General features: G+C 48.0%; 54 protein-coding genes (1 of these 54 running past the window's edge). 41 read left to right on the forward strand and 13 right to left on the reverse strand.

The features are described from left to right. The 20 genes from NP596_RS01790 to NP596_RS01880 form a co-directional block, all read left to right on the forward strand. Nucleotides 1–1,797: tetratricopeptide repeat protein (locus NP596_RS01790; protein ID WP_256613491.1), on the forward strand; the 1,797-nt coding region annotated here is incomplete at its 5' end. Between the two features lie 49 nt (nucleotides 1,798–1,846). After that, nucleotides 1,847–2,560 carry a polysaccharide biosynthesis/export family protein gene (locus tag NP596_RS01795; RefSeq protein WP_256613492.1) on the forward strand — a complete coding sequence of 238 codons (714 nt, stop codon included), beginning with the start codon at nucleotides 1,847–1,849 and terminating at the stop codon, nucleotides 2,558–2,560. A gap of 40 nt (nucleotides 2,561–2,600) precedes the next feature. Continuing rightward, the gene (locus NP596_RS01800; RefSeq protein ID WP_256613493.1) at nucleotides 2,601–4,130 is read left to right on the forward strand and encodes an XrtA system polysaccharide chain length determinant; all 1,530 of its coding nucleotides are present in this window, start codon (nucleotides 2,601–2,603) and stop codon (nucleotides 4,128–4,130) included. Nucleotides 4,131–4,145: 15 nt separating this feature from the next. Continuing rightward, the gene (locus tag NP596_RS01805; RefSeq protein WP_256613494.1) at nucleotides 4,146–5,042 is read left to right on the forward strand and encodes an XrtA-associated tyrosine autokinase; all 897 of its coding nucleotides are present in this window, start codon (nucleotides 4,146–4,148) and stop codon (nucleotides 5,040–5,042) included. Further along, nucleotides 5,029–6,624: a TIGR03016 family PEP-CTERM system-associated outer membrane protein gene (locus NP596_RS01810; RefSeq protein ID WP_256613558.1), complete on the forward strand. Its 1,596-nt coding sequence runs from the start codon at nucleotides 5,029–5,031 to the stop codon at nucleotides 6,622–6,624. The genes NP596_RS01805 and NP596_RS01810 overlap by 14 nt, the downstream gene beginning before the upstream one ends. Before the next feature lie 18 nt (nucleotides 6,625–6,642). After that, nucleotides 6,643–7,668: an XrtA/PEP-CTERM system-associated ATPase gene (locus NP596_RS01815; RefSeq protein WP_256613495.1), complete on the forward strand. Its 1,026-nt coding sequence runs from the start codon at nucleotides 6,643–6,645 to the stop codon at nucleotides 7,666–7,668. Continuing rightward, complete coding sequence (gene wecB / locus NP596_RS01820; protein ID WP_256613496.1) at nucleotides 7,649–8,800, forward strand: non-hydrolyzing UDP-N-acetylglucosamine 2-epimerase; 1,152 nt, start codon at nucleotides 7,649–7,651, stop codon at nucleotides 8,798–8,800. Before NP596_RS01815 ends, wecB begins: the two co-directional genes overlap by 20 nt. Nucleotides 8,801–8,806: 6 nt before the next feature. Continuing rightward, complete coding sequence (locus NP596_RS01825; RefSeq protein WP_256613497.1) at nucleotides 8,807–9,673, forward strand: XrtA system polysaccharide deacetylase; 867 nt, start codon at nucleotides 8,807–8,809, stop codon at nucleotides 9,671–9,673. Continuing rightward, a complete protein-coding gene (locus tag NP596_RS01830; RefSeq protein ID WP_256613498.1) occupies nucleotides 9,670–10,689 on the forward strand; it encodes a FemAB family XrtA/PEP-CTERM system-associated protein in 1,020 nt (339 codons plus the stop codon). The genes NP596_RS01825 and NP596_RS01830 overlap by 4 nt, the downstream gene beginning before the upstream one ends. A 7-nt stretch (nucleotides 10,690–10,696) precedes the next feature. After that, nucleotides 10,697–11,908 (forward strand): TIGR03087 family PEP-CTERM/XrtA system glycosyltransferase, encoded by a 1,212-nt coding sequence (locus NP596_RS01835; RefSeq protein WP_256613499.1) that lies wholly within the window; start codon nucleotides 10,697–10,699, stop codon nucleotides 11,906–11,908. Further along, nucleotides 11,901–13,034 carry a TIGR03088 family PEP-CTERM/XrtA system glycosyltransferase gene (locus tag NP596_RS01840; RefSeq protein ID WP_256613500.1) on the forward strand — a complete coding sequence of 378 codons (1,134 nt, stop codon included), beginning with the start codon at nucleotides 11,901–11,903 and terminating at the stop codon, nucleotides 13,032–13,034. Before NP596_RS01835 ends, NP596_RS01840 begins: the two co-directional genes overlap by 8 nt. 20 nt (nucleotides 13,035–13,054) lie before the next feature. Continuing rightward, a complete protein-coding gene (locus NP596_RS01845; RefSeq protein WP_256613501.1) occupies nucleotides 13,055–14,941 on the forward strand; it encodes an XrtA/PEP-CTERM system amidotransferase in 1,887 nt (628 codons plus the stop codon). 91 nt (nucleotides 14,942–15,032) lie between these two features. After that, nucleotides 15,033–15,641, forward strand: a complete 609-nt coding sequence (locus NP596_RS01850; protein WP_256613502.1) for a hypothetical protein — start codon at nucleotides 15,033–15,035, stop codon at nucleotides 15,639–15,641. A gap of 11 nt (nucleotides 15,642–15,652) precedes the next feature. Next, nucleotides 15,653–15,928 (forward strand): HPr-rel-A system PqqD family peptide chaperone, encoded by a 276-nt coding sequence (locus tag NP596_RS21965; RefSeq protein WP_371927881.1) that lies wholly within the window; start codon nucleotides 15,653–15,655, stop codon nucleotides 15,926–15,928. A 6-nt stretch (nucleotides 15,929–15,934) separates the two neighbouring features. Further along, the gene (locus tag NP596_RS01855; protein WP_256613503.1) at nucleotides 15,935–16,882 is read left to right on the forward strand and encodes an HprK-related kinase A; all 948 of its coding nucleotides are present in this window, start codon (nucleotides 15,935–15,937) and stop codon (nucleotides 16,880–16,882) included. Then, nucleotides 16,883–17,986: a nucleotidyltransferase domain-containing protein gene (locus tag NP596_RS01860; protein WP_256613504.1), complete on the forward strand. Its 1,104-nt coding sequence runs from the start codon at nucleotides 16,883–16,885 to the stop codon at nucleotides 17,984–17,986. Nucleotides 17,987–18,155: 169 nt separating this feature from the next. After that, nucleotides 18,156–19,361 carry a TIGR04063 family PEP-CTERM/XrtA system glycosyltransferase gene (locus tag NP596_RS01865; protein ID WP_256613505.1) on the forward strand — a complete coding sequence of 402 codons (1,206 nt, stop codon included), beginning with the start codon at nucleotides 18,156–18,158 and terminating at the stop codon, nucleotides 19,359–19,361. A 176-nt stretch (nucleotides 19,362–19,537) separates the two neighbouring features. After that, nucleotides 19,538–20,692, forward strand: a complete 1,155-nt coding sequence (locus NP596_RS01870; protein ID WP_256613506.1) for a glycosyltransferase family 4 protein — start codon at nucleotides 19,538–19,540, stop codon at nucleotides 20,690–20,692. 80 nt (nucleotides 20,693–20,772) lie between these two features. Further along, on the forward strand, nucleotides 20,773–21,882 hold the full coding sequence (locus NP596_RS01875; protein WP_256613507.1) for a glycosyltransferase family 4 protein: 1,110 nt from the start codon (nucleotides 20,773–20,775) through the stop codon (nucleotides 21,880–21,882). 65 nt (nucleotides 21,883–21,947) lie between these two features. Further along, nucleotides 21,948–23,663: an asparagine synthetase B family protein gene (locus NP596_RS01880; protein ID WP_256613508.1), complete on the forward strand. Its 1,716-nt coding sequence runs from the start codon at nucleotides 21,948–21,950 to the stop codon at nucleotides 23,661–23,663. Between the two features lie 21 nt (nucleotides 23,664–23,684). Here the strand turns inward: NP596_RS01880 and hemJ are convergent, their stop codons facing one another. Further along, nucleotides 23,685–24,110, reverse strand: coding sequence for a protoporphyrinogen oxidase HemJ (gene hemJ / locus NP596_RS01885; protein WP_256613509.1), 426 nt, complete (start codon nucleotides 24,108–24,110; stop codon nucleotides 23,685–23,687). A gap of 273 nt (nucleotides 24,111–24,383) precedes the next feature. On the opposite strand from hemJ, the gene NP596_RS01890 reads away from it, so the two are divergent. The 4 genes from NP596_RS01890 (at nucleotide 24,384) to NP596_RS01905 (ending at nucleotide 28,516) form a co-directional block, all read left to right on the forward strand. After that, on the forward strand, nucleotides 24,384–24,995 hold the full coding sequence (locus NP596_RS01890; protein ID WP_256613510.1) for a histidine phosphatase family protein: 612 nt from the start codon (nucleotides 24,384–24,386) through the stop codon (nucleotides 24,993–24,995). A 41-nt stretch (nucleotides 24,996–25,036) separates the two neighbouring features. Beyond that, nucleotides 25,037–27,835, forward strand: a complete 2,799-nt coding sequence (locus NP596_RS01895; protein WP_256613511.1) for a class I adenylate cyclase domain-containing protein — start codon at nucleotides 25,037–25,039, stop codon at nucleotides 27,833–27,835. 128 nt (nucleotides 27,836–27,963) lie between these two features. Then, nucleotides 27,964–28,320 carry a PilZ domain-containing protein gene (locus tag NP596_RS01900; protein WP_256613512.1) on the forward strand — a complete coding sequence of 119 codons (357 nt, stop codon included), beginning with the start codon at nucleotides 27,964–27,966 and terminating at the stop codon, nucleotides 28,318–28,320. Continuing rightward, nucleotides 28,301–28,516 (forward strand): CstA-like transporter-associated (seleno)protein, encoded by a 216-nt coding sequence (locus tag NP596_RS01905; RefSeq protein ID WP_256613513.1) that lies wholly within the window; start codon nucleotides 28,301–28,303, stop codon nucleotides 28,514–28,516. Before NP596_RS01900 ends, NP596_RS01905 begins: the two co-directional genes overlap by 20 nt. A 239-nt stretch (nucleotides 28,517–28,755) precedes the next feature. Here NP596_RS01905 and NP596_RS01910 read toward each other — a convergent pair whose 3' ends face one another. Further along, entirely contained in the window at nucleotides 28,756–29,229 is a 474-nt protein-coding gene (locus NP596_RS01910) for a lysozyme inhibitor LprI family protein (protein ID WP_256613514.1), read from the reverse strand. A gap of 111 nt (nucleotides 29,230–29,340) precedes the next feature. Further along, nucleotides 29,341–30,855: a cyclic-di-GMP receptor FimW-related protein gene (locus NP596_RS01915; protein ID WP_256613515.1), complete on the reverse strand. Its 1,515-nt coding sequence runs from the start codon at nucleotides 30,853–30,855 to the stop codon at nucleotides 29,341–29,343. A gap of 133 nt (nucleotides 30,856–30,988) precedes the next feature. On the opposite strand from NP596_RS01915, the gene lnt reads away from it, so the two are divergent. Beyond that, complete coding sequence (lnt, locus tag NP596_RS01920) at nucleotides 30,989–32,482, forward strand: apolipoprotein N-acyltransferase (protein ID WP_256613516.1); 1,494 nt, start codon at nucleotides 30,989–30,991, stop codon at nucleotides 32,480–32,482. A gap of 331 nt (nucleotides 32,483–32,813) precedes the next feature. Here the strand turns inward: lnt and pgaD are convergent, their stop codons facing one another. From pgaD to NP596_RS01945, 5 genes are all read right to left on the reverse strand, one after another. Further along, nucleotides 32,814–33,260, reverse strand: coding sequence for a poly-beta-1,6-N-acetyl-D-glucosamine biosynthesis protein PgaD (pgaD, locus tag NP596_RS01925; RefSeq protein WP_256613517.1), 447 nt, complete (start codon nucleotides 33,258–33,260; stop codon nucleotides 32,814–32,816). Beyond that, complete coding sequence (gene pgaC, locus NP596_RS01930; protein ID WP_256613518.1) at nucleotides 33,257–34,606, reverse strand: poly-beta-1,6-N-acetyl-D-glucosamine synthase; 1,350 nt, start codon at nucleotides 34,604–34,606, stop codon at nucleotides 33,257–33,259. Before pgaC ends, pgaD begins: the two co-directional genes overlap by 4 nt. Before the next feature lie 5 nt (nucleotides 34,607–34,611). Then, entirely contained in the window at nucleotides 34,612–36,525 is a 1,914-nt protein-coding gene (pgaB, locus tag NP596_RS01935) for a poly-beta-1,6-N-acetyl-D-glucosamine N-deacetylase PgaB (protein WP_256613519.1), read from the reverse strand. Nucleotides 36,526–36,619: 94 nt separating this feature from the next. Further along, on the reverse strand, nucleotides 36,620–37,315 hold the full coding sequence (locus tag NP596_RS01940; RefSeq protein ID WP_256613520.1) for a response regulator: 696 nt from the start codon (nucleotides 37,313–37,315) through the stop codon (nucleotides 36,620–36,622). Nucleotides 37,316–37,323: 8 nt separating this feature from the next. Further along, nucleotides 37,324–38,844 carry an ATP-binding protein gene (locus tag NP596_RS01945; RefSeq protein ID WP_256613521.1) on the reverse strand — a complete coding sequence of 507 codons (1,521 nt, stop codon included), beginning with the start codon at nucleotides 38,842–38,844 and terminating at the stop codon, nucleotides 37,324–37,326. Nucleotides 38,845–39,212: 368 nt separating this feature from the next. Here NP596_RS01945 and nhaD point away from each other — a divergent pair, with 368 nt between their 5' ends. From nhaD to NP596_RS22150, 10 genes are all read left to right on the forward strand, one after another. After that, complete coding sequence (gene nhaD, locus NP596_RS01950) at nucleotides 39,213–40,658, forward strand: sodium:proton antiporter NhaD (RefSeq protein ID WP_256613522.1); 1,446 nt, start codon at nucleotides 39,213–39,215, stop codon at nucleotides 40,656–40,658. Nucleotides 40,659–40,675: 17 nt separating this feature from the next. Continuing rightward, on the forward strand, nucleotides 40,676–40,864 hold the full coding sequence (tatA, locus tag NP596_RS01955) for a twin-arginine translocase TatA/TatE family subunit (RefSeq protein WP_256613523.1): 189 nt from the start codon (nucleotides 40,676–40,678) through the stop codon (nucleotides 40,862–40,864). 118 nt (nucleotides 40,865–40,982) lie between these two features. Beyond that, nucleotides 40,983–41,519: a DedA family protein gene (locus NP596_RS01960; protein WP_256613524.1), complete on the forward strand. Its 537-nt coding sequence runs from the start codon at nucleotides 40,983–40,985 to the stop codon at nucleotides 41,517–41,519. A 276-nt stretch (nucleotides 41,520–41,795) separates the two neighbouring features. Continuing rightward, nucleotides 41,796–42,500 (forward strand): PilZ domain-containing protein, encoded by a 705-nt coding sequence (locus NP596_RS01965; RefSeq protein ID WP_371927882.1) that lies wholly within the window; start codon nucleotides 41,796–41,798, stop codon nucleotides 42,498–42,500. Nucleotides 42,501–42,588: 88 nt separating this feature from the next. Next, the gene (locus NP596_RS01970) at nucleotides 42,589–44,046 is read left to right on the forward strand and encodes a TrkH family potassium uptake protein (RefSeq protein WP_256613525.1); all 1,458 of its coding nucleotides are present in this window, start codon (nucleotides 42,589–42,591) and stop codon (nucleotides 44,044–44,046) included. A 56-nt stretch (nucleotides 44,047–44,102) separates the two neighbouring features. Continuing rightward, on the forward strand, nucleotides 44,103–44,279 hold the full coding sequence (locus NP596_RS01975) for a hypothetical protein (protein ID WP_256613526.1): 177 nt from the start codon (nucleotides 44,103–44,105) through the stop codon (nucleotides 44,277–44,279). A gap of 33 nt (nucleotides 44,280–44,312) precedes the next feature. Continuing rightward, the gene (gene motA, locus NP596_RS01980; protein WP_256613527.1) at nucleotides 44,313–45,161 is read left to right on the forward strand and encodes a flagellar motor stator protein MotA; all 849 of its coding nucleotides are present in this window, start codon (nucleotides 44,313–44,315) and stop codon (nucleotides 45,159–45,161) included. 5 nt (nucleotides 45,162–45,166) lie between these two features. Next, nucleotides 45,167–46,099, forward strand: coding sequence for a flagellar motor protein MotB (motB, locus tag NP596_RS01985; protein WP_256613528.1), 933 nt, complete (start codon nucleotides 45,167–45,169; stop codon nucleotides 46,097–46,099). 43 nt (nucleotides 46,100–46,142) lie between these two features. Further along, a complete protein-coding gene (locus NP596_RS01990; RefSeq protein WP_256613529.1) occupies nucleotides 46,143–46,394 on the forward strand; it encodes a hypothetical protein in 252 nt (83 codons plus the stop codon). A 40-nt stretch (nucleotides 46,395–46,434) separates the two neighbouring features. Next, complete coding sequence (locus NP596_RS22150) at nucleotides 46,435–46,878, forward strand: class I SAM-dependent methyltransferase (RefSeq protein WP_504129526.1); 444 nt, start codon at nucleotides 46,435–46,437, stop codon at nucleotides 46,876–46,878. 167 nt (nucleotides 46,879–47,045) lie between these two features. Here the strand turns inward: NP596_RS22150 and NP596_RS01995 are convergent, their stop codons facing one another. Next, nucleotides 47,046–47,819, reverse strand: coding sequence for a ParA family protein (locus tag NP596_RS01995; RefSeq protein WP_256613530.1), 774 nt, complete (start codon nucleotides 47,817–47,819; stop codon nucleotides 47,046–47,048). Between the two features lie 58 nt (nucleotides 47,820–47,877). Continuing rightward, on the reverse strand, nucleotides 47,878–48,366 hold the full coding sequence (locus tag NP596_RS02000; protein ID WP_256613531.1) for a zinc ribbon-containing protein: 489 nt from the start codon (nucleotides 48,364–48,366) through the stop codon (nucleotides 47,878–47,880). 91 nt (nucleotides 48,367–48,457) lie between these two features. On the opposite strand from NP596_RS02000, the gene leuS reads away from it, so the two are divergent. Genes leuS through grxD form a run of 4 tightly spaced genes read left to right on the forward strand, consistent with a single transcriptional unit; the run spans nucleotide 48,458 to nucleotide 52,969 of the window. Next, a complete protein-coding gene (leuS, locus tag NP596_RS02005) occupies nucleotides 48,458–51,046 on the forward strand; it encodes a leucine--tRNA ligase (protein WP_256613532.1) in 2,589 nt (862 codons plus the stop codon). A gap of 25 nt (nucleotides 51,047–51,071) precedes the next feature. Then, nucleotides 51,072–51,572: an LPS-assembly lipoprotein LptE gene (locus NP596_RS02010; protein ID WP_256613533.1), complete on the forward strand. Its 501-nt coding sequence runs from the start codon at nucleotides 51,072–51,074 to the stop codon at nucleotides 51,570–51,572. A 2-nt stretch (nucleotides 51,573–51,574) separates the two neighbouring features. After that, nucleotides 51,575–52,603 carry a DNA polymerase III subunit delta gene (gene holA / locus NP596_RS02015; RefSeq protein WP_256613534.1) on the forward strand — a complete coding sequence of 343 codons (1,029 nt, stop codon included), beginning with the start codon at nucleotides 51,575–51,577 and terminating at the stop codon, nucleotides 52,601–52,603. Nucleotides 52,604–52,657: 54 nt separating this feature from the next. Beyond that, nucleotides 52,658–52,969: a Grx4 family monothiol glutaredoxin gene (gene grxD, locus NP596_RS02020; protein ID WP_256613535.1), complete on the forward strand. Its 312-nt coding sequence runs from the start codon at nucleotides 52,658–52,660 to the stop codon at nucleotides 52,967–52,969. Nucleotides 52,970–53,012: 43 nt separating this feature from the next. Here grxD and rnt read toward each other — a convergent pair whose 3' ends face one another. Next, nucleotides 53,013–53,639 carry a ribonuclease T gene (gene rnt / locus NP596_RS02025; protein WP_256613536.1) on the reverse strand — a complete coding sequence of 209 codons (627 nt, stop codon included), beginning with the start codon at nucleotides 53,637–53,639 and terminating at the stop codon, nucleotides 53,013–53,015. A 134-nt stretch (nucleotides 53,640–53,773) separates the two neighbouring features. Here rnt and NP596_RS02030 point away from each other — a divergent pair, with 134 nt between their 5' ends. Then, complete coding sequence (locus NP596_RS02030; RefSeq protein ID WP_371927883.1) at nucleotides 53,774–54,517, forward strand: MlaA family lipoprotein; 744 nt, start codon at nucleotides 53,774–53,776, stop codon at nucleotides 54,515–54,517. Nucleotides 54,518–54,684: 167 nt separating this feature from the next. After that, nucleotides 54,685–55,461 (forward strand): MlaA family lipoprotein, encoded by a 777-nt coding sequence (locus NP596_RS02035; protein WP_256613538.1) that lies wholly within the window; start codon nucleotides 54,685–54,687, stop codon nucleotides 55,459–55,461. A 24-nt stretch (nucleotides 55,462–55,485) separates the two neighbouring features. On the opposite strand, the gene mtaB is transcribed toward NP596_RS02035, so the two are convergent. Both mtaB and NP596_RS02045 read right to left on the reverse strand, forming a co-directional pair. Continuing rightward, nucleotides 55,486–56,772, reverse strand: coding sequence for a tRNA (N(6)-L-threonylcarbamoyladenosine(37)-C(2))-methylthiotransferase MtaB (mtaB, locus tag NP596_RS02040; RefSeq protein ID WP_256613539.1), 1,287 nt, complete (start codon nucleotides 56,770–56,772; stop codon nucleotides 55,486–55,488). A gap of 92 nt (nucleotides 56,773–56,864) precedes the next feature. Beyond that, nucleotides 56,865–57,671 carry the 3' portion of a spore maturation protein gene (locus tag NP596_RS02045; protein WP_256613540.1) on the reverse strand. The gene runs 423 nt beyond the window's last position, so the window shows 807 of its 1,230 coding nt (coding positions 424–1,230); the start codon falls outside the window, past its right edge; it ends in the stop codon at nucleotides 56,865–56,867.

The raw sequence follows: 57,671 nt of genomic DNA on the forward strand, positions 1-57,671 counted from the left end.
TTTAAAATAAAAATACATGCAAAACAAAATAAATCAGACTCGGTTATTGAAGATTATAAGGCTTTAATTGAGCTATATCCGGATACGGAAAATTTTAAATTGAGTTTGGCGTCATTGTATTCAATGACAGACCGATTGCAGGCGGCAGAAACGTTGCTGCGAGAAATGATTGAGAAAAACAAGGAAAGGACTGAGTCAAAAATTATTTTATTGGAGTTTTTAAATGCAAAAGCCAAGGATAGAGTCGCAAGCGAGCTTAAAGCTATGCTGGCGGGGTGGACAGACAATCCAGCAGGTATGTTAGAGCTATCAAAATGGATGTTAGTATCGGGTTATTTAAACGAGGCGGAAAATGGCCTGGAAAAGATAGTGGCAATTGAAAAAAATAGCTCGCTAGGTTTAACCGCGAAAACGATACTTGCAGAAGTTTATATAAATAAAAAACAATATGATCAGGCTGATGCGGCGATTTCTGCTGTTTTGAATGAAAATTCTGAATTTGTTGAGGCTAATCTACTTAAAGCCCGGTTGTTTTTGATCAACAATAAAGTTGACGATGCCATCGATTTGTTGAATAAAGTCGTTTGGGCAAAGAACGATTCCGATAACGCGTTTATGCTTTTGGGTCAAGCTTATACAATTAAGAAAGACTGGAAGCAGGCTGATAAAAATTATAAACAAGCCTTGGAACTGAACCCGGCTAATTTACAGGCATTTGTGCCGATATATGGTGGATATTTACAGGCAAACCAAAAAGAAACGGCGCGTCAGCTTTTAGGAAAAGCCTTGAAAGCCAAACCTAATCAAGTGATGCTATTAACATATAAAGCAGAACTGGATGTTTCTGAATTGCGTTGGGACGAAGCCCAGGAATCGGTTCAACGTATTGCGTTATTTTCGAAAAATAAAGCGATTCCTTTATATTTACAAGCAAATATACTTCAAGGTAAGGGGCAATATGCCGAGGCAGTAAAACTATATAAAAGATTGTTAGATGAATTTCCCGGTCATCTCAACTCTTTGGTAAATTTGGTAAGAGCTTATGATGGACTTAAACAGCGGGAAAAGTCAGTGTCATTTCTTGAGGAAATGCATGATAAGCATAAACAAGATTTAACGGTGGTTGGAGTGCTGAGCGATTTGTATATAGCCGATAAAAAATACGATAAAGCTAAACAACTCATTACCAATCAAATCAAATTGCTACCCGATAATTCCGTTTCGCTTTACTTGGCGTTGGCAAAAATAGAGGCGTCATCGCAAAAGTCCATAGATGGTGCCAAACAAGTGTATTTGCAAGGGTTGCAGGCTAACCCCGATGATCCTCAGCTATTATTTGCGTTAGGTGGGTTGTATGAACAATTGAACGACAAAAAAGCTGCGCGCAGCGTGTATGAGCAGATAATCGCAAAAAATCCGGATAACGTAACAGCCACTAATAATCTTGCTTCATTATTGATTGAGTCTGATCAAAAGGAAGATTTGGAAAAGGGGGTGAATATGGCTATGCGTTTTAAGGATGCTGAAAATGTATACCTTCAAGATACTTATGCATGGGCTTTGGTTAAAAATGGAAAAGTTAAAGAGGGGCTGGCAATTTTAGAGTCGCTAATTGTAAAAGAGCCGAAGATGGCAGAGCTTCGATATCATTTAGGCCATGCTCATTTTATTAATGGTAACAAGGCGACAGCGCTTGTTGAATTGAAGCAAGCTATCGCTTTAGCAGAAAGCCAGCAACGGAATTTCTCCGGTAAAGATGATGCCAAAAGGCTTGTAAAAGAACTTAGTACTCGTTAATTGAATAACAGATATCATCATAGTGTTTTCGTGGCAGGATTTTTTAAAAATGATAAAAACTAAACCTTACGCTGCATGGCTTAAAATTTATTTATGTGTGACTTTAATAACCGCAGGTGGCTGCGCCCAGCCGTTGTTGGAAGATGTTAAGCAATCCGCCGATTACACATATCAAATTGGGCCTGGAGATAGTGTCAATATTTTTGTGTGGGGTAATCCTGAGTTGTCCACTTCTGCAGCCGTTCGCCCGGATGGTAAAATTACGGTACCGTTAGTGGAGGAATTATTGGCTAGTGGAAAAACTCCCTATCAATTGGCAAGAGATATAGAAAATATATTAAAGGTTTATGTGAAAAGCCCTCAGGTAGTAGTCATGGTGTCGGGCTTTAAAGGGGTAAGCGATCAACAAATCCGCATCATAGGCCGTATTGGCGGTGGTAGTTCGGGTTCATCTTCGCTCGGTGGTGGTGGCGGTGGAGGTATGGGAGGCTTATCCGGCGGAGGAAGAGCGGGGGGGGGTATTGGGCGCTACCAAGGTAAAACAATTCCCTACGAAAGAGGAATGACTTTGCTTGATGTCATCATTCAGATTGGCTTAAATCAATATGCCGATGGCAATAGGGCTAGTGTAATCCGCGCGATAGACGGGGAGCTAAAATCCTATCGTGTACGAATTGATGATTTAATAGATGATGCGGATTTGTCTGCAAATGTATTAATGATGCCTGGCGATATTTTGATTATTCCAGACGCATATTTTTAATGTTGATTTTTGACTCTTTCATATAAAGTATCCTAATAAAATGCAACAAGAGTTATCCGAAGTCTATTTCTATTTAAAAGGTACCCTTAAATACAAGCGATTAGCTATTTTGTTTGCCTTATTGGTGTGCATATGTGGCTGGTCATTTGTTTTTTCGATGCCGGATAAGTTCGAGTCGAAAGCTAAGGTACATATCGATTCCTCCACTGTCATCAGGCCTCTGATGCGCGGAATGGTCATTGAGCCCGACGTTTCGGCATTAATTAGAATTATTCAACAATTAATGTTTACCAGACCTAATTTAGAGAAGATTATCGAGCTCTCTCATTTAAAAGCGGAAAAAACAGGTGAGGTTATTAGCAGCGATTTTATTGAAGAATTGAAAAAAGATATTACTATCTCTGGCGCCAGGGATAGAGATATTTTTGATATCGGTTATTCGTCAACCGATCCCGAAACGGCCAAAAGTGTCGTGCAGGCAGTGCTTACAGTGTTTTCCGAGCAAGCTCAAGGCAAAGCCATGGCTGATGCTAGCGATGCTCAACATTTTATAGAACAACAGATTAGGGATTATGAGATCAGATTGCAGGAGGCTGAAAAGGCAAAAGAGGACTTTAAAAGAGCTAATTTGGAATATCTAACAAGCGATTCCGATCAATTCCAATTATTAAACCAATTAAAAGAGCAGCTTATTTCAGCGACTGCAAATCAAGAGCAAGCGGTAGCAAAAAAGAATGTTTTGGCTGAACAAGTGAAAAATATTCAAGAGTCCGATGAAGACTGGGGTGTTACAAATATCTCCGAAGAAGTTTCCCATGAGGATTCAAGGATATCTGCGCTAAAGGATAAAAAAACGGAAATGCTAATTAAGTATACGGAAAATCATCCGGAAGTTCATGCAATTGATAGGTTAATCGAGTCCTTAAAAGAGCAAAAAGAACAAAATAAAAAGGGTGTTGCCTTGGAAACTGACTGGATTGGGCCTCAGAAAATGTCCAACCCTTATGTGCAAAGCTTGAAAATCGCATACGATAATTCCGAAGCGGAGGTGGCTTCAATTCAGGCTTTAATAGATTCAATAAAAACGAGGATCAATCAAATTGAGCACGGGTTGAATGAGAGGCTTGCTATTGAAACCGAGATGAAAAATCTTAACAGGGATTATCAAACAATAAACGGTAAATATTCGGAATTGTTAGAGAGGCGGGAGCAGGCCCATATAACAGAGCGAGTGGACGACCAAACTTCGCGTTTAAAGTTTAAAATAGCGGATCCGCCAACTAGGCCAAGCAAGCCCTCCTCCCCAAATAGAATACTGTTCTATTCTATAATTTTAGTGGGTGGAGTCGTTAGTGGGTTCGGTGTCGCTTTCTTGATCTACTTTATTCGTCCTGTTTATATGTCTAGCCGGCAAGTTAGGGTTGTTACAGGACTGCCTTCTTTAGGTAGTGTGTCATTAACGACTATTGGAATTAATAGAGAGAAAAGTATAGATTGGGTGCTATTAATTACAATTTCGTTAATAATAGTGGGCTATATTGGTGTTATGTTATTTGATTTTCTCAAATAATTATAGGTAAGTCTTATGAGTATTATTGAAAACGCTTTGAAAAAAGCAAGTAGTCAAGGCTTGATTGAGAAAAATAAATCGGATAATGTATTAAAACATAGCGATGATTTGAGTTTTGTTGTTGAAAATAATGACTGTAATCCCGTTAACGAAGATGATTCCTTAATCTCTAAAGATAATCAGGTCACAATAAACTGGGAAGCTTTAGCGGCTGAAGGCTTTATTGATCACAATGATACTAAGTCTCAGCTGGCTGAAGAGTTTAGAGTCATTAAGCGTCCCTTAGTGAATAATATTCAAGGGGGTGAAGTAAATGGGATTTCACGTCCTAATTTAATTTTAATATGTAGCAGCCTTCCTGGTGAAGGTAAGACCTTCGTATCCATAAATTTGGCTTTAAGTATAGCTAACGAGTTGGATAAAAGTGTTTTATTAATTGATGCCGACGTTGAAAGGCCTAGTGTTTCGAGGCAGCTGGGAATTAAACAGTCGCCTGGTTTGATAGAGTACCTCGAAAACGATAAAATAAATTTTTCGGATATTTTATTAAAAACCGACTTATCTAATCTTAATGTTATACCTGCTGGAAAAAGGCATAAATATTCGACTGAGTTATTATCCAGCCAAAGAATGTATCTGTTCGCCGAAGAGGTTAGCCGGCGTTATAAAGATAGGGTCGTTATTTTTGATTCGCCGCCTTTGTTAGTGGCTACTCAAGCTCAAATTCTTGCTGAATTAGTTGGTCAGGTTGTATTAGTGATAGCCGCGGAAGAAACCCCTCAAAATGTTGTTAACGAATCGATTTCCAAGTTGGCAAATTGCGATGTAGTTATGACCCTTCTGAATAAAACCAAAAAGGAGCTTGATCTATACGGATATAACTATGGTTATGGTAAGTATGGGCATTCATAAGAATGACAATAAGTTGCATAAAATAACGTTTAGGTTATTTGCAATTCTTTTTTCGTATGAATTCTTTTTTTCGGAGAATGTTTCGGCTTTCGATTGGCGAGTTCGCCCGAGCCTCTCGATGAGCGAGGTATTTTCTGATAATTTAGAGTTATCCGATAATGCTAAAAAAAGCGGTTTTGTTTCTGAAGTTTCGCCAGGTATTTTAATTTACGGTTCCTCACCATGGAGTAATCTAAATTTAAATTATCGATTACAAGGTCTTCATAATGCCGGAGGAAGCGATGCATTTGACATAAACCATCAATTGCAAATGAATTCTCTCTATCAGGCTCTACGAAATACTCTTTTTATACAAACGAGTAGTTCCATAAGTCAGCAAAATATCAGTAATACGTTTATCACAACAGATAATTTAACCGGAAACAATAGCAGAGTCGAGTCGAAGAATTTCAGTATTTCGCCTTATTGGACACCGCATTTCGGTCAATATGCCAATGGCTTATTCAAGGTTGGGTACCAAAAGTCCAGTTTTGACACTACAAATTCAAACACAGCTTCGTCGGCTCTACTTAATCAACTTTCGGATTCGGAGTCCTTTTCAAGGCAAGCCAGATTATCTAGCGGAAGCAAATTTAGTTCAGTAAGATGGAACCTGAACTATTCTTCCGATGATCAGAGTCGCGTGACGGGCAGTGATGTGCGTTTTGAGCAGTATACAGGGGATGCCCGTTATTACTTTAATAGAAAATATAATGCCTTTATTCGGGCTGGTTACGAAAACAATGATTTTGAAACCGCATCCGATAGCGTTAATAACGGTTTTTTTTATACTTTCGGCGCGCAGTGGAATCCAAGCATGTTTTATTCTCTCGAGGCGGGTTATGGAAATAATAAACATGTCACTGTTCGCGTTAATCCATCGGCCAATCTATCCGCATTCGTTACCTTTCAAAATAAGGAGGTAGGTTTAAATACCGGTAATTCATGGGATGCAAATTTACTCTATCGCGCGAAACAAGCTTCCGTTCGCTTTACTTATTCTCAAGATACCACGACAGTTCAGCAAGTATTAGCCAATCAATTAATTTTTGCGGATCCTGATGAAGATGAGTCGTCAAATACGTCAGATCCGTCGCTTCTTGTTTTTAATCCTAATTTACCTAATTTAGGATTGGGTAACGATGTGATTATCAACAAGCAGGCTAATTTATCGTTTACCTTTCAAACCGGCAAAAGTTTTTACAACGCTTCTCTTTATAATACGCGGCGAAACTACGAGCCTAGCCTTGTTGAAGATAATGTTTATGGGGCTTCCGCCGGCTGGCGTTGGCAATTCGATCCCCGATTAAATTTATATTTGCGGCCTAACTGGCAATCCACGGATAGTTCGAGCACCTCGGCGGGAAATAGTCAACGCTATGATGTTGCTTTAGGGTTGACGCGAGGTATGTCCATTAATTTAGGCCGGCGGTTGTTGATGAATACTAGCCTAGAATTTCGGCATATTAAACAACAATCCGACGTTTCTACAAATGATTACACCGAGAACCGTGCAACAGCCAATTTTGCGGTTCGATTTTAAAATATCCACCTTAAATTTATGTACGACGGATTTTATAACTTAAGTCAAAAGCCTTTTCAATTAAGCGCGGACCCGGATTTCTTTTTTCAAAGTTCCGTTCACAAACGAGCCTTGGCGTATATGCAATATGGTTTGACGCAGGGAGAAGGTTTTGTTTTGGTGACCGGTTCTCCCGGCACGGGTAAGACCATGTTGGTCAAAAGTTTGGTTAAAAATTTAAATAAAGATAAATTATTGATCGGCGTCATGATGACGTCTCAAGTGGGGCCGGAAGATACCTTAAGGCTGATAGCCTCGACATTTGGTTTTCAATATTTGCATAACGATAAAGCCAGTCTGTTAAATAGTTTCGAAAAGTTTATTATTGAAAAGGCTAGAGAAGGGCGGCGCTTGTTACTGATAATCGATGAAGCGCAAAATTTGCCCAAACAGTCGTTAGAAGAATTGCGGATGTTGACCAATCTGGATGTAAACGGCACTCCCGTTTTTCAAGTCTTTTTAGTGGGTCAACCGGAGTTAAAACGCACAATATATGCTGCCGATATGGAACAGTTAAAGCAGCGTATTGTTTCTACTTTCCATCTCGATCCGTTGGATGAAGAAGAAACTAAGGAATATATTTTATTCCGGTTGCAAACGGCAGGATGGCAAGGCAAGCCCGAGTTTGATCCCAAGGTTTTTGCGGATATACACGATTTTTCCGCTGGAACCCCCAGACGGATAAATTCTTTATGCGATCGTTTGCTTTTATTTGGCTATTTAGAAGAACTCAGCGTTTTGGACAGTCAGGCTGTCGAAAAAGTCATATCGGAAGTGAATGAGGAGATGCAGTTAGAAGATCGAGAAGAACAGGCTGCATCGTCTCCTATGTCATCTATTCGCTATTCCGATGTTGAAGCGGGATCTTTCGAAGAGCGCTTGCTGCGTTTGGAAAACGAAGTGCTTAATCTTCATAATATGGCTAATAAGGAAAAGGCTTTGCTTAGAAAGGCAATTTTAATTCAGCTAGATATGGATACGGTTTATGACAGCGGTAAAAAATAACGCTACACCGCCAAAAGTTCTGGTATGCGTGGTGGGGGCACGGCCTAATTTTATGAAAATGGCTCCTATTATGAGGGCCTTGCAAAACGTTAAGCATTTAATAGCGCCTTATTTGGTTCATACCGGCCAGCATTACGATCAAGCCATGAAGGATACTTTTTTTCAACAATTAGGTATTCCTGAGCCGAACATGGACTTAGGCGTGGGTTCCGGGACTCATGCGGCACAAACCGCTAATATCATGCTCAAATTCGAACCCGTTCTTGATGAGGTGAAACCATTTGCGGTGCTGGTGGTGGGGGATGTCAATTCCACCATCGCTTGTGGGTTGGTGGCTGTGAAAAAACAGATTCCTTTAATACATGTTGAGGCTGGCTTACGCAGTTATGACCGGGAAATGCCGGAAGAAATAAATCGGATATTAACCGATCAGTTATCTGACTTGTTATTGACCACCGAGCGGGCTGCCGCGGATAATTTACTCAAGGAAGGCGTTTCCGAACGGCGAATATATTTTGCGGGAAATGTGATGATAGACAGCTTATTAAGTAATTGTAAGCAAGCGTCTTCGTTTCAGGAAACTCTTCATAATTACGGCGGCAACCAAAATGTTTCAGAAAAAAACTATGCCTTGCTTACCTTGCATAGGCCTTCAAATGTCGATGATCCTGCCACGCTCGCGCGTCTGATCACGGTGATTTCCGAGGTAAGCCGGAAATTGCCGGTCATTTTCCCTGTGCATCCCCGTACCCAGCAAAAGATTAGTCAGGCTGGTTTATTATCTGAATTGCCTGAAGAACGGGTGATAATGTTGCCACCAGTCAGCTATCTGGAGATGCTGGGTTTGATGCAGGCTGCTAGGTTGGTACTCACTGATTCGGGCGGTTTGCAGGAGGAGACTACCGCTTTAGGCGTGCCGTGCGTAACTTTGCGCGAAAATACCGAGCGGCCGATTACCGTTACCGAGGGCACCAATACCGTTGTGGGCACGGATCCGGTTAAAATCATGCAGTGTGTCGAAGAAGTGTTAGCCAACGGCGGCAAAAGTGGACGCGTGCCCGAGTATTGGGATGGAATGGCAGCGCAACGTATCGTTGCGGAAATTGTTCGCCGCTATCTGCCGGATAACTGAATTCATATGACGCAACGTGCAATCACCAATGCTATGACGGTTGACGTCGAGGATTATTTCCAAGTCTCGGCGTTTGAAAAACATATCGATAAATCCCAGTGGGATACGTTACAACATCGGGTTGCCGACAATACTGAACGCATTCTGGATTTATTTGCCCAGCATCAAGTTAAAGCCACTTTTTTTACACTGGGCTGGGTGGCGGAGCGTTATCCGGCGGTGGTGAAACGCATTGTCGCCGAGGGTCACGAATTGGCCTCGCACGGCTATGAGCATATTCGCGTAACGGAGCAAACGCCCGAGCAATTTCGTGCGGATATCAAAAAAACCAAACGGTTGCTGGAAGACATGACGGGTCAAGCCGTTATCGGCTACCGTGCGGCCAGCTATTCGATAGGTGCCAAGAATCTTTGGGCTTTGCGGATTTTGGAAGAAGAGGGGCATTTATATAGCTCCAGCATTTATCCGGTCAAACATGATTTATACGGCATGCCATCGGCGCCGCGGTTTGCTTTTCACCCGGATAATACGCAAAACTTGCTTGAGCTGCCGATTACCACCCTAAAAATTCCAGGTAAAAATATACCTTGCGGGGGAGGCGGTTTTTTTCGGCTGTATCCTTATCTGTTTTCCAAAGCCGCCTATCAATATCTGAATTTGGTTGAACGGCAAGCGGGTATTTTTTATTTTCATCCGTGGGAAATCGATCCGCATCAGCCCAGACAACAGAACCTGCCGTTTAAATCGCGCTTTAGACATTATTTAAATTTAAGCCGGGTAGAAAGCCGTCTCAATAACTTATTAAATGATTTTGCTTGGGATACCATGCAAAATGTTTTTTTAAGCACTCCACTTGCCAAAACGCCATCATGATTAAACTACTTGAACCTGCTGATTGCCAGCGTTGGGATAATTATGTCAACGCATCCGATGCAGCCAGTTTTTTTCATCTGTCGGCTTGGCGGCAAGTCATGCAACAAGCTTTTTCGCATAAGACTTATTACTACTTTGCCGAACAAGACGGCCAAATCACCGGTATTTTGCCTTTGGTGCATATCAATAGTTTGTTGTTTGGTAATGCCTTAATTTCCAATGCTTTTTGCGTCTATGGCGGCATAGTCGCCAGTAATGATCAGGCTTTTGCGGCCTTGCAAAACCAAGCCCAACAACTGGCGCGTGAATTAGGCGTGGATTATCTGGAAATGCGCAATCGCCAGCAGCAGCATCCGGATTGGCCGCATAAGCAACTTTATGTGACCTTTAGAAAAACCCTGGATAGCGACCATGAAAAAAATATGGCGGCGATTCCACGTAAACAACGAGCCATGGTAAGGGCGGGGATCAAAGCCGGTTTGAGCAGCGTAGTCGATGAATCGGTCGAACGTTTTTATCGGGCTTATTCGGAAAGTGTCAGAAACTTGGGCACGCCGGTCTTTCCCAAACGTTATTTCGAAGTCTTAAAACAAGTTTTTGCCGAGCAGTGTGAGATTTTGATCATCGAACATGAAGGCCGTCTGGTCGCCGGCGTCATGAGTTTTTATTTCAAAGACGAAGTATTGCCTTACTACGGTGGCGGTACCGATTTGGCCCGGGATCTGAAAGGCAACGATTTTATGTACTGGGAAGTCATGCGGCGTGCCGTGGATAGAGGCTGTAAAGTATTCGATTATGGCCGCAGCAAAGAAGGTACCGGCTCTTATCGGTTTAAAAAGCATTGGGGATTCGAGCCCGAGCCATTGTTCTATGAAATCGATCTGGTTAAGGCGCAACAAATTCCCGACATCAACCCGCTTAATCCTAAGTATCAATTATTTATTGCTGCCTGGAAACGCTTGCCGTTACCGGTCAGTCAACTGGTAGGGCCCTGGTTGGCTAAAGATTTAGGGTAATCCGCTTATGACGAAGCTACTCTATTTAGTGCACCGGATCCCGTATCCGCCGAATAAAGGCGATAAGATCCGCTCTTTTCATTTCCTGAAAGCCTTGGCGGAAAAGTACGAAATTTACTTGGGAACCTTTATCGACGACGCGGATGATAAACAGTATGTCGATGCATTAAAGCCTTATTGCAAGTACTGCTTTAACATCGATTTACAGCCTAAATTGGGGAAATTGAAGAGCTTGAGCGGTTTTTTGACCGGAGAGGCGCTGAGTTTGCCGTACTATCGCAATGCAGCGATGCAGGCGTGGGTAGACAAAACGATTGCGGAACACAATATAGAACATGCCTTAATTTTTTCCTCGCCAATGGCCCAATATTTAAAAAATCACCCAAGGGTGGGTTTGGTGGCCGATTTTGTGGATGTGGATTCCGATAAATGGCGGCAATATGCCGGCAGTAAAACCTGGCCGGCCAGTTGGGTGTATCTACGCGAGGCGCAAAAACTGCTGGATTTCGAAACTCATATTGCCGGTCTGGCCAAAACCACGTTGTTTGTATCCGAGCAGGAAGCCCGGTTATTTAAGGAGTTGGCACCCGCACACGCCGATAAAATCAGCTTTGTAAACAACGGTGTCGATACCGACTTTTTCGATCCGGCTTTAACGTTCAACTCACCATTCCCGGAAACCGAATCAGCCATTGTTTTTACCGGGGCCATGGATTATTGGGCCAATGTCGACGCCGTGGTTTGGTTTGCTCAACAGGTGTTTCCGCTGGTGAAGCAACAAGTCTCGGAGGCGCGGTTTTATATTGTGGGTTCAAAGCCGGCCAAAGCCGTGCTGCAACTGGCGGAGAATGACGCATCGGTGATTGTTACCGGGCGTGTGGATGATGTTAGGCATTATATTGCGCATGCCGGTTTAGTCGTGGCGCCGTTGCGGATTGCCCGCGGCATTCAAAACAAAGTGCTTGAGGCCATGGCGATGGCTAAGCCCATCGTGGCAACCTCGGCGGCGATGGAAGGTATTCCCGGTAACCAGTCCTTAAAAGTAGCGGTTGCCGATAACCCTCAAGAATTTGCGGACCAAGTTGTCGAAATATTGCAACAACCTTTGACGGCCGTAGCGGAGCATCGCCGCTATGTGCGGGATGACTTTAGTTGGCGGCATAGCGGGCAAAGGTTATGCCGAATGTTGTCGAATAAGGAGAGAGGCAGCCTTGTCTGAGCAACCGCCTTTGATCGTACACATCATATACCGCCTGGGCGTGGGCGGGCTGGAGAACGGTCTGGTCAATCTGATCAACCGCATGTCGAGCGATAGTTACCGGCACGCTATTATTTGTTTGACCGATAGTACGGATTTCAGCAAGCGCATCCGGCGGCCGGGTGTGGCGATTTATGAAATACACAAAAAACCGGGTCAGGATGGCGAGTCCTTCGTAAAAGTCTACAAATTACTTAAACAGCTTAAGCCCGCGGTAGTGCATACCCGCAACTTGGCCGCCATAGAATATCAACTCTGTGCTTTTTTGGCGGGAGTGCCTTTAAGAGTGCAGGGCGAGCATGGCTGGGATGTATTCGACCCCGAAGGTAACAACGTTAAATACCGATGGTTACGGTTTTTAATGGGGCTGATAATTCATTGTTTTATTCCTTTATCCCAACAACTGCAGAATTATTTGCAGATGAAGGTGGGCATACCCGTCAAAAAAATTACCCGGATCTGCAACGGTGTCGATACGGAACTGTTTTATCCTAGGGAAGGCCAGAGGCAAATGCCTGAAAATTGCCCGTTGCAGTTGGAGAATAAACTGCTGATCGGCACTGTCGGCCGCATGCATGGGGTTAAGGATCAACTGACCTTGGTGAAAGCTTATATACTGGCATGCCAGGAGTCAGCGGTCTTTGCGGACAAAGCCCGATTAGCGCTTATCGGCGATGGGCCTTTACGCGAGTTGGCTGTCAATCTGCTTGAGAAACACGGCTTAGTGGAAAATGTTTGGTTGCCGGGGGCGTGTCACAATATTCCGCAAATCATGCGGAGTTTTGACGTATTTGTATTGCCTTCCAAGGCGGAAGGTATATCCAATACGATTCTGGAAGCCATGGCAACCGGATTGCCCGTGATTGCGACCCGCGTGGGCGGTAACCCGGAGTTGGTTGTCGACGAAACAACCGGTCTTTTAGTGGAAAAGGAAAATGCGCCGGCAATGGCTATGGCTTTGCAAGCGCTTATCGACGACAACGCCAAGCGGCGGCAATTTGCTCAAGCAGCTTTACAGCGGGCCCGGCGGGAATTTTCAATCGATAGCATGGTGGCGCGCTATCAGGCAGTGTATGACAGACATTAATCAAGCCCTAGGGAGCTAATATGTGCGGCATAGTGGGTATTTTTGACATTCATGAAAAATCCGAAATCGATCGGGATTTGCTGTCGCGAATGAATGAATCGCAATTCCACAGGGGACCTGACGAGGGTGGTTTGCATACCGAGCCCGGTTTGGGATTCGGGCATCGCCGCCTGTCAATTATCGATTTGTCCAGCGGCCAGCAGCCCATGCATAGCCAGGATGGCAATGTGGTGCTGACCTACAACGGCGAGGTGTATAACTTTCCGGACTTGCGGCAAGAGTTGGAGGCCTTGGGCTATAGCTTTAGAACCCATTGCGATACCGAAGTCATTTTATATGCCTGGCAAGCCTGGGGGGAGGCGTGCGTCGAGCGTTTGCGCGGCATGTTCGCGTTTGCGATTTGGGATAGAGCGCAACAAGTTCTGTTTCTGGCGCGCGACCGTTTGGGCATCAAACCGCTATTTTATGCGCAGTTGCCGAATAACCAGTTTATTTTCAGTTCCGAACTCAAGGCATTAAGATTGCACCCGCTGTTGCCTAAAACAATCGATTCGACAGCGATTGAGGATTATTTCGGCTTCGGTTACATCCCCGACCCGAAAACCATTTATCAGGGGGTTTATAAGTTGGAGCCGGGTCACTGCTTAACCATTAAAAAAGGTCTGCAGCAATGGAAGCCCAGACAATATTGGGATGTAAAGTTTGAGCCGGGGCAAAACCGGGATGTGGCTGAAGCCGGCGAGGAATTGATCGAGCGCTTGCGGGAAGCGGTTAACATCCGCATGGTGGCCGATGTGCCGCTGGGTGCGTTTTTATCCGGCGGCGTGGATTCGAGTGCGGTGGTGGCGATGATGGCGGGTTTGTCGGCCGATCCGGTCAATACCTGTTCGATTTCCTTCGGCGACCCTAAATTCAACGAATCGCAATTTGCCGCCCAAGTGGCGGAACGTTATCGCACCGCGCATCGGGTGGAGCAGGTCGATCCAGCCGATTTTAGCTTGATCGATAAATTATCCGGTTTATACGATGAACCCTACGCGGACAGTTCCGCGCTGCCGACTTATCGGGTTTGCGAACTGGCCAAAAAACAAGTGACCGTGGCCTTATCCGGTGATGGCGGTGACGAAAACCTGGCCGGTTACCGCCGGCATCGTTGGCATACTTACGAAGACGGAATGCGTAGCTTGTTACCGGATGCATTGCGAGTGCCGTTATTCTCAATTTTAGGAGGCATTTACCCTAAGCTGGATTGGGCGCCCAAGTTTTTGCGCGCCAAATCGACATTGGAATCCATCGGGCGAGATTCCATGGCAGGCTATTTTCACAGCGTGTCGATTATGTCCGATGAGATGCGCGAGCAATTGTTTAGCGATCGGCTAAAAAGCCAGTTGCAAGGCTATCAGGCCATTGAGGTCTTTCGTCGCTACAAAGAACAAGCGCCGAGCGATGCGCTTTCGATGGTGCAGTATCTGGATTTAAAAACTTATCTGCCCGGCGATATTCTGACGAAAGTCGATAGAGCCAGTATGGCGCATGCTCTGGAAGTGAGAGTACCGTTGTTGGATCACAAATTAGTGGAATGGATGGCCACCTTACCGCCCGGGCTTAAATTGCATGGACGGGAGGGTAAATATGTATTTAAAAAATCGTTGGAGAACTATTTGCCCGACGATATTCTTTATCGCCCCAAAATGGGCTTTGCGGTACCTTTGGCAAGCTGGTTTAGAGGGCCGCTAAAACAACGGGTGCAAGACGCCTTGTTAGGTGATACGCTGATACAAACTGGCTGGTTTAACCCATCTTTTTTGCAATATATTGTTACTCAGCATCAGGCCGGATTACGCGATTACAGTGCGCCTATTTGGTCGCTGCTGATGTTTGAGGCGTTCCTGCGAAACAACCTGTAAGTTTTATTGACATTGGCCAACTGGGTAATGGACAGGCGATAACTGATTTGCTAGAGTGCAGCAAGTTCATATTTCTTTAAGGCGATTCGAGATGAAGATAGATAATAAACAAATCGTCCAATCGGACGAAAGTCAAACTAGCGAACAAATGGTTGATAAGTCAAGGCGTTCGTTTGCTAAAGCAGGTGCTGTCGCTCCTGTAATATTGACTTTAGCAAGTAGGCCGGCGCTTGGTGGCGGTGGGGGCGGCGGTGTTTGTTTTACACCGTCTCGCTCTTTGTCTAGGAACACTAGCCTCTCACAGAATGACAAAAATGGTCTTTGTAACGGCAAGTCTCCGGGCTATTGGAAGAACGCTACTGATTGGCCCGTTTCCAAATATACGCCATTTCATCCATTATTTGCAACGGGTTCATATGTAGGCAACACCTACAAAAACAGTAATGGTAGTAGTAAGACGCTGATACAAGTGCTTAATTTGGGTGGAACTGGTGACCCTCAGATGGTTGCCTTTCACATTGTTGGGGCCTATTTAAATGTGCTTGCAGGCTTGGTAAGTGACCAAGCATTAACTGAACAAGGAGTGAGGGATATATGGGCGGAATATGCTAGTGATGGTAGCTATGAAGTGGTAGCGGGGGAGTCATGGAATGGCGAAGATATTAAGAATTATTTGGTTGAAAATTTCATTTCGCCATAGTCGTCATTCTTATGATTCATTCTGCCGAGGGGCTCCGTAGCAGTTTTTTTGCTCATCGGTCATGGTTGGATGGCAGTGTTGTATTTGATAGACGCTCTGGATATACCCATTATTTGGACGCAGAAACGATGGCCGTATTTCTATGCATTCTAAACTTACCTGAATGTGAAGCGAATATAAACAGGGAGACACTTGATTTGCTAGCTAGGCGAATACCCGATATGGCAGAAGTTGACATTGAGCAGTCTTTGCAACAATTGACTAGACTTAATATATTCACAAATTAATTTCTCGTGACAGTTATTAGAGGGAGCGTTGCGCAACTTTCTTTTGTTGATTTTTCAAGATTTCTTAAGGAAGGCAAGTTGGCATTGGAAGTTGGCTCTTTGGTGATTCGATGCCGTTCTATAATGCCATCGGTGGCAAAATCTATCTATACACTTTATAAACATCATCCATTTCAAATATCACCTGACTTTGCCGACTTCTATGTTGAAGTTAAGGCGCCGGCAAATTTGCGGCGTTGGTATCGTCCACAAGCCGAATTCCTAGTTGATGGCGAAAGGCCGTTTGAGCCTTTACCTAAAGACCAAGCCCCAGCGTTATTTGAATGGGGCATTAACTGGATGGTCGCAGCATCCTGTCATTTCTGGTTTACCATTCACGCCGCTTCCTTAGAGCGAAATGGGCAAGTGCTTATTTTGCCCGCCCCGCCCGGCTCAGGTAAAAGTACTTTATGTGCAGCGCTTGCATTCAATGGTTGGCGATTGTTTTCTGATGAATTAACCCTACTGGATATAGAAAACATGGAAGCTCAGGCTTGTGCTCGTCCAATCAATCTCAAAAATGAGTCAATTGATATCATTCGTAGATTCGTAACTGATGCGGAATGGTCGCCTGAAGTTTTTGATACTCTGAAAGGGCGCGTTACTCATCTAGCACCACCCATCGATAGTGTGATGAAGATGCGGGAAAGAGCGTTTCCGCGTTGGGTGGTTTTTCCAAAATATGTTGCAGATGCGGAGCCTTCTCTAACCTTACGATCCAAGCCACAAAGCTGTATTGATTTGGCTGAAAACGCACTTAATTATAGTATCTTGGGTGAAACTGGTTTCAATCTTGTTACAAGATTGATTGATCATTGTGATTGTTATGATTTTATTTATAGTCGGCTTGAAGATGCATTATTAACCTTTGAGCAATTGGCGGAATCAGAGCAACTAACGAGAAATGGATTTTGAATGGTTTGCTCGCTTAATACTTCTTTGCTGCTTGACGTTATTCAGTTTCCAGGCAATCTTCGTAATTTACCGCTAGACAGCTGGGATAAACTCTTACGTTTGGCAAGAGCCAGTAATCTTATCGGTCGAATTGCAGAAAGTGTTCATGACCAGAATATGTTGGCTTTTTTGCCTAGTAAGGTTCGTCCTCATATAATTGCCGCACGTATTTTGAGCTTGCATCAACGTCAGGCTATTCAATGGGAGATTAGGCATTTGGACGATGCATTGCGTAAGCTCGATATTCCAAAAGTTTTGCTCAAAGGTGCCGCTTATACGATAAATGATCTCGATGCGGCTCGAGGCAGGCTTTACGGAGATGTTGATTTATTGGTGCCTCGTTCACACCTTGCGAAAGCCGAAGCCGCTTTGATGCTTAAAGGGTGGAGTGTGGGTAATATCGATGCTTATGATCAGCGCTATTATCGGCAATGGATGCATGAAATTCCACCTATGATTCATTGCCAACGGGGTAGTGCACTGGATCTTCACCACAACATACTTCCATTGACCGCTCTGAATAGTCCAAATATTGACCTGTTTTTTCAGAATGCTATTCCATCACGAGTTTCAGGTTTTGCTGTTTTGGCCCATGAGGATATGGTGCTTCACAGTGCTATACATTTTTTTTATGAAAGTGAATTACGAAATGGCCTTCGTGATTTGATTGATTTAAATTTCTTAATCAATCAATTTTTGAAGGAGGATCAAAATTTCTGGACACTGCTGGCAGAACGAGCTTATATCACTGGGCTAAGCTGGCCTCTTTTATTGGCTATGTCGATGTTGATCGATATGTTGGAAATGAAGGTCCCAGAGAATGTGTATGATAATGTAAAAAAAGCTGCAAAATTGGATGTATTGTCCAGAGTGCTTTTGCCGAAAATTTATTTACAGGCTTTACAATCTTCACATCCTTTAGACAATAATTTTATTTCAGCAATGAGTCGCTTTGCGATCTATATTAGAGGACATTATTTAAGAATGCCGGTAAAGTTGTTATTTCCTCATTTAGCACGTAAGGCGGTTGGCCGATTAATTAAGGCTAACAATCGAAAAAAATAAAAATTTTATATTTTTTTCGTATAAAACATCGGTTTAATGAGCCAATAACTAATATTTTACATATTTGTAACCTTGATGTATTCGTTTGATTTTTATGATTAAACATTCAATTGTGTGGCTGTTGGTCATGGTTGGGTCTAAACCAAATCAAGCTTAAAAATATTTAAATATGAAAGTTTTGCATATCCTGGATCATTCCATTCCCTTGCACAGCGGTTATACCTTTCGTACCCGGGCTATACTTGAGGAGCAGCGAAAGCTGGGGTGGGAAACATACCATATTACTTCTTCAAAGCATGTTGGCGGGCGTTCGGCGTGTGAAACCGTTGATGGTTTAAACTTTTTTCGTTCCCCTGATCCCGAAGGCATTTTTACTAATTTTCCTGTTGTCAATCAATGGGCCATTGTTAAGAGTTTGGAAAGGCGTTTAGACGAAATAATTCCTGAAATCAAGCCGGATATATTGCATGCGCATTCTCCGGCATTGAATGGTTTGGCGGCATTGATGATGTCAAAAAAATATCGAATTCCCTTGGTCTACGAATGCAGGGCGTTTTGGGAGGATGCAGCAGTCAATCACGGTACCACGAAAGAAGACAGTCTGCGCTACCGTATCAGCAAGGCATTGGAAACCTATGTCTTCAAACGGGCCGATGCGGTAACCACCCTTTGCGAAGGCCTGAGAAACGATATTATTAGTAGAGGGGTAAAGGCCGATAAAGTTACTGTGATTCCGAATGCAGTCGATATAAATAAATTCGCCTGCAGTGAGATTCCTGATCCCGTGCTTACGCAAGAGTTAAATTTGGTCGATAAACAAGTGCTCGGTTTTATCGGTTCATTTTATGCTTACGAGGGTTTGGCGCTACTTTTGAATGCTTTGCCTGACATTATTCGGCATCAACCCAATGTTAGAGTGTTGCTTGTGGGTGGTGGGCCGCAGGTTAAACAACTTAAAGACAAAATCAAGGAGCTTGATTTACAGGACTTTGTCTTAATGACCGGGCGGGTTCCTCATGACCGGATTCAACGCTATTATAATTTAATTGATATTTTAATTTATCCAAGTTTTTCTACGCGCTCTACAGAATTATCGGCGCCGCTAAAACCATTGGAAGCAATGGCAATAGGTTGTGTTGTAGTGGCGTCGGATGTAGGAGGGCACCGCGAATATATTCGTGATCAAGAAACAGGGTATTTGTTTAAGGCTGGCGATAAGGAATCATTGGTTCGAACTGTATTAATGGCAATCAAAGAGAAAGGACTTGGGGATAGGATGCGAAAGTCTGCAAGACTTTATGTGAAAAATGAGCGAAGTTGGTTAAAAGTCGTTAGTAAATATCAATCCGTATATGGCAAATTTTTTGGATTTTAAGGTTATAAATAGATAATGTTGTATGGCGCCTATTTTTAGCCTTAATCTGCAGTTTTTTATTTCGTTTAATTAAAATTTAGCTGACATTATTGCTCGTGTATATTAAAAAGTGGCTAATGCCGAGTCTAGTAATTTAAAATTTTTTGAGTGCCATAAAAACAGGGTAATTGCAAAATATGAAAATTCTTTACCATCACCGCATTGCTTCAAAAGATGGGCAGTATGTCCACATAGAAGAAATGATAAATTCATTGCGAAAAATCGGGCATGAGGTGGTGGTTGTCGAGCCTGCGCAGTTGACAAAAAAGGACTTTGGAAAAAGTTCCGGAGCGGTTCAGTCGCTACGCAGTTTTTTGCCGGGTTTTATGCATGAGCTTATTGAATTTAGCTATTGTTTTTTTGATTTGTTTAAGCTTGTTTTATCAATTATAAAGCACAAGCCGGATTGTATTTACGAACGCTACAATTTGTTTTTTATTTCTGGAATATTGGCAAAAAAAATATTTAAATTGCCTTTGATTTTAGAAATTAATGCGCCGCTTTTTTTTGAGCGACAAAAAAATCATGGCATTCAATTGAGATTGCTAGCAAAGTGGTCGGAAAGGTTTGTGTGGCGGCAGGCTGATTTTGTATTACCCGTTACGCAAGTGTTGGCACAAATGGTATTAGCGGAAAACGTTAATGATGAACAATGTTTGGTGGTTCCAAACGGAATTAATCAAACAAAATTCTCAACATACAACTCTGGAGTAAATGTCAGGGATGTTTTGGGTTTACGGGACAAGCTAATTCTTGGATTTGTTGGATTTGTTAGGACGTGGCATAGGCTTGACAGAGTCTTGCTGTCAATAAGCGAAAATCCGGATAAAAACTGGCATTTATTATTAATAGGCGATGGGCCTGCAATGCAGGAGCTGCAGCAGCAGAGTGAAAGATTGGGTATTAATGATAAGGTTAGTTTTATGGGGGTTGTAGACAGGCAGAAAGTTGCTGATTACGTAAATGCTTTTGATATTGCCTTGCAGCCTGATGTTGTCGAATATGCTTCCCCTCTTAAGCTTTTTGAATATATGGCCTTAGGCAAGGCAATCTTGGCGCCCGATAGAAAAAATATCTTGGAAATTCTAAAGGACAATGAAAACGCGCTTTTATTTAATCCAGAGGACGAAGCTTCATTTTCAATGCAGCTAGAGCGGTTATGTTCTTCCAAGGAATTAAGAGATGCTCTTGGTAATATGGCTAGAAAGACCATGGATGATAAAAAACTGTTTTGGGATGAAAATGCAAAAAAAGTAGAAAGTGTATTTTTGAAATTGTTATCGAAGCAATGAACCCTATAAACTGTCTTGTGGTAACTACGCTTTACCCAAACTCTATTCAATTTAGACACGGTGTGTTTGTAGAGACCCGAGTGCAGCATCTCAGCCGAAGCGGTAGGGTTAATATCGAGGTAATTGCCCCCGTACCTTGGGTGCCGTTTAAATCCAGGTTTTTTCCAGAGTATTCCAAATTAGTTGACGTACCTCGATATGAGCTATGGCATGGACTCAATGTGTATCACCCACGGTATTTAGTCGTACCCAAAATTGGCATGCTGGCCACGCCAATATTTCTTGCGATTACCCTTTTTTGGGAGATTTTACACTTAAATAATAAAGGCCATAAGTTTGATATTATTGACGCCCATTATTATTATCCGGACGGGGTGGCCGTTGCGATAGTTGCAAAACTTTTAAAAATTCCCTTGCTGATTACGGCCAGGGGAACCGATATAAATCTGATATCCAACTTTACCATTCCTAGAAAAATGATAGTGTGGGCGAGCAAGATTGCACGCTTTAATCTTGCGGTTTGTGAAGCTTTACGTCGACGCATGGTGGATATTGGCTTTGATGAAACTGCCACTGGCGTATATAGAAATGGTGTGGATTTAAATTTGTTCCATCCTTTTTTTATGCGGGATGAAATGAGGCAAAAATGGAACGTGCGGCGTCATTTGCTGATTAGCGTTGGCTATTTAATAGAAAGAAAGGGCCATCATTTATTGATCGAAGCCATGTCGTCATTGCCGGATTATGAGCTATTCATCGTGGGCGACGGAGAATGGCGAGAAAAATTGGAGCTATTGGCCAAACAACATGCTGTGCAAGAGAGGGTGCGGTTTATTGGCGAGGTTCCGCAGCAACAATTACCCGAGTTATATAACATTGCCGATGCTTTAGTATTGGCTTCCAGCCGGGAAGGGTGGGCTAATGTGCTGCTTGAAGCGATGGCCTGCGGCACTCCGGTGGTCGCCACGCGTATTTGGGGCACGCCAGAAGTCGTTCAAGCCCCGGAAGCGGGGGTGTTATGCAAAGAGCGAAGCGTTCAAGGTATCATTGAAGCCGTCGAGTGCTTGTTTGATAATTATCCCGACCGGCAAAAAACCCGGCAATATGCGGAAAAATTTTCCTGGCAGGAAACTACAGAGGGGCTTTTAGCATTGATTTCCGAAGTTAATCGATCTAATTTACAGCAATGACAAAATATATAGGCTGGCTTGGAGCAAAGCTCCAAATAAACGAGTTGCGGACATTGTGCGACGGGATGGCAACGAATGAAAATTTGGCGTCTTGGGATGGCTTAGGCTATGGCTTTGCCGCGGACACCGAAGCATTCGTGCAAGCAGACCAATGCCTTTTGATGGCCGTAAATCCGCTTGTAAAAATCGGCCAATTAGAACATTGTTTAAATGCCTATCGGCAGCAAGGGGGAGATTTTGTAACTAAGCAAGCCGATCCGCGGGCCTGGGTTTTGATTGATGCGCGGCGGCAAAGTCTGATTTTGGCTAGCGACCCCATCGGGCTAAGCAACATTTATTATGCCCAGACTCATGACGGCATCGTGTTCGGATCCAGTGCCGATTTTGTTATCCGCCATCCCGATGTCGGTACAGAGATTTCTGTACAAAGTATATACGATTACGTTTACTTCCATCATTGTCCCAGCCCAAATACGATTTACCGGCAGGTTAAAAAACTGGAAGGTGGGCAATACCTGATTTATCAGGATGGCGAGATAAGTCTGAAACGTTATTGGCAGCCGGTATTCCAGGAGCGGATGTCCGGTAATTTGCATCAGGCCGGCCAAGAACTGCGGCAATTGCTGGTGGATACGGTCGGTTCCATGGCGGAAACCGAAAAAAACACCGGCGCGTTTTTGAGCGGCGGCCTGGATAGCTCTAGTGTCGCGGGCGCATTGGCCCAAGTGTTTCCGGGCCAGGCGAAAACCTTTTCCATGGGTTTTCCCGTGGAAGGCTACAACGAAATCGAATATGCCAATATAGCCGTCAAGCATTTCAATACCCGTCAGCACGAATATTATGTCACGCCGGAAGACACCGTTGCCGCCGTGCCATTAATAGCGAGTTATTACGACGAGCCGTTCGGCAACTCTTCCGCATTGGCCGCGTATTATTGTGCGAAATTAGCCAAAGATAATGGCGTGACTCGATTGCTGGCAGGCGATGGCGGCGACGAAATTTTTGCAGGGAATGAACGTTATGCCAAACAGATGTTGTTTGACCATTACCATCGCCTGCCGGGATTTGCAAAACTGGCTTTGGAAGCAGGTTTATACCGTTTGCCCCAAGCATTGGCCGAAAGCAAAATCCCTTTTAAAGCAAAACGCTATATCGAGCAGGCTAAAACGCCAATGCCGGACCGTTTACAGGATTACAATTATTTGCATCGGCATGATATTAACGATATTTTTCAGGCCGGATTTCTGGCTCAGATCGATGTTGCCGAACCTTTGCAACTGCTCAGGGATTGCTATCGGCGCCCGGAAAATGCCAGCACACTGAACCGCATGCTTTACCTGGATTGGAAAACCACCTTGCACGACAACGACTTGGTCAAAGTCAACCGGATGTGCGAAATGGCCGGGGTCGAGGTGTATTATCCGTTGCTGGATCAGCGTATCGTGGATTTATCCTGCCGAATTCCCTCAATGGATAAATTAAAAGGCCAAAAGCTGCGCTGGTTTTACAAGCAAGCCATGGCCGATTTCCTGCCCGATCGAATCATCAACAAACCCAAGCATGGCTTCGGCTTGCCGTTCGGTATCTGGCTAAAAGACCATCAGCCCTTAAAAGAGTTGGCTTACGATGCCATACAGGCACTGAAAAAACGCGATTATTTTCAGCCGCGGTTTCTCGACCACGCCATGGAAATGCATCAAAGCATCCATGCCGCTTATTATGGCGAATTGATCTGGATATTGATGATGTTGGAATTATGGTTTCAAGGCAAACGCCTTTAGCATTCAATCGCGGAACGGTGCTTAAAAGGGTTTAAGCACCGCCAGCCAAACGATGGCGATTAAAAAAATGACCGGTACTTCGTTCACCCAGCGAAAATAGACATGGCTGTGTTGATTGCTGTCATGTTTAAATGCCAGCAGCCACTTGCCGCAGAACAAGTGGTAAATCACCATTAGCACCAGCAAGCTGAGTTTGGCATGCAGCCAGCCCGCCGCCGAATACAATGACCAAGCATAATCGGCCAACATCCATATCCCAAATAGCAGAGTTAAAATCATGCCCGGTGTCATAATGCCGTAATAAAGTTTGCGTTCCATGACTTTGAAACGCTCGTTGCTAATCTCGTCGTTGCTCATGGCGTGATATACGAACAGCCTGGGCAGATAAAATAAACCGGCAAACCAAGTCACCATGAAAATCAAATGTAATGCTTTTAACCAAAGCATGGACGGCTTACTCCTGTTTGTTGGATCGGATATAAATAGCTACGAAGGACGCGAGAAAATCGAATTACCTCGCATATTAAGGGTTTATAAGGGCCGAATCGCCGTCTACGCCGTCAGGTAGCCTTTTTATTGCTATTCTTGCATAAAATATTTTTTCACGGAGGATTTGATGGCCCGGTTTTCTAAAAATTTATTGCATGGCGCCGCGGTTGAAGCCATGGAGTTTATGATCGATCCGATGGATACCTTGAACACTTGAGCGGTATCGCCCGTATGTCGACGGTGAAATTACAGCAGACTGCGATCGATTTGCTTAGGCACGGGGAGGTGAGGGGCGAGGCGTGTTTTCGCGGCAGAACGGACGATCCATTAACCGAATTGGGCTGGCGGCAAATGTTCCGACAATGCCGGGGCCGGCAATGGCAAGTTGTGGTCAGTTCCCCGCTTAGCCGATGCGCTGCTTTCGCTTCGGCTTGGGCGCGGGAGCAGAAAACCGAAATTGCCATCGAGCCGGCTTGGGCGGAACTGGATTTCGGCGATTGGGAAGGCCTTAGCGCGGAACAGATCAATCGCATGAGTCCGCACGCCTTGCAGTCGTTTTACCGGCAACCGCTGGATTTTACCCCGCCGAACGCCGAAAGTTATTCGCACTTTTCCACCCGGGTCCGGCATGCATGGGATGAACTTTTAAATAAGCATGCCGGCCAAACCGTGCTGGTGGTGACCCATGCCGGGGTTGTTAGAACCCTGTATTCGCAATTATTGAATTTCCCCCCGCGGCACGGTTTCCAAATCGACGTACCGCACGCTTGTTTGACCCGGTTCAGTTGTTTTGATGACGAACATGGCAGATTCGTACAGTTGAACTTCCATAAGCCTATTTGATTACCTATACTGGCGGCACCGTATTTTTCGCAGGATAAAGTTTGACTTCCCGCTTTCCCCCCATCCATTTAGGCGCGCCGGGCGAAGAGATCAGTAAAAAAGATCTGCATGCCGTCACCCAGCGTTTTAAGTATTTTAATCAAGGCCGCTTGCAGCGGATGCGGGAGTTTTTGCAGCCGCGCCAGTACGAATTTTTGCATCTGTTACCGCTGCTTTTTCATCAAAATCACCCATTGTTACCAGGCTTCGTTTCTCTGGAAACGCCAGCCGGGATTCCGGATTATTTGCCCGGCAAACAAACGGTCGATACCGCCAAACAGTTTTCCAAGGGGTTTACGTACAAGCGCAAGGCGCTCAGAAATTACCCGATACAGAGTATCTTTTTAATGGGTAGCGTCGGCAGCATGGCCTTTTCCAAGGATAGCGACATCGACATCTGGCTGTGTCATCAACCCAACTTGTCCATTACCGAATTGGAAGAGTTAAGGCAGAAAGCCCGGCTGGTTGAAAAATGGGCGGAATCCCTAAAGTTGGAAGTCCACTTTTTCTTGGTGAATAGCGAGCAATTTAAAAAAGGCGAAAACACCCCGATTTCCAGCGAAAGCAGCGGCGAAACCCAGCATTATCTGTTGTTGGAAGAGTTTTATCGCACGTCTATTTATATAGCCGGGCGGGTGCCGGTGTGGTGGTTGGTGCCGCCGCACCAGGAAAAAATGTATGCAAGCTATGTCGCCCACTTACTGGAAAACCGCTTTATATCCGAAACGGATGTGTTGGATTTCGGCGGCTTGCAGGATATGCCGTTAGCCGAGTTCGTCAGCGCCACGCTTTGGCATATTTATAAGTCGCTCAACTCACCGCATAAGGCTTTACTGAAGTTGTTTCTAATGGAGAGCTATGCCGCCGAATTTCCCGATCCGCACTGGTTATGCGTGTCGATGAAGCAGGCGATTTACAGCGGCGATTTCAATGTCGATACTTTGGATCCTTATCTGCAAATTTATAATAAAGTCGATGGCTATTTACGGCAGGCGGGTTCCACGCAGCGGCTCAATCTGGCACGGGAATGTTTCCATATAAAGATCATGGGATCATCCGCTGCGGCTTTGGATACGAAAGCCCGCTATTTGCATGACGCCTTTATGGAAATGATTGCCCGCCGCTGGCATTGGCCCGAGGATTTGTTGGAAAATTTGGGTAACGGTAAATTCTGGGACATTAAGAAAGCCAACAGCGAACACAGCGTAATTCGCGACCAGTTGCAACAATGCCTGCGGATCATTCTAAAAATCACCGGCAACCCTATCGACCATCCCGATCAAAATGGCGATTTAAAATTATTGAGCCGTAAACTCAGGGCTTTTTTGGACCTTCGCCCCGGCAAGGTTGAAATATTGACCACCCGGGCCATGGTTTATAACAAACCGGAGGTGTGGGCGATAGCCGAAGTGCCCTTAACGGACACCGAAACTGTCTGGTGCCTGTTTGACGGTAGGTTGCCCTCTCAGCCGATCCGGCCCGAACAAGCCATCAAACAATGCGAAACGATGCTGGAATTGTTGTGCTGGGCGGTGATGAACGGCTTGTATAGGCGCGATATTAATCTGCATTTTCACGCTAAAACCCAAAAGATTCCCGATACCGATTTAAGCCGGCTATTAACGGAGTTGTTCGCCTTTCTGACGGCCCATTTAGCCCATAAGGAAACCGGCCTGGACGTCTATAAAACGCCCAACCGGCTGTTGTCGTCCTTATTGCTGATCAACCTGGGCGAGCTGTTGGCTATCGATGGCAACCAACAGCAGTTTATGATGAGCGAACGCTCGGATCCTTTAAGTTATGGCGAGAGCCGCTACTGTTTTGTGCAGGGCATGCATAAATTGTCGGTGTCCAGCTGGGGCGAAGTCACCCTACGGCAGTACACCGGATTGGAAGGCATCTTTGCCTGCTTGACCGAGGTTTTTAACGAAACCGCCAAGCCTTTAACGGCCGAAAGCTTGCGGGTGATTTGTTATACCCGCGGGCGCGGGCGCAGTATTGCCTTAAGGGTCGAGACCATTTTCCAGCGCTTGTTGGCCGGTTTTGCCGGCCACCCGCAACAAGACGCCAACCGGTATATTCTGCCGGCCGCGGCCGGTTTTTGCTGCTTTAAACTGCAAAATAATGTGCTCGGATTTTACTTTTTGGAAAATCACAATCAATTGATACACGAATTATCCAGTCCGCGGAATCAATTTTCGCCGGTGATTTTTGACGAGTTTGTCTTGGAGCAAACCTATATTCCCTTTTTATACCGACATAACCGGGCCGATCAGGTACAGATTTTCTATCACCCCACCAGCAAGCATGTAGCGGTGTATATCATCGACGAAAAAGGCGCTTTGTTTGTACGCCAACACAGCAACGCCAATCCTCAACATATTCTGGTCCACTATTGCGTCTTTATCAAAACCCTGCAATTACAGGCCAAGCTGCCGGAGGGTATCGGCATCGAGTGTTACGAAATTCAAAAAAACTCCACGGGGGTGGTGTCCTGCCATCCGACCCAAGTTAAGCAAGGCAGTACGGTATTGGACTTGCGGGTCAGAATTGTGGTCGATCGGTTAAAAGGGCAAGCCGTTTATTGCAACGAACGTAAGTTCGACCTCACGGATGCCGCTTCCTATCAGAGTTTAAAAAATTATATTTTCGGTTTTAGAAAAAATCACGAAGACTATCCCTTTCATATCACCGAAATCGATGCGCCGGACGAAATATTGGGGATCGAGCCGTTCGACCGGCCCCAAAGCCTGCATTATTTAAACTACAAACAGAAAATCGAGGAAAAACTCAATATTTAAGCTTTTATACCTTTTGCATATGAAATTTCGCCACCTTAATAACCGGGCCCGGCCAACGCAACAGATAAAGTTTACCGCTTAAGGGATTGTGCCTATACTCTCCGCCATGCCTAACCAGGAGCCAGAAAGTGGAAGCCGACCAACGTATTCATAAACGCTTTAACCCCGAAGGACTCACCGCACACATCATCATCGATCCGCCGCCGCCCGATCAGGAAATCGTCATCGAAGGCGTGGTGGTGGATATGAGTTACAAAGGTATCAAAATCAAGCTTGAAGAGCCCTTGAGTCCTGAAGTCGACCGGGGCGAGCTCAGAATTTCCATCGTTTTGCCGGAGTCGGGCGTATCGGTATCCATTCACGGCATGATCAAACACGTGCAGGAAAAGCGGGAATGCGGGGTGCAATATGCCGATCGACATACCGAGGACGAGTTGGATAACCTGATGTTCGAGTGCGTGAAATATGCGGCGGGTTCCGAGTAGTCTGAAACAGGGCGTTAAATCGGCTGCGTCCTGTATCGCGACAGTGTGGCGCGGTTGTAATGGCGAGGCCGCTTATCAACGCTATCTGGCCCATTGGCGGCAACAACACGCATCGGAAGGGCAGCCCATGAGCCGCAAGGCGTTTTTCGCCGCCGAAACCCAACGTAAATGGAATGGCATCAAGCGTTGTTGCTGATTTTGCGTATTCCGATAAAATCCGCCACCGATTCCAATTTCAAAACCGCCGGACATTTAATCGAAACCCGCCAGTGGCGCCGACCGGCCAATGGACTAAATCGCTGCCGTCCGACTGTCAAACCTTATTTCAGCGGTTCCGGGAGCAAAATCGGCCGATTTTGTTTGTCGGCGCATGCCGAAAATAGGTTTTGGAGGTTGCATGGGTTCGCGGCGAAAGCGAGGCGGAACCGGTAACTTTTAGGGCGAGGTCCGGCCTTCCTGCAATTCGGGTGGCGTGGGTTTGATGGGGTAAGAACCGGCACAGACATCGCCTTCTTCCACGCCGTCCAGCCATTTTTGCAATTGCCGGGTGCGTTCGCGCGTCAGGGATGCCGCTTGCCGGTTCCAACAAGCGTTGAAACCGCTGCCGTAGTAGCCGGGTTCTCTTTCGGGGTAAATGGCGAGGAGTTCCGCGTCGCGCCATTTTAGCCAGGCGCGTTGGGCTTGCTTGAGATGGTCGATAAATGCCTTGTCGCCGCCGTGTTGCAGGAGTACCGCTTGATACACGTTGTTAAGTTCCCGGTCGGCCGCTTGATTTTCCATGCCGCTGCATTGATTGATCTCTTGCTGGTTGCCGGCATTGTCGAGACAAGTTTGTTGGGCGGCATTGGCCGTGGCCGGCGAAGCGGCAAGCATCAGGGCGAGAAAGAGCGGTTTTGGGGTAGTGCGCAAGTTATGGAGCGGGAGTCGAGAAGCTGGCCCGGCGGGATAGGATGCGCGGTCGGTGTCTATGGGTAATGGGCTCATGGGAAGCGGCGGGGCGAATGGCGTTTGCGGGACGTTTTAGGGTTGTTCGAGCGCAAACCTGAAACGGGCGAAAAAAGGATTGCTTTCCATGCAGGCGGTCAGGCGTAACGATACGCCAATCGTTAATGCAATCTTGCCGTTGAGAGTGTACTTGCCGCCGGCTAAAAAAACCTGCGCATGGTCGGTGCCTTCCGCAACGACGAGCGCGGAAGCTTCGTTCGCCGCATCCGCAATACTGTAAATGGTGCAATTGCCGGGGATTTGCTCCAGCAACAATTGAGTGGCATTGGACAGTTCGTTGAAGTTTTGCTGGCGGATGACGGCTATCGAAACCGGGTGTTGTTCCTTGTACAACAGCACGATGTCGCCGGTCGCGCAATCCGGCATGCGGCTTTCGGCAACCCAATAGGACTTGTTGGGGGTTTTATGCAGATTGACATACTTGCCCAGGGCGATGTCGCCGCCAAAAGGCCGCTCTGCATGGTCGAAAACATTACGTTGATACTCCAGAGGGACCAAGGCCAAGCCGCGACCGGTATTCTTGGGGTCGCGAAGTTGGGCGCTGAGTTGATTGATTTTCGATAGCTTGTTGAGCTCTTGCAAATAGTGGCAGGCGCCGATGAAATCGGGAACCATCTTGGTACGCGATGGCATGCCCGGAATGATAGCGTTGAATACCTGTTTGTAACCGCTGAACAGTAAGGCCAGTTTGTTTTGGTTGCTGGGGCTCAATTTGGTTGGCACGGTGCCCAATTGCAATTCATGGCCGATACGATGGCTTTTTATGGCTATAAAATGAGCGGGCAAGGGCCGGTTGTTTTTTCTGACCGGATAAGGCGGCGCGTCTTTTGCGGGATCCCAATAAAATAAGCTGTCCAAGGCGTCGGCCGAGGTTTCAATGTCCAGTAAATGGGCGCATTGATTGGCCAGCTGGAAGAGTTGGAATATTTCCTCGGCTTTGTACAGCCGTGGAGAGGTAAGGCTGAACAGTAGGTTGCGCTTGATGACGGACTCGATATCGGCTTGGTTCTTGAATTCGCTGAATTTTGTTGCCTGCGGCAGCTTCAAGGCTCCGGTTGCCGAGGCCAGCTTGTAGAGTTGGGCGGATTTTTGCCAAAGCGTGGCGGAGGGCATGTCGTAAAACAGACAGTAACAGCGTATGGCATGGCCGATCAGCTGCAAGGCATAAAAGATGGCCGTATTCTGCTCGGCGGGCTCCAGCTGTTTACTGTCAATGGCTTGGCAAAAAATCAAGGCCAGTTGACGGGGCAATTGCATGCTCAACTTGCCGATTTTAACGGATTTGCCGGAAAAGTCCGTTTCAGTTGCCGCGCTTGCGGACAGGCTGTTGGAAAAATGCACGGTTAATGGCGTTAAATTGACCAGCAGGGGTAAAAGCTCCTTAGGCGGGCATTTTTCGTCTTTGAGCTGTTTTAGCGCCTGGTTTAGTTGATGGGCGGCCTGAGCGTGCGGCAAGAGGCTTAAGCCATCCAGCCACCCGGCCAGCGCATCGGGGTTCAATTCGAAGGGTAAGATATTGTCTGTTGCCATTGATTTTGTTCGGTATGACATTTAATAACCTTGCAAGTCTAGCCGAAATCGGCCGGGGTATGAAAACTTAGCGTTAGCCTGCCTTTAATCGCGGCATAATAGCCGGCAGGTTTTCACATCTCGATTAGTTAAAATGACTCGATTATTCCAATGGAAATGGCCATTGCTGGCGCCGGTATTCGGCGCGCTTTTGACGCTGGCGTTCGCGCCGTACGGTTACAGCTACATGGCGTTAATCTCGATGGCGTTTTTTTACCGGTTTTGCGTGGTACAACCGGCCGGCCGGGCGGCTTTATGCGGCTATTTATTCGGCTTGGGGCTGTTCGGTTTCGGTATCTGGTGGGTGTATATCAGTATTCACGATTTTGGCGGTGCCGACCCCATCAGTTCCGGTTTACTGGCTGTATTGCTGGTGGCTATATGGGCGTTATTTCCAGCCCTGACCGCTTATTTGTCGGCAAAACTGTTGGCCATGGCCGGCGTTTGGTTTCGGCTGCCGGCGGTTGCTTTGGTTTGGGTTGCCGTCGAGTATTTCCGCGGCTATTGGCTGCTGAACGGGTTTCCGTGGCTACAGGTTGCCTACGGCCAGTTGAATGCGCCGTTGGCCGGCTATGCGCCGTTAGCCGGCGTGTATGGCGTTGGGTTTTTATTGGCGCTTACCGCCGCCCTGTTGACGGAATGTTGGCGGGTCAAAACGCTGCGTTTGCCCGCTATCTCGATACTGTGCGCGATTTGGGGCGGCGGTTGGTTATTGCGGGGCGTGCAATGGACGCATGCCGTTGGCGAACCCATTCAAGTGACGTTGCTGCAGGGCAACATAGCCCAGGACCAAAAATGGCAAACCGATCAAAGGCTGAATACCTTAAGGCTGTATCTGCAACTGACCGAACAGCATTGGGATTCCGACGTGATCGTCTGGCCGGAGACGGCGATCCCGGCATTTTTATCCGAAGTTAAGGATTTTTACCTGGATCCCTTGTCCGCCAAGGCGAGGGAAAAAGGGGTGGATTTAGTGGTGGGTTTGCCCAGCTATGGCGCGGGTAAAGATTATTACAATAGCGTCATTACCTTGGGGGAAACCGAGGCGATATATCACAAACAGCATTTGCTGCCGTTTGGCGAATATCTGCCCTTGCAACCTTTGTCCGGCTGGGTGCTGGACCGATTGCAAATCCCGTTGGGCAACTTTGCTTCGGGCGGCACGAGGCAGCCTTTATTAAAGGCCGGCGGTTATCCGTTCGTGACGACCATTTGCTATGAGGATGCCTTCGGCGAGTTGGTTAGCCGGCAAGTCGGACAGGCGGCCTATTTGGTCAACGTCACCAACGACGGCTGGTTCGGCAATACCCCGCAACCTTATCAGCATATGCAGATGGCGCAAATGCGTGCCCTGGAAACCGGGCGTTACCTGCTGCGCGCCACCAATACCGGCTTGACCGGGGTCGTCGGGCCGGACGGTAAAATCCTCGCGCAAGCTCCGCTGTTTACCGCCACAACATTGACCGGTACCATCATCCCCATGGCGGGGCTGACACCTTATGCCCGATGGGGCGATCGAGCGGTGTTCGGCGGCCTGGTTCTGTTGGTGGGCATGGTGTGGGGGCTGGTGAAGTTTGCCGGACGCTAAAATGCCGGTTGTTCACTCGGGGGGCAGAAGCCGGTTACTTATCAATAATCGGTACCTGTTGTATTCGAGTATCCTGTTCTTGATGACACGGAACATGGCGAGCACCGAACAAATTGACTTCCTATTGGTCGGTTTGGAGAGGCGGAAGGCGAGTGCTTTGTAAGGTTAGTTATATTAATTTTCGTAACTATTCAGCGAATGCCAGCCGATGCGGATCAATTGCGTGATGGGGTTAGCTCGATAGAGCGTAACCCGACAATCGAAGCCATTGCACCGCCATAAGCCGATGCGTTGAGTTACGGCTGGCGCCTAATCCACCTACGCTGAATAGTTACAATTTTTCCGAATGATCAAGCCTAATAATATTGGCTTTATCGTCATGACTCACCATAATTCTTTGACGGCTTCTGATATCAAGCAGCAGATCGACGTTGACATTAAAGCGTTTTGCCTGCTCCTGATTCGTCACGGGTAAATGCGGTTCGGGCTTTATCGATGCATGTAGCCAGGATAAAAAAAATGTCCAGCTCAGCCAGCCAATTGCAATCAGTAAAATAATTCCCCCGTACATCTGCAGCAATTCCAGTAAGGTTTTGTAGCCGCCGAACCAGCGGATTTCGTCGGACAGACTTTTCACGCCCATCAACCAACCCGCCAAGGTAAAAACCGGCAGTAAAAAGTACAGCCACAACAGCCAGCTCATGCACACCAAAAACGCGGAGCCTAATTTTTGCCGCGGACTTTGTAAGTGAGGATGATTAATGATGACGTGTTTCATTTTTGCCGTAAGCCTCTGTCCAGTGTGACCCATACCGCCCTTTGGCCTTTTTTCTTCAGCAAGGCCGTGATGCAGCCATTGATAGTAGTGCCGACATTGATCAGCCAATACACGATAGGATACCAAATCATCCAGTAGTAGTGCCGGGCCGAGCCGCCACTTTGTTTCTCGTAAACCGAATCGATACTTAAACTGACGCCGAATTGAATCAAGCATGTCACACATAACAACGTGCTGGTCCAGTGCGGAGATAAATCCGCCAAGGCTTCCTGAGGTTGCACGCTCAGTATCCAGTCGAGCGGCGTGGCCAGCAACAGAGCGACCACTAAAAATGCCCAGGACACGCTGATGCAACATTCCAGATATAGTGGCCACATGCCGCGCGAGCGCCAACGCCACAGCTGGCTAAAATAGCGCAACAGCACCTCCGCGCCGCCTTGCGCCCAGCGGCTGCGTTGTTTCCATAACCCGCGCAAGGTTTCCGGCATTAACACCCAGCACAAGGCATTGGGCTCAAAACGGATGCGCCAGCCGGCCAGTTGCATTTTCCAGCTGATGTCGATGTCTTCGGTGACCATATCCGGGCTCCAATAACCGACCTCATGCAAGGCGGTCTTGCGAAATCCCGCAATCACGCCGGAAATGGTAAAGATATGTCCATAAGCCCGCTGGGCGCGTTTGATCATGCCGACAATGGCGGAAAACTCCCCCACCTGTATCTTGCCCAACAGCGTGGAGCGGTTGCGGATGCGCGGATTACCGGTGACGGCGCCGACGTAGGGATCGTCCAGAAAATGTTTGACTATCCACGCGGTAGCGTTGGGCGCCAACAAGGCGTCGCCGTCGATACCGATCAGAATTTCGCTGTTGGCCAATAACGCCGCGGTGCGCAAACCCACGGCTTTACCCTGGTTGCTGACCAGGTTGACTACCCGTAATCGCGGATGTTGATCGGCCAGTTCGTGCAGGATGTCCAACGTGTTATCGCGGCTGCCGTCGTTGATGGCAATGATTTCGTAGTTTGGGTAGTGTTGCTGCGCTAAATATTGAATCGTTTCGCGGACGTTTTCGCCTTCGTTATAGCACGGCACCAGTATCGAAACCATGGGGTATTCTTTTAGCAGCGGTAAATCGGATAACACATTGCCGCGATTGCGTTCCCAACGAAAGTAATAAATGATGCCGCCGATCATCCACACATAGGCCATCAATAGAGGATAATAAAATATAAACCTCGACAGCCATTCTTCCCACATTGTCCACGGCATGTTTTCCAGGCATTCCTGGCTCAAAAACCACCAGTCAATCAGTTTCTGCACCCAGTGTTGGGCAAGTAAATTATCCATGGCCATCAATCCGGATTAGCGACCGGGAAAAATTTTTGTAGTGTTTCCAGTTTGGGATGGTCTTGGAATACATTATCCGGATAGTATCCGATGTGTTGGGCACCTAACTGTTTTAGTAATTCAACCTGCTCTGTAAACATCGACATCGGAATGTTCTGCTGTTTTTTCCAGTCAACCGCTTGCAGTTCGAATACCACTTTGTTCAGGCCGTTTGGTTGTTCGCCGGCTTTCTTGACCAACTCCGTCAGCCATTTTTTGGCATCCTCGGCTTCTTCCATTACGGGCATTGCCTCGACGGCGACATAATCATAGTGTTTTAGAAACGTCGGCAACGATTGTGCGTACCATTCTTCGCTATAGGGCTGTAGAAGTGGCAATGCATACATATTGCGCGCGGTTTTAATGTAGGGCCGGTAAAAGCGCACTCGATCGGTTAGATAGTCGGTGAACTGACCGATATATTCGGATTTATGTTTAGCCCATTGCAAACGCAAATCGGCAGAGGCGTGCAGCGTTTCAAAATCGTCCGGCAATCTCCACACGTTATGAGTGACCTCCATGGCGGAAGCGGAAACATCCTCGAAGTCCGACAGGATGCCGTCATCATGAAATAGTATGCCGTTAAAATCGCAATGCTTGGCCAGATCTTCATAAATTTCGCCGATATATTGCCGGGCTTCGGGATTGAAGGGTGACAGGCGAGTGTAAATATGTCTGGAAAATTGCGGGCTGCCATCGCGCCATTCCTTGACATACCACTTTAAAGGGACATCGGCCTTGTAAGCCATGATGGGTAGCCAGGCATAGACTTTGACGTTGGCTTTGGTCCGCAGCTGTATTGCCACATGACTGAATAAATCCTTGCGGACCGGCAAATGCCGGTTTGGAAAATACAATTCATCCGCGTTGCCGTCGCCATCGGGATCGGCGTATGCTTGCAAATACACAGTGTTGGCCCCGCTGGCTTTGATGCGCTTGATTAAGGCTTTCAAATTGGCCTTAATCTGCTCATCTTCCTCGTCATAGATGTAGTCCATATCGACATGAGCCACGCGTAAGGACAAGTCTTTCCTCTGTTTGGTAACGATATCTCCGAACTGTTCGCCATTCACATCGTCGGTGATCATCAGGCGTTTCATTACGCCTGTATCGGCCAATGTATTACTGCCATCGTTCAAGCCCATGGTTAATGAAATACCGGATTGTTTGGCGGCCTCCAGGGCGGTACTGTTATATTCGCCGTATGGCCACACCATCACGCGCGGACGCACGCCCAACAATTGAAACAGGCCTTCCGAGCTCTTTACCACTTCTTGAAAAATCCGTTTGCGGTAGTCCTCATCCGTTTCATATTCCTCGTATTCGGAACTGTACAATCGGGAAGTGACCGCGCTGTGATGATCGGAAAAAGGATTCATTATGATGCCGTGATGCATATCGTGCGTGTGGGTGGCAATTTCCACCAACCCACTAGTCACCACTTCCTGAATTTGCGCTAAGGACATGATGGGCTTGACCTCGTGCGTATGCTGCCCTTCCAGCCAGGAACCCACCACGGCCAGGGTGGCCGGATAATGATATTTCTTCAAAAGCGGTAGCGCGCGGGTGTAAAAACTCAAATAACCATCATCGAAAGTCAGCATCACGGCCTTGTCGGGCAAGGCTTTTTCGCCCTTCATCGCATCCAGCAAATCTTGAATGCTGATCACGTGGTAATGATGTTTTTTTAGCCAAGCGAAATGTTGTTCCAGATGTTCTTTATTTACCGCGATACGATCAAAAGGCGGCACTTTTTCCTCTTCCTCGAGAATATCGTGATAGTTCAACACCAAAAAGCTACTATTTTCAGACGCGGCAAATAACAGGCCGGAAAGCGACAAAAAAATAAACGAGATAATTAAACGCACGATACCTGGCATAATGGATAGATAGATAATTAATAAAAAACACGCTGAATTAACAGCCGATGACTGGACGAGTCCCAAACAGGGCGCGGCATTTTACTCTAATAGGCTAAATTTTAAAGCGGTAGCCCACTCCGGACTCGGTAAGCAAATACCGTGGCTGGGTCGGGTCTTGTTCTAGTTTTTGTCGCAGCTGGCTCATGTAAATTCGTAGATAATGAGCATTTTCCTGATAGGACGGCCCCCACACTTCTCTGAGTATTTGTTGATGAGTCATGACTTTACCAGCATGCTTGACCAATACCGATAGCAAGCGGTATTGAATTGGAGTCAGGCGCACTTCTTGCTGATCGATTCTGACCATTCGATTGAGCAGATCAATCTGTAGATTATCGATTTTGAATAACTCGCCCTGGGGGCTTTCCGATGCTCGGTTGGTATGTCTTAGCGCCACACGGATACGCGCCAGCAGCTCGCCAAACCCGAACGGTTTGGTTAGATAATCATTGGCACCTAAATCTAAGGCGTCGATTTTATGTTGTTCATGATTACGGGCGGATAGTACGATGATAGGCATGCCGGACCAAGCGCGTACCGACTTAATGACCTCTACGCCGTCCATATCAGGCAAACCTAAATCCAGGATCATGAGATCGGGTTTACGCATGCCGGCCTCGACAATGCCTTGTTTGCCGGATTCGGCTTCGAAAACAATAAAGTCCTGCCTACTCAAGCTGGTGTGCAGAAATTTACGGATAGCCGGGTCATCTTCGATGATGATAATGATGGGGTCATTTTTCGACATATGCCAGCCTACTCGTCTTCCTGGGCCAATACAGGTGGCGTTCGATCCAACGGCAGCACCATTTCAAATATTGCCCCGCCTTCACGGCGATTGCTGGCGCTGATGTGTCCGCCATGGGCCTCTACAATGGCGCGGCATATCGCCAATCCCAAGCCCACGCCGCTTTGCGCGGCTTCGTTACGGGTTTGATAAAACTTTTCAAACAGTTTTTCTTCAAGCCCTTCGGGGATTCCTTTGCCGTGGTCGGCCACCGAAATCCTGGCTGTTTGCATGGATATGTCGACGGTAATCTCCAATCCGCTGTTTTGGGGGGTATAACGGATCGCATTTTCTACTAAGTTGATCAAGACCTGCTCAATCATTACGGCATCGACATAAAGCATGGGGATGCCTGATGGCATCAAGACTTTAACCGAACGCGTTTGCAGGTATTTGTGCTGGCGGGTCAAGACTGAGCCGATGATTTCCTCGACGGGATACCATTGCTTGTTGAGATCAATTTTGCCGGCATCCAGGCGCGCCATATCCAATAAATTGTTGATCAATAACGCCATGCGTTCAGCTTCATCGACGATGGCGCGGCTTAAATCGAGACGGTCGGAAGCTTGTAAATTACTTTTGTCATCGGCCAAGGCGCTGGCCGAACCGATGATGGTGGACAACGGGGTACGCAAGTCATGCGAAATGGCGCTGAGCAGTGAATTTCTTAACCGTTCGGCTTCAATCTGGATCTGTGTCGATTTGGCTTGTTCGGCAAAGCGTAACCGCGATAGTGCCTGGGCAAGTTGCCGTAATAGGGTTTCCAGCAATTGTTGCTGCTCCGGCAGGTTAATACGCCCAGCGTCGCTCGGTAACAGGGCCAACACCCCCATAATCTTGTCTTCATCATGCAGCGGAAAATATAACATATGATTGTGGCTGTCTTGGCCCGTCAAGGTGTCGTTATCCAACGCCCATTGCGCCAGCGTTAAATCGACAGCGCGCAAGGACTCCGGTAGGTCAGGCGCTTTGGGGTAATGCAAATTGCCGGCGTCATCGGCAAACAAAATTACTGTACGGCTGTTAAATTCGCGGGATAAATGTCTGACGGCCGTGCAGACAATGTCCTGCTCGGTTTGACAGCTGCCTAGTTCCTTGCTCATGGCATACAAGGCCGTGGCCATGCGTTCTCGATAGGCCGCAATCATGGCCTGCGATTTGACATTAATCATTAGATTACTGATCACAATCGCGACCACCAGCATCGCCAGCAAGGTAATCAAATACTGACTATTGGCCGGGGATAAACTCAAGTAAGGCGCAACGAAAAACAGATCGAAAGTCCCTACGCCCAGCAGAGAAGCCACAATCGATGGCCCCCGGCCAAACCGCATGGCAATAAATACCACGCCCAACAAAAACACCATCACTAAGTTGGATAAATCCAGTCGCTCATACAAAACATGGCCAATTAAGGTATTGATGACGGTTATTAAAACCGCCCAAATATAGCCGGCCCAGCCATGGTAAGCATTCGATCGGACTTGCACGTTAAGCCAATCAGGTTGTTGTCCTTTAGCTTTAAAAGTATTGGTGCGTGGATTGGCTCCGGGATTCACAAATTTATATTGGGCAGGAAGTGTTTATAGGCAGCAAATTAACATGTAAAGCGCTTTTATAACCGGCGAATTCTAAGCCACGATTTCTGGTAAGCCTATGGTGTGTGAAAATTTTTATATTTTTTTTACAGTTAGATGTGCTTTTTTTACAAAATTTTTAGATGCGTTTTTCTAAGATGCCTTCACAGCGCCTGTGTCGTGGAAATCCCGCCGTGGTTTTATCCAGTTTTTGTCTAAAGCAATAGCCGGGACTTTGATTGGGTCGTCCGCTTTTTTGAAAGGTTAACATCCCATCGTTCATGAAAACTACGCACATGAAATTCGTGCTCATACTGTTGTTTTGCTTTTTGCCTAGCCTCGTTTTGGGGGCGCCGGATGGTACTACGGCACAATATTTGGATTTAACGACACATTGGGTCGGTTACGCGGCGGTCGGTATTTTCGTAGTGGCTTATGTGCTGGCGATGATTGAGGAAGTCATCGAGTTGAACAAATCCAAACCCATGGTGTTGGCAGCCAGTTTGATTTGGGTGCTAATTGCCGCGGTGTATGTATCGGGCGGCTTGGACAAACAGGCAGGAATTGCCTTTCGCTCTGCTTTGGAAGGGTATGCCGAACTATTTTTATTCATTATGGTGTCCATGGCCTATTTGAATGCCATGGAAGACCGCGGAGTGTTTGACAATTTGCGGGGCTGGTTGCTCAGCAGAGGCTTTAGCTATCGCAAACTATTCTGGATTACCGGCGCCATGTCCTTTGCCTTGTCGTCCATTTGTAACAATTTGACCACCGCATTGCTGATGGGGGCGGTCGTTTTTGCCATGGGTAAGGATAGTCGCCAATTTCTTAGTATTGCTTGTATCAATATCGTAGTGGCCGCCAATGCAGGCGGCTCCTTTAGCCCATTCGGCGACATTACCACTTTGTTGGTGTGGCAAAGCGGCGTGGTGCCCTTTGCCGATTTTTACGCCTTGTTTATTCCTGCGGTGATCAATTTTGTGGTGCCTGCCAGCATTATGCATTTCTGGGTTCCCAAACAGCAACCCGCCGCTATTGGCAAAGCGCCGGTGGTAAAGCGGGGTGCCTTGGCCATGGTGATACTGTTTTTATTGACTATCATCACCGCGGTTTGTTTTGAAAACTTTTTGGAGTTGCCGCCCGCGGCCGGTATGTTGGCCGGTCTGGCCTATTTAAAGTTTCTGGGGTTTTATCTGCAAAAAACCGAACCCAAATTCGAAAAGAGCCAGTTTGAACATGTTTACAAATTATTCGATGTCGAACTCCCGGAAATCAATAAAGATCACAAATTTGACGTATTCAAAAGCGTCGCGGATTTAGAGTGGGACACCTTGCTGTTTTTCTACGGTGTCATGGTCAGCGTGGGCGGCCTGAGTTTTATTGGTTATTTGACGCTCATATCCAATGTTTTATATGTGGGCATGGATCCCACTATTGCCAACATCCTGGTGGGTATTTTATCGGCCTTTATCGACAACGGCACCATCATGTTCGCTGTATTGACCATGCACCCGGATATATCCCAGGGGCAATGGTTGTTGGTAACGCTGACTGCCGGGGTGGGCGGTAGTTTATTGGCGATCGGTTCCGCGGCTGGCGTGGGTTTGATGGGACAAATGAAAGGTTCTTACTCCTTTGGGGTTCATTTGAAATGGATGCCTGCGATATTGTTGGGGTTTGCCGCCAGCATTGCCGCGCATTTTGTATTGAATGGCCGTTACTTTTAGTTGGGGAGGAGATTGATATGGGTTTTAGTATCCCGCATTTACTGGTGGTATTGGTCATTGTCTTAGTGGTATTCGGCACCAAGCGTTTAAAAAACCTGGGCGAAGATTTGGGCGGCGCTATCAACGGGTTTCGAAAAGCCATCAAGGATGGCGGTAAATCGCAAACGCCCGCCAATAATGATGAGGACATTGAGCAAAAGCACTGATTCATGGGTTTTATTTAACCTATCCAGGTTAGTCATGTAACCTGGGGGCCCTCAAATTATTCACGCGTACAATATGGATTTACATCAACTGATCATCGATTACGGTTACTGGGCTTTATTGATTGGCACTTTTTTAGAGGGTGAAACGATTTTAGTGATTGCCGGCTTTTTGGCTTATAGCGGATATTTTCAGCTGCCATGGGTCATACTGACGGCCTTTGCGGGTACCTTTGCGGGCGACCAGAGTTTTTTCTACTTGGGTCGTTACAAAGGCATCGCATTTTTAGAAAAACGCCCTTTATGGCACAGTAAAACCGACAAGGTTTTCGATTTGTTGCATAGGCATCAAATTAAAGTGGTGTTGGGCTTTCGGTTTCTCTATGGGGTTAGGAATGTGACCCCGTTTGTGATTGGCGCCAGCCGCATGCATCCAGGTAAATTTTTTTTGTTAAATGGCTTAGGGGCGGGGATTTGGGCTTTTGCAGTCGGTTATCTGGGTTTTTCGTTCGGAGATATGGCCGAAGCGATATTAGGTGAAATCAAGCACTACGAGACGCACTTTTTACTCGGATTGATCGCCATTGGTGGCCTGATGTTTTGGCGCTCCATGCATTTGGCCAAACGTGCCCGTGAAAATGCCGGCAATGCGCCGTAATAATTGTTTCGGTGAAACGAATAGCTGATAAAAGATGGCGAGTTTTCCGAACCTATGATTGAAACCAACAAAGCTAAATTAAACCGGCGTCTGGCTTTTCGCATTTACCAGCGTGCCAATCTTTTCTATCACAAGATTGACCGTAACCTAAGCATCCAAAACTCGCCGGATAGGGAGCCTGTTGCCTTAATTACGCGTGCTTCCCAAAGGCAAACCGAAATCGGCGGAATAAGCGATGACCCGTCATTCGAAGCCATGCTGCCGGCCTCGGAAAGCTTGGAAAACGATACCTTGAATGTCAACATCAGCGCTGGCGGTATAGCGTTTACGTGTAAGGAAAAACTGCAAGCGGGTGATTATTTGCAAGCGCGCATATTGCTGTTGAGCAATATGACTAAAATCACAACCTGTTGCAAAGTGGTTTTCTGTAAGTCCAGCAATCCTTACGAGAACGACCGTTATCCCTATTTAATTGGTGCCCGTTTTGTGAATTTGGCGGCCGCCGACCAGGATTTATTGAATAGTTATCTTGAAAAATGCAGAAAACAGCAATTTGTCTTGAACGGCTTACTGTTATTGGCGATTATTGCTTTTTTGGCTATGCCGGATCAGGCTTGGGATTTGACATTAGCGCTGGGGCATTATCTGCTGGAAGGGACTTTACATTTGCTGCATGTGTTATTTGAGTACCTTGAGTTCGCTCTGGATCACGTTGTAGAACATCTATTTCACACCGGGTTACATCAAACCCAAGTCATTGTATTTTATATCCTGCTTGTATTTGCATCAGCAGGGCTTTACTGGCTGTGGCGTATTGTTCCGCCCGCCTGTCGGCGCTTTTTCCAAACTTTATGCGGATATTACTCGCGAAAAAGGGCCAGCTTGCTTTATTCCTGGGGTGAGCAAACCTTGGGGGCCAAAATCGGTATTCTCCTGCTGGGTATCGTCTTGACAGTTTGTTATGGCTACTTTGGTATTTAAGTATGCCATTCGCATGTCTTTCCGCATGGCTATTGACTTTCCATGACTTCTCATGACGTTGATAATCTTTTTCGGAGTTTAATCCGTCATGCAACGCTTCTGCACTTTGTCCTTTGTTTTAGGGCTAATTCTGATGGTATTCGGGTTAACCTATCTGTTGCCTGTTCTGACAGCCTTCCTTTATGACGATGGCATGGCCCAATATTTTTTGGACGGTATGCTGATTAACATCGGAGCCGGGGGATTTTTGGCCGTCATCAGCCTGCCTTGGCGCAGTGAAGTGAAAAACCGTGACGGTTATTTGTTGGTGGCGTTCTTTTGGGGGTTAATGGCCTCCGCCGCAACGCTGCCGCTGATGTGGGGGATTCCAAATCTATCATTTACCGATGCCTTTTTCGAAACCATGTCCGGATTTACCACCACTGGCGCGACGGTGCTGGTCGGTTTGGATCAATTGGCGCCGTCGCTTAATTTATGGCGGCACGAACTGAACTGGATAGGCGGCTTGGGCATTATCGTACTGGCGGTGGCCGTTTTACCTTTACTGGGTGTCGGCGGCATGCAACTTTACAAAGCCGAAATTGCCGGCCCGGTCAAAGACAGCAAAATAACGCCACGTATCACTGAGACTGCCCGTTTACTTTGGCTGGTATATGCCGGCATCACCTTATTGTGCATTCTTTGTTTAAAACTCGCCGGCATGGGCTGGTTTGATGCGGTTTGTCATGCCTTTGCCACGCTGGCATTGGGCGGGTTTTCAACCCATGATGCCAGTATAGGCTATTTCGATTCGGTATCCATAGAATTGGTGTTGACGGTATTTATGTTGATATCCGCAATTAATTTCGCAACCCACTACACTGCTTTGTTTCGCCGCAGTTTCAAACCCTATTTAGCTGACCCGGAAACGATAACCATGCTTGGTTTAATAGCCGCCAGCATTTTAATCTGTGCCGGTTATTTGGATTACTTCAACGTTTACGGCGATTTTTTTATAGGTTTACGGCATGTAACTTTCAATCTGATTTCGATAGCCACCGATTGCGGTTTTGTCAGCGTGGATTACGACAAGTGGCCGTCTTTCGTGCCTTGGTGGATGTTATATTTAAGCTGCATAACAGCCAGCACCGGCTCCACAGGTGGCGGCATCAAACTATTCCGGGCGTTGTTACTCTGGAAACAGGCTGGCAGAGAACTGTTTGCTATTTTGCACCCGCGGGCTATCCGTCCGATAAGAATCGGAGACACTCTGGTAGCCAACAAAATCATTTTCGCTGTGCTGGCGTTTATTTTTCTTTACTTCATTTCGGTAGTGGTCATGACATTTACGTTGATCATCGCCGGTTTGGATCCTATATCCGCCCTCAGCGCCATTCTTGCTTGCATTAACAATGCGGGCCCTGGTCTGCATCAAGTAGGCCCCGCCACCAACTTTAGTAGTCTCAACGACTTTCAAACTTGGATATGCTCTATTGCGATGCTGCTGGGGCGATTGGAAGTGTTTACGCTGATCATTTTGTGTACCCCGTCTTTTTGGAAAAACTAAACCGGCCTTGGTTCACCGTCGGAGTCTGAATAACCTGATCAACTTTGGAATAAACTATGAAACCTATTCGGCAGTACGATTTTCCGGGCAAGCGAAAGACGTTTTCTCTCGGGCGGTCTGTTGCTGATTTCCATCGTATCGATTGTCATCAAGGGGCAAACCCAGGCATGGGTGTAAACCGCCAAGGCTTGATGCCGAAGGAAACTGAATCAATCCTTGATGCACTACCCTAACTTTTCTTTCATCTTCATTATTGATCACATGTTATGTTCGTAATTATTGGCTATGTCGTAATTTTAGGTTGTGTACTCGGTGGATTTCTGCTGGCTGGAGGCCACCTGGGCGTGCTGATGCAGCCCGTCGAAGTTTTAATCATCGTAGGTTCCGCATCAGGTGCGTTTGTAGCCAGTAATTCCTTAAGCACCATAAAAGCCGCCATAGCCGGAGGCATCGGCACTTTAAAAGGCAGTCGTTATAATTCCGCGTATTATTTGGATTTGTTATCCAGTTTCAACGCCTTGGGCCAAAAGGCCAGAAAAGAAGGTTTGTTATCCTTGGAAAAAGTGGTTGATGATCCCGAGGGGAGTTCGATTTTCGGTGAAATGGTTGTGCATGATCATCACTTGCTGGAATTTATTTGCGATAAGCTACGTTTGATTTTAACCGGCGTGGATATTAATCAACTGGAGGACATTATCGACTCTGAAATCGATATCCACCATGAAGCCGGTCATGCCCCGATCAAAGCCGTGCAGAGGATAGGCGACGGCATGCCGGCTTTCGGTATTGTCGCTGCGGTAATGGGCGTAGTACATACCATGGAATCGGTCGGCATACCGCCCGCGGAACTGGGCAAGTTGATTGCAGCGGCCTTGGTGGGTACCTTTTTAGGGATTCTGATTGCGTATGGATTCGTTGCGCCGGTCGCCGCGGTTATGGAAGACCGTTTGGAGGAAGAAGCCAACGCTTACAAGTGTGTCAAAAAAGGCATTCTAAACTGTGCATTGGGGACATCCCCCGCTATCACCTTGGAATTCATGCGCGTCGCTATACCGCACCATATTCGGCCTACTTTTGCGGAAATGGAAGCTCAAATGAAAGGCGGTAAGGGTTAAACAGCATGGCAGAACAACCCATCATTAAAAAAGTCATCAAAAAAGCCGCTCATGGCCATCACGGCGGTGCGTGGAAAATTGCCTATGCCGACTTCGTTACCGCGATGATGGCGTTTTTTCTGTTGATGTGGTTGCTAGGCACCACTGACGAAGTGACGAAAAAAGGCATTTCCGAGTATTTTCAAAATCCTTATGCTGTGTCCTTAAACGGCGGAGAAGGCGTGGGCGACAGGACCGCCATTATTCAAGGCGGCGGTACGGATTTAACCGCAAAAGATGTGGGCCAGGTGCATCAGGGGGAGGAAATGCCTCCTAGCGATCCGAAACCGGAGGATGCGGAAAAAATTGCAGAACAACAGGAAAAAATCCAATTGGAAGAATTGCAAGGCAAAATCGAGACCATGCTGAAAGCGAATGCAGAGCTTGCCGAATATCGCGATCAGATCAAAATGCAGGTCACGCCGGAAGGCTTGAAGATTCAGATCGTGGATGCCAAGAATCGGCCGATGTTCAAATTGGCCAGTTCGCATATTGAGGATTATGCCCAAATGATCTTGCATAAACTGGCGATGGTGATTAATGAATTACCCAATAAGGTGAGCGTCAATGGTCATACGGATGCTTTACCATTCCCGAGTAATAGTTCCGGGTACTCAAATTGGGAGTTGTCCGGTGATAGGGCCAATGTGGCACGCCATGAACTCACACAAGGCGGACTGGCTGAAGATAAGATCTTGCGTATTGTGGGGTTGGCCTCAAGCATCCCTTACATTGCGGATAAACCCAATGACCCTATGAACCGCCGCATATCGATTATCGTCATGAACAAAAAGACTGAAAATCAGATTCTTCACGAAGGTCTGGATGTCGATGCTTCCCAGCACGCCATTGAGATTCCGGAAAGTACTTCAACACTGTTAAATTCGGAAGCGCGCTAGCAATAAAATATCAGCGTTTTCGAAATGATAATGCCCGCCGGATTTGCATGCAATTTTTAAAAGCATTGAGCTGCCAAATTTTGGCGCTTGTATTGACAATAACGCTGGTAACCCTGAAAGGAGATGTGCTTTTCTTGAATTTGCCGATCGTGATACAGCCGTTGTTTGCCGTTCTGCTGTCGCGCCTATTCGGCCAACCGCTATGGTGGATACCGATTCATCTGTTTTTCCTGCCCGCGGTTTGGGTGGTATTGCAGTTGAATTTGCCGGCGTGGATTTACTTGGCGTGTTTTAGCCTATTGGTTCTAATTTTTTGGGGAACTGTTAAAGGCGATGTGCCGTTGTTTTTATCATCGCCCGCGGTTAGCCGGGCCTTGTCCGACATTGTTCGGCGACAACGCGCGGAAAGCTTGATAGATTTGGGGGCTGGGATTGGGAGTGTGGTGATTCCACTTGCCAATCGGTTTCCGCAAATGAGCATCACAGCTGTCGAGCAAGCGCCCATTCCATGGCTGATACTATCCTGGCGTTGCCGGGGGATTGTGAACATTAAGGTATGCCGAGATAATTTTTGGGATTACCCGTTAGGAAATTTCAGTGTTGTGTTCGCGTTTCTATCGCCTAAAGTCATGTCCAGGCTTGGCGAGAAATGCCGAAACGAACTGGGTGAAGGTAGTCTGTTGGTATCGTCAACTTTCCCTCTTCAAGATCGAATTCCCAGTTCAGTCGTTAGCCTTAAGAGTAAAAAACATTTAAAGCTTCATTGTTATAAGTATTAACTTGGCTTTACCGCGCCTACTTGAAGCCGATAGGCTAGATCTGCCGATCAATTTAGGCCGCAGGGTTTCCAACGGAAGTCGTGCGGTTTTTGGCAAGGGTAATTAGCGTTTTGGTTTAAGTTTTACCGCCTAAACAAAGGCCGGATTTGGCCGGTCTTTGTTAGGCTTTATTTATGAATTTCCAAATGCAAGGCCCGATACTCTTCGGTCAGTTTGTGCGAGGGCGCATAATGCACCAGCGGTTTGGCGTCGGTATGGGATTCCCTGACTTTTACCGACGTGGAGATTTTGGTTTCCAAAACCGGCAGGCCTTCCGCAATCAAATCGTCCACCAGTTGCCGGGGCAGATTGGCTTGTTTTTGGTATTGATTGACCACCACGCCTTCCACTTCCAGTCTGGGGTTGTGGTCGGCCTTAACCTCGGCAATCGAGCGCATCAGGGTATATAGCGCCTCGCGGGCGAAGGTGTCGCAATCGAAAGGAATCAGGCATTTTTCGGCGGCTATCAATGCGGACAGGCTGTAAAAATTCAGGATGGGCGGAGTGTCGATATAGATGTAATCGAAGCCTTCCAGTTTTTCCAGGGCTTCTTTCAGTTTGTAAATTTTATGGCGGGATTCCAATCGGCTTTGTAGGCCTTCCAGGTCGGGATGCGAAGGCAGCACGAACAGATTCGGAAACGGGGTTTCATGAATCGCGCTGTCCAGGCCTTCCTTGCCGCCGCCGAACAACTCCAGCCCCAGGCTGTCTTTAAAAAAATGGGCGATGGTTTTGTCCGAATCGCTGACTTTGGCGCCCAATAAATATTGCGTCGAGTTGCCTTGCACATCCAGGTCGATCACCAGGGTTTTTTTGCCTTCGACGGCACTGATCGCCGCCAGATTGCACGTGATGGTGGATTTACCGACACCGCCTTTTTGATTGAAAATCACCCTGCGCATAATCGCCTCGATACTAAAAGAAAATAAAAGCCAGCATTATAAGGTTAAAGCTTCAATATCAACAACGTGTGAAGGCATCGCCCTGGCAGGCCGGACATTTGGGAATCACGCTGGTGGATTTAAAGGCGATTTCCTTGCCGCAGGCATCGCAGGTAAAGGTGCCGGGGCTGGCGACTTCGCCGCTTTTATAAGGATGGTATTGCTTGGCTTCCATCTCCAGCGCCGCCAGTTTGACTTTGGTTTTGTCGGCGATGTCCATGAAGGCGTCCAGGGCGAAGTTCTCGATCAGGTCGATATCGAACTTCAACCATTCGGACAGCGAGTTGTTATCCTGTTGCTGAGAGGGCGCGGTGGCGACGTGCTCGATATCGCGCATCACATAATCGGCTATTTTGTTGATTTCTTCCTGAGTGTGTCCGCCCAAGGCGCTGGTTTTTTCCTTGGCAATTTCCAATGCTTCGGCAACGCTGTGCAGGGTATCGTCCATTGCTTCGTAAAGATGGCCCATCAGCTCGTCGTACGCTTTGATCAGTTTGTTTTCGCCCATGGCTTCTCCCGGTTGTTTTAATGATTTCAGGCTTTGGATTTAAGCGCCCGTAAGGTATTCTAGCGCCTTTTTACACCAAAAGACGAATAGGATGGAAGAGCATTACAAACCGTTGCCGATTGAGCAAAAGGTACAAGCCGACTGGGAAAGATCGGGCGTATTTACCGCCAGCGAAGATACCGGTAAAGAAAAATACTATTGTTTGTCGATGTTTCCCTACCCCAGCGGTAAACTGCACATGGGCCATGTGCGCAATTACACCATAGGCGATGTGATCAGCCGTTTTCAACGCATGCAGGGCAAGCACGTGTTGCAACCCATGGGTTGGGACGCCTTCGGTTTGCCGGCGGAAAACGCGGCGATGCAGAACAAGGTGCATCCCGCCGACTGGACCTATTCGAACATCGATTACATGCGCGAACAGCTGAAACGCCTGGGCTTCGGTTACGACTGGAGCCGCGAGCTGGCTACCTGCGACCCGGAATATTACCGTTGGGAACAGTGGTTTTTCCTGCGTCTGTTGGAAAAAGATCTGGTTTATAAGAAAACCGCGCCGGTCAACTGGTGTCCGCACGACCAGACCGTACTGGCCAACGAGCAGGTCATAGACGGTTGCTGCTGGCGCTGCGATACTCAGGTGGAGAAAAAGGAAATCTCGCAGTGGTTTTTAAAAATCACCGCCTATGCCCAGGAATTGCTCGACGACCTGCAAAAACTGCCGGGCTGGCCGGAACAGGTCAGAACCATGCAGGCCAACTGGATAGGTCGATCCGAAGGCGTGGAGATGGACTTTGCCGTCGCGGGTTTCGACGAGCCGGTCCGCATTTACACCACCCGTCCCGACACCGTAATGGGCGTGACTTATGTGGCCGTGGCCGCCGAGCATCCGGTGGCCAAAAAAGCCGCTGAAGGTAACGCCGACATTGCCGCGTTTCTGGAATCCTGCAAGCAGATGGAAACCTCGGAAGCGGCCATGGAAACCATGGAAAAGCGCGGGGTCGATTCCGGCTACACCGCTATTCATCCCTTGACCGGCGAACAAGTGCCGGTGTGGATCGCCAATTTCGTCTTGATGAGCTACGGCACCGGCGCGGTGATGTCGGTGCCTGCGCACGATCAGCGCGATTTCGAATTCGCCCAAAAATACGGCATTGCCATCAAGGCTGTCATCGCATCCGCCGACGCTGCCGACGACAGCGTGGCCGATAAAGCGTTTACCGACAAAGGCGTGTTGAAAAATTCCGCCGACTTCGACGGTTTGACTTTCAGCCAGGCTTTCGACGCCATCGCCGCCAAATTGGCCGCTCTGGGTAAGGGCGAACGCAAAACCAACTTTAGATTGCGCGATTGGGGCGTCTCCCGCCAGCGTTACTGGGGGGCGCCGATTCCGGTGATCTATTGCGACGATTGCGGCACCGTGCCGGTGCCGGACGATCAGTTGCCGGTCACCTTGCCGCGCGATGTGGTGCTGGACGGTTCGCAAGCGCCGCTGGCCGCGCATCCGACGTTTCCGCATGCCGATTGCCCGAAATGCGGCAAGCCGGCCCGCCGCGAGACCGATACTTTCGACACCTTTATGGAATCGTCCTGGTATTTTGCCCGTTATGCTAGCCAGGATTGCCATACCGCCATGCTGGACCAACGCGCCGATTATTGGCTGCCGGTCGACCATTACATCGGCGGTATCGAACATGCGATTCTGCATTTGCTGTATGCGCGGTTTTACACCAAGCTGTTGCGCGACGAGGGTTTGATCGTTTGCGACGAGCCGTTCAAAAACTTGCTGACCCAGGGGATGGTGGTTGCGGAAACCTTCTATCAAATCGACGAGCACGGCCACAAGCGTTATTTCAATCTGACTCAAATCGAAGTCGAGCGCGATGGCAAGGGGAAAATCGTCGGCGCCAAACTACTGGAAGACGGTTCGCCGGTCACGGTGGGCGCCATCGAAAAAATGTCCAAATCCAAAAACAACGGCGTCGATCCGCAGCTGTTGATCGACAAATACGGCGCCGATACCGTGCGCTTGTATACCATGTTCACTTCGCCGCCCGATCAATCCCTGGAATGGAACGATGCCGGCGTGGAAGGTGCGTTCAGGTTTTTGAAGCGTCTGTGGCGTCAGGTTTATCTGCATGTCGAGTCCGGCTTGCCCGGCAAGGGTCTGGATGTCGCCGCATTGACCGAAGGGCAAAAAGCCTTGCGTCGGCAATTGCATCAAGCCTTGCAAAAAGTCACCGACGACATGGCGCGCCGGCATACCTTCAATACCGCGATTGCCGCCAATATGGAATTGGTAAACGCCTTGAACAAGTTCGAGGACGACAGCGGCAATGGCCGGGCGGTGCGCCAGGAAACCTTGGAGGCCATCGTGCTGATGTTGGCGCCTATTATTCCGCATGCGGCGCAGGAATTATGGAACGAGCTGGGGCGCCCCGGCGATATCGTCATGGCGGTCTGGCCGGCAGTCGATGAAGCGGCATTGGCGCAGGATGCCATCGAAATGGTCGTGCAGGTCAACGGTAAATTGCGCGGCAAGTTTTCGGTGGCCGCCGCCGCATCTAAAGAACAGATCGAGGCGCTGGTACTGGCCGACGAACACGTGCAACGCTATATCGACGGCAAGCCGGTGAAAAAGCTGATCGTGGTACCGCAAAAATTGGTCAATATCGTTGTCTGATCCGCTAATCAATAGACTGAGCCTGATGAAAAAAGCCCGGAAAATCGTTTTGATCGCTGTCCTGAGTTTGTTGACCGCTTGCGGGTATCATCTGCGCGGTTCGATTGCCCTGCCGGCCGCCTTAAAAAACATGTATCTTTTCGGGGCCTCCGGGGCGCTAAACGCCGAAACCAAGGCGGTATTGAAAGCCTCGGACGGCAAACTGGCTAATTCGCCGAACGATGCCGGTATTGTAGTCAAGGTCTTGAAGGAAGACTTCCGCCGGCGGGTATTGTCGGTAGGGTCGACGGGTAAATCCAGCGAAGTGGAACTCAATTATTACCTGAGATTCCAGTTTTACGATAATAAGGAAAACCCCTTGCAAGAGGAACAAACCATAGAAATCAGCCGCGAGTTCTTCAACGACCAGACCGCCATTCTGGCCAAGGAAAACGAAGAATCGCTGATACAAAAAGAGATTTACAGACAAGCCGTGCGGATGCTGATGTCCCGGGCGCAGGCCGCGATCGAAAACCGGAAACTCTAAGCGTGCGCTTTAAGCCCGAGCAGCTGGATGATGCGTTGCGCAAAAGCTTGCAGCCGGTTTATCTGATTACCGGCGACGAGCCTTTGCAGGTCGGCGAGGCCGCGGATGCCGTCCGGGCAGCCGCCAGGCGGGCGAATTATACGGTGCGGGAAGTCATCGGTATCGATCAGGGTAACGAATGGCCGCAATTGGCCGAAGAGGCCGACTCGTTGTCGATTTTCGCCGATAAAAAGCTCATCGATTTGCGCCTGCCTTCGGCAAAGCCGGGTAACGAGGGCGGCAAAGCCCTGTTTGCCTATTGCCAGCGCTTGCCGGCCGACACGCTTTTGCTGATTACCGCCGGTAAAATCGACGCCGCCGCCCAGAAAGCTCAATGGTTCCAGGCCATCGATCATGTTGGGGCGGTTGTTCAGGTTTGGCCCTTGCAGGGGCAGGACTTACTGAACTGGCTGCAGCGGCGCGCGGAACGCAAGGGCATGCGGCTTGAGCCGGATGCAGTCAAAACCCTTGCCGGCCGCATCGAAGGCAATTTGTTGGCGGCGGCGCAGGAAATTGAAAAGCTGTTTATTTTGCATGGGCAGGCTACGATAAACAAAGCCGCGATTGACGCGGCCGTTGCCGACAGTTCGCGTTTCGATGTGTTCAAGTTAACGGATGCCTTGTTGGCCGGCAAGCGGAACAGGGCCGTTAAAGTTCTGAACGGGCTTAAAGCCGAGGGCGTCGCGGCGCCGGTGGTGCTTTGGGCGCTTAGCCGCGAGGCCAGGGTTTTGTTCAACCTTCAATCCGAATTGAAGCAAGGCGGGCATCAGGATGCGGTTTTCAAGCATCATCAAATATGGGACAAGCGTAAGCCATTAATGCAGGACGCCCTGCGCCGGCTCAGTATCGGCAATATCGAGTCTTTACTGCATGCCGGCGCCAAGGCGGATGCCCAGGCCAAAGGGCAGGCGAGCGGCGACGAATGGGAGACGCTGTTTCAACTCTGTTTGAAATTTTGCCAGCCGGCAGCCGGCATTAGTTTGTTTAATTAAGCGCTTATTCTTGATAAAATTGCTGGGTTATTAATTTTGGATTGAGTAATTACCATGAGCGTGATCGAAAGAATTGAAGAACAACTTGCCAGCCAGCCGGTGGTGTTGTACATGAAAGGCACGCCGGATTTTCCGCAATGCGGTTTTTCCGGCCGGGTGGTGCAAGCGTTACAGGCCTGCAATGCCCAGTACCGGGCGATCAATATTTTTGAAGATCCTGAATTGCGCGATGCGCTGAAGGAATATTCCAATTGGCCGACCTACCCGCAACTGTATGTGAACGGGCAATTGGTGGGCGGATGCGACATCGTGATGGATTTGTTCGATAAGGGTGAATTGCAAGGCATGGTTGCTGCCGCGCAGTAGTTATTCGTACTTCCGTACCCGGCGACTCGCAGCCGCGAGTCGCTTACGCCGCTTCAAAGGCCAGCAGTTTTTTCCAGCGGTTATAGATAATGCAGAACAATTCCGCGGTTTGTTCGGCGTCGTAAAGCGCCGAATGCGCGCGTTGATTATCCCATTCCAATCCCGCCGCTTCGGCGATTTTGGCTAATACGGTCTGACCAAACACCAGCCCCCCTAAAGTGGCGGTATCGAAACTGCTGAATGGGTGAAATGGGCTGCGCTTAATTTGGGTACGGTCAATGGCGGCATTCAGAAAATTGATATCGAAGGCCGGGTTGTGACCCACTAATATGGCCCGTTTGCATTCGTTGCGTTTTACCGCCGCTCTGATGGGGGTAAATAATTGATTGAGGGCTGTTTTTTCATCCACGGCCATGCGAAACGGATGATAGGGGTCGATGCCGGTAAATTTTAAGGCGGCTTCGTCCAGTTCCGAGTTTTTGAACGGGATGATGTTGCAATGATGTTTTTCGGTGATACCCAGCCAGCCTTCCGCGTCCTGTTCGACGATCACTGCGGCGATTTCCAGCAGCGGATTTTTTTTGGCGTTGAAACCGGCGGTTTCAATGTCGACGATAACGGGTAAATAACCTCTAAAGCGGTTGCCGAGCGGGTTGTGGCTGATTTCCATGGTTCTGTTATGGCTTGATAAGTCGGTTGTATGATATGTTACGTGAGTTTGAGGCGGCTATAAACAATAAATCAGGTGACGAGGTAAAACTTATGCGAGGCAAAATAATAGGTTCTTTAGTTGCTATCGGGGCGATGGCGTTATTGAATGGATGCGCGACCGTGCGGAGCCCCGACCCCCGTGATCCCTGGGAGAGTTGGAACAGGGGCGTGCAGTCGTTTAACGATGACGTGGACAGTTATGTCATGAAGCCTGTCGCCCAAGGCTATAACTGGGTCATGCCGGATTTTGCCGATCGAGCGGTCACCAATTTCTTTAGTAATCTGGACGATATTGGCGTTTTTACCAACGATTTGTTGCAAGCCAAATTCATGCAATCCGGCATGGATACCGCCCGTTTTCTGGTGAATACCACGGCGGGTGTCGGCGGTCTGGTCGATGTCGCCAGCATGGTCGATTTGCCCAAACATAACGAAGACTTCGACCAGACCCTGGGCGTTTGGGGCGTGCCGACCGGCCCTTACATAGTGTTGCCGCTGTTCGGCCCGAGTTCGCCGCGCGGCGTCGTCGGCTTGGTTGGGGATGCCGCCATGAACCCCATCACTTATGCCGGTTTCTATTTGAATCCGGAATGGATAGGCGCGGCGGTATCGATGGGCTCCGGCGCCTTAAAGGTCATCGATGCCCGTTCCGATCTGTTGGGCATGGAAAAGGTGGCTACCGAAGCGGCGGTCGACCGTTACCAATTTTTCCGCGATGCTTACCTGTCCAACCGGAATTATTTGGTCAAGGACGGCAATGTGCCGGAGGACGACGTGCTGAAATTCGAAGATCTCAAAGACGAAGGTTTTGGGCCGCTGAATACCAATCCGTATTAAGCGGGGCTGTTGCTGCTGCTAGTATTCAAGACCGCATTGCCTTTGGCGTGCGGTCTTTTCGTTTAAGAATACGGGATTTTTTCCGGTCTGGCTAAACAGGCAATAGCTATGTTATGGTGGGTTCATAAGAAACCATACAAACAATCGGGATGCGCGAGGTAAGGCCGATGCGAAGCAAATCAACGGGCACGCTGTTAACTGTCCTAAGTACCATATTGTTGTCGACTGGCTGCGCCTCCGTGCGGGCCACGGATCCTAGCGATCCTTGGGAAGGCTGGAATCGCGGTATGCAATCTTTCAACGACGGCGTGGACGATTACGTGATGAAGCCGGTGGCGGAGGGATACCGTTGGATAACCCCCGATTTTGTCGATCAAGGCATTTCCAATTTTTTTAGCAATATCGGCGATATTCGCGTCACCATTAATGATGCCTTGCAAGGCAAATTCGCCCAAAGCGCATTCGACGGTACCCGTTTTCTGTTAAACAGCACCTTGGGTTTGGCCGGCTTTGTCGATTTGGCTAGCAATGTCGACTTGCCCAAGCACCATGAAGATTTCGACCAAACCTTGGGGTATTGGGGCGTGCCGACCGGACCGTATTTGGTGTTGCCCTTGCTGGGGCCGAGTTCGCCGCGCGGCGTATTGGGGGTGGCGGGCGATGTGGCGATGAATCCCATCAGTTATACCGGTATTTATTTCGCTTCTTCGACGGTGTCCACTGCCGTATCGGGCGGTTTGGGCGCGCTGAACGCGGCGGATTTGCGGGCGGACAACCTGGAAACCGAACGCATTGCCAGCGAAGCGGCGTTGGACCGTTATGCCTTTTTCCGCGGCGCCTATTTCTCGCAACGCAATTATCTGGTCAACGACGGCAATGTACCCGCGGATGACGTATTAAATCTCGACGAACAGGAAGGTTTGTCGCCGGTGCAACCTTATTGAACGTTTTTCGGCCCAACGCGCCTTTTAAATCAATACCGTCTCGATAAACTGACTGCGAGCCGCTTGCAGTTTGGCCGGGCGGATTCGGTTTTCCAGGCTCGCCCCATCGGACACATCGCAGGCCACCCGCAGATAATTCGGCGTATAGCCGAAATAGCGGGTCATGCCGTTATCCAGGCTTTCGGTGTGGCCTTCCCAGAGTACGTCGGCTAAACAGCCTAAATTGGCGGAGACGAAGTCTTGCTTCATGCTCTCGGCCAATGCGTGCAACTGTTTGCTGCGCTGTTTCTTGATCTCCTGGCCGATTTGGTCCGGCAACCCCGCCGCCTTGGTGCCTTCGCGCGGCGAATAGCTGAAGATATGGATATGCCCAAACCCCAGGTTTTGGATGTAGTCGTAGCTTTCCCGCCATTCCTGTTCGGTTTCGCCGGGAAAACCGACGATGATGTCGGTGGTGATGTTGAAATGCGGGATCGCCGCTCTCGCCAGCTGGACGATTTCGGCGAATTCCGCGGTTTTGCAGCGCCGCGCCATGCGCCTTAACACGCTGTCGCTGCCGCTTTGCAGAGGCAAATGCAGGTGTGGCATCAGGCGCGGATTCTTGAATAATTCGAAAAAACCGTCCGGTAACTCCCAGGGTTCCAAGGAGCCCAACCGCAGACGCGGAATCTCGGTTTTAGCCAGAATTTCGCTGATCAGTTCAACCAGATTGCTGTCTATGTCGTTGCCGTAACCGCCTAGATGCACGCCGGTGATGATGGCCTCGTTGATGCCCTGGTTTTGTAATGCGTTGATTTCGTCTATGACAGCTTGAATGGGTCTACTATGTTCCTCGCCTCGGGCGACGGTGACTATGCAGAAGGTGCAGCGGTAGCGGCAGCCGTCTTGCACCTTGACGAAGGCGCGCTGGCGGCCGCGGCTGAATAGCGAAACTTCGCCGGGTTCGGTCGACATCGCCGGCATGCTGTCCAGGTTGAGTTCTGTCAAGGCTTTTTCCACCAGCCGGTTTTTGTCCCGGTTGCCGACGATCAAATCCACCCCCATCAATTGCGCGGCTTCGGTTTCATTCAGCGTCGCGTAACAGCCGCTGACCACCAGTTTGGCTTGCGGGTTGTCGCGATGAATGCGGCGGATCAATTGCTTGGATTTTTTCACGGCATCCTGGGTGACCGCGCAGGAGTTGATCACTACCAGTTGCGCGTCGCTCAGGTTGCGGGTGACAGAGTGACCTTTGGCTTGAAAAGCTTGCGCCCAGGTTTCCAGTTCGGCTTCGTTCAGGCGGCAGCCCAGGGTTTTTAAATGTATCTGCATGAAATATAAAACAATGTAGGTTGGGTTTGCCCTAAAGGGCATAAAAGCGTAGCGTAGCCCGACATGATCAAATAATTTGTCATCAATATGGTTTAACCAAAAAACCAATAAGTCACCGAAATAGCGGCAAGAATTCCGCCCAAATCGGCGATGATGCCACAGGCGGCGGCATGGCGGATATGAGTAATATTAACCGCGCCGAAATAGACGGCCAGCACATAAAAAGTCGTTTCCGTGCTGCCTTGTACTACCGAGGCCAGCCGTCCGGCGAACGAATCGGCGCCGTGGCTTTGCATGGCGTCTATCATCATCGCCCGTGCGCCGCTGCCGCTGAACGGCTTCATCAACGCGGTCGGCAGGCCGTCGATGAAACGGTTATCGAGTTGCAAAAAGTCCACGATCAAACGGATGCCGCCGGTCAATAACTCCAGCGCGCCGCTGGCCCGAAACACCCCGAAGGCCACCAGCATCGCCACCAGATACGGAATGATGCCGACTGCGGTATGAAAGCCCTGCTTGGCGCCTTCGATAAATAAATCGTAAGCGTTAATTTTTTGATAGGCTGCCGCCGCGATAAACGCAGTAACCAAGCTAAACAAAATAGCGTTACTGGCAAACGCGGATTGTTCCAGCATGGTTGATTGGTCCAGTCCGGAAAAGTAGCTCAAAAGCCCTAATATCAAAGCGCTGATACCGCCCAGATAAGCCAGAACGACTTTGTCCAGCAAATTGATTTTTTGCACGTATGCCACCACCAGCAGGCCGCACAGGGTCGACACATAGGTGGCAATCAGTATCGGGATAAACACATCGGTAGGGTTGGCGGCCCCCAGTTGGGCGCGGTAGGCGAAGATGGTAACCGGAAACAGTGTCACCGACGAGGTGTTCAAAACCAGGAA

Source organism: Methylomonas rivi (genome assembly GCF_024505165.1).
Classification (GTDB): Bacteria; Pseudomonadota; Gammaproteobacteria; order Methylococcales; family Methylomonadaceae; genus Methylomonas; species Methylomonas rivi.

Bases quoted from the DNA above. Each gene is read 5' to 3' on its own strand.
- NP596_RS01795 (WP_256613492.1), top strand. From the start codon at position 1,847: ATGATAAAAACTAAACCTTACGCTGCATGGCTTAAAATTTATTTATGT.
- NP596_RS01800 (WP_256613493.1), top strand. From the start codon at position 2,601: ATGCAACAAGAGTTATCCGAAGTCTATTTCTATTTAAAAGGTACCCTT.
- NP596_RS01805 (WP_256613494.1), top strand. From the start codon at position 4,146: ATGAGTATTATTGAAAACGCTTTGAAAAAAGCAAGTAGTCAAGGCTTG.
- NP596_RS01810 (WP_256613558.1), top strand. From the start codon at position 5,029: ATGGGCATTCATAAGAATGACAATAAGTTGCATAAAATAACGTTTAGG.
- NP596_RS01815 (WP_256613495.1), top strand. From the start codon at position 6,643: ATGTACGACGGATTTTATAACTTAAGTCAAAAGCCTTTTCAATTAAGC.
- wecB (WP_256613496.1), top strand. From the start codon at position 7,649: ATGACAGCGGTAAAAAATAACGCTACACCGCCAAAAGTTCTGGTATGC.
- NP596_RS01825 (WP_256613497.1), top strand. From the start codon at position 8,807: ATGACGCAACGTGCAATCACCAATGCTATGACGGTTGACGTCGAGGAT.
- NP596_RS01830 (WP_256613498.1), top strand. From the start codon at position 9,670: ATGATTAAACTACTTGAACCTGCTGATTGCCAGCGTTGGGATAATTAT.
- NP596_RS01835 (WP_256613499.1), top strand. From the start codon at position 10,697: ATGACGAAGCTACTCTATTTAGTGCACCGGATCCCGTATCCGCCGAAT.
- NP596_RS01845 (WP_256613501.1), top strand. From the start codon at position 13,055: ATGTGCGGCATAGTGGGTATTTTTGACATTCATGAAAAATCCGAAATC.
- NP596_RS01850 (WP_256613502.1), top strand. From the start codon at position 15,033: ATGAAGATAGATAATAAACAAATCGTCCAATCGGACGAAAGTCAAACT.
- NP596_RS21965 (WP_371927881.1), top strand. From the start codon at position 15,653: ATGATTCATTCTGCCGAGGGGCTCCGTAGCAGTTTTTTTGCTCATCGG.
- NP596_RS01860 (WP_256613504.1), top strand. From the start codon at position 16,883: ATGGTTTGCTCGCTTAATACTTCTTTGCTGCTTGACGTTATTCAGTTT.
- NP596_RS01865 (WP_256613505.1), top strand. From the start codon at position 18,156: ATGAAAGTTTTGCATATCCTGGATCATTCCATTCCCTTGCACAGCGGT.
- NP596_RS01870 (WP_256613506.1), top strand. From the start codon at position 19,538: ATGAAAATTCTTTACCATCACCGCATTGCTTCAAAAGATGGGCAGTAT.
- NP596_RS01880 (WP_256613508.1), top strand. From the start codon at position 21,948: ATGGCAACGAATGAAAATTTGGCGTCTTGGGATGGCTTAGGCTATGGC.
- hemJ (WP_256613509.1), bottom strand. From the start codon at position 24,110: ATGCTTTGGTTAAAAGCATTACATTTGATTTTCATGGTGACTTGGTTT.
- NP596_RS01890 (WP_256613510.1), top strand. From the start codon at position 24,384: ATGTCGACGGTGAAATTACAGCAGACTGCGATCGATTTGCTTAGGCAC.
- NP596_RS01905 (WP_256613513.1), top strand. From the start codon at position 28,301: ATGCGGCGGGTTCCGAGTAGTCTGAAACAGGGCGTTAAATCGGCTGCG.
- NP596_RS01915 (WP_256613515.1), bottom strand. From the start codon at position 30,855: ATGGCAACAGACAATATCTTACCCTTCGAATTGAACCCCGATGCGCTG.
- lnt (WP_256613516.1), top strand. From the start codon at position 30,989: ATGACTCGATTATTCCAATGGAAATGGCCATTGCTGGCGCCGGTATTC.
- pgaD (WP_256613517.1), bottom strand. From the start codon at position 33,260: ATGAAACACGTCATCATTAATCATCCTCACTTACAAAGTCCGCGGCAA.
- pgaC (WP_256613518.1), bottom strand. From the start codon at position 34,606: ATGGATAATTTACTTGCCCAACACTGGGTGCAGAAACTGATTGACTGG.
- pgaB (WP_256613519.1), bottom strand. From the start codon at position 36,525: ATGCCAGGTATCGTGCGTTTAATTATCTCGTTTATTTTTTTGTCGCTT.
- NP596_RS01940 (WP_256613520.1), bottom strand. From the start codon at position 37,315: ATGTCGAAAAATGACCCCATCATTATCATCATCGAAGATGACCCGGCT.
- nhaD (WP_256613522.1), top strand. From the start codon at position 39,213: ATGAAAACTACGCACATGAAATTCGTGCTCATACTGTTGTTTTGCTTT.
- tatA (WP_256613523.1), top strand. From the start codon at position 40,676: ATGGGTTTTAGTATCCCGCATTTACTGGTGGTATTGGTCATTGTCTTA.
- NP596_RS01970 (WP_256613525.1), top strand. From the start codon at position 42,589: ATGCAACGCTTCTGCACTTTGTCCTTTGTTTTAGGGCTAATTCTGATG.
- NP596_RS01975 (WP_256613526.1), top strand. From the start codon at position 44,103: ATGAAACCTATTCGGCAGTACGATTTTCCGGGCAAGCGAAAGACGTTT.
- motA (WP_256613527.1), top strand. From the start codon at position 44,313: ATGTTCGTAATTATTGGCTATGTCGTAATTTTAGGTTGTGTACTCGGT.
- motB (WP_256613528.1), top strand. From the start codon at position 45,167: ATGGCAGAACAACCCATCATTAAAAAAGTCATCAAAAAAGCCGCTCAT.
- NP596_RS01995 (WP_256613530.1), bottom strand. From the start codon at position 47,819: ATGCGCAGGGTGATTTTCAATCAAAAAGGCGGTGTCGGTAAATCCACC.
- NP596_RS02000 (WP_256613531.1), bottom strand. From the start codon at position 48,366: ATGGGCGAAAACAAACTGATCAAAGCGTACGACGAGCTGATGGGCCAT.
- leuS (WP_256613532.1), top strand. From the start codon at position 48,458: ATGGAAGAGCATTACAAACCGTTGCCGATTGAGCAAAAGGTACAAGCC.
- NP596_RS02010 (WP_256613533.1), top strand. From the start codon at position 51,072: ATGAAAAAAGCCCGGAAAATCGTTTTGATCGCTGTCCTGAGTTTGTTG.
- grxD (WP_256613535.1), top strand. From the start codon at position 52,658: ATGAGCGTGATCGAAAGAATTGAAGAACAACTTGCCAGCCAGCCGGTG.
- rnt (WP_256613536.1), bottom strand. From the start codon at position 53,639: ATGGAAATCAGCCACAACCCGCTCGGCAACCGCTTTAGAGGTTATTTA.
- NP596_RS02030 (WP_371927883.1), top strand. From the start codon at position 53,774: ATGGCGTTATTGAATGGATGCGCGACCGTGCGGAGCCCCGACCCCCGT.
- NP596_RS02035 (WP_256613538.1), top strand. From the start codon at position 54,685: ATGCGAAGCAAATCAACGGGCACGCTGTTAACTGTCCTAAGTACCATA.
- mtaB (WP_256613539.1), bottom strand. From the start codon at position 56,772: ATGCAGATACATTTAAAAACCCTGGGCTGCCGCCTGAACGAAGCCGAA.